The organism is Butyricicoccus sp. OF27-2pH9A (assembly GCF_027693185.1).
In the GTDB taxonomy this organism is placed as follows: domain Bacteria; phylum Bacillota; class Clostridia; order Oscillospirales; family Butyricicoccaceae; genus Agathobaculum; species Agathobaculum butyriciproducens.
The window spans coordinates 114,225-171,895 of the sequence record NZ_JAQEXK010000001.1; the positions used below are offsets into that span (position 1 = coordinate 114,225).

The 57,671-nt window shown below is 56.6% G+C and carries 53 protein-coding genes, 7 tRNA genes, 1 other RNA gene and 1 riboswitch (1 of these 62 only partly in view); of the genes, 6 read left to right on the plus strand and 55 right to left on the minus strand.

What is annotated here, in order from left to right:
* Positions 1-1,192, plus strand: partial view of an MATE family efflux transporter gene (locus tag PG722_RS00555; protein WP_270579341.1) — the 3' portion only. 233 nt of this gene lie to the left of the window's left edge; the window shows 1,192 of its 1,425 coding nt (coding positions 234-1,425); its start codon lies beyond the left edge, outside the window; the stop codon is at positions 1,190-1,192.
* A gap of 116 nt (positions 1,193-1,308) precedes the next feature.
* Complete coding sequence (locus PG722_RS00560; RefSeq protein ID WP_270579342.1) at positions 1,309-1,470, plus strand: hypothetical protein; 162 nt, start codon at positions 1,309-1,311, stop codon at positions 1,468-1,470.
* A gap of 145 nt (positions 1,471-1,615) precedes the next feature.
* Here the strand turns inward: PG722_RS00560 and PG722_RS14115 are convergent, their stop codons facing one another.
* The 3 genes from PG722_RS14115 to PG722_RS00570 form a co-directional block, all read right to left on the minus strand.
* Entirely contained in the window at positions 1,616-1,765 is a 150-nt protein-coding gene (locus PG722_RS14115; RefSeq protein WP_442867814.1) for a putative holin-like toxin, read from the minus strand.
* Between the two features lie 109 nt (positions 1,766-1,874).
* A complete protein-coding gene (locus PG722_RS00565; protein WP_270579343.1) occupies positions 1,875-3,497 on the minus strand; it encodes a mannitol dehydrogenase family protein in 1,623 nt (540 codons plus the stop codon).
* Between the two features lie 515 nt (positions 3,498-4,012).
* A complete protein-coding gene (locus tag PG722_RS00570; RefSeq protein WP_118360450.1) occupies positions 4,013-4,597 on the minus strand; it encodes a folate family ECF transporter S component in 585 nt (194 codons plus the stop codon).
* Between the two features lie 69 nt (positions 4,598-4,666).
* Positions 4,667-4,769, minus strand: a riboswitch (THF riboswitch).
* A gap of 52 nt (positions 4,770-4,821) precedes the next feature.
* On the opposite strand from PG722_RS00570, the gene PG722_RS14120 reads away from it, so the two are divergent.
* A complete protein-coding gene (locus PG722_RS14120; RefSeq protein WP_442867807.1) occupies positions 4,822-5,124 on the plus strand; it encodes a tyrosine-type recombinase/integrase in 303 nt (100 codons plus the stop codon).
* 151 nt (positions 5,125-5,275) lie between these two features.
* On the opposite strand, the gene PG722_RS00580 is transcribed toward PG722_RS14120, so the two are convergent.
* The 5 genes from PG722_RS00580 to PG722_RS00600 all read right to left on the minus strand — a co-directional run bounded on the left by PG722_RS00580 (position 5,276) and on the right by PG722_RS00600 (position 9,053).
* Positions 5,276-5,361: transfer RNA gene (locus PG722_RS00580), tRNA-Leu, on the minus strand.
* A 22-nt stretch (positions 5,362-5,383) separates the two neighbouring features.
* Positions 5,384-5,468, minus strand: a tRNA-Leu gene (locus tag PG722_RS00585).
* A gap of 437 nt (positions 5,469-5,905) precedes the next feature.
* Positions 5,906-5,996: transfer RNA gene (locus tag PG722_RS00590), tRNA-Ser, on the minus strand.
* Positions 5,997-6,082: 86 nt separating this feature from the next.
* A complete protein-coding gene (locus tag PG722_RS00595) occupies positions 6,083-7,264 on the minus strand; it encodes a phosphodiester glycosidase family protein (protein WP_270579344.1) in 1,182 nt (393 codons plus the stop codon).
* Between the two features lie 70 nt (positions 7,265-7,334).
* Entirely contained in the window at positions 7,335-9,053 is a 1,719-nt protein-coding gene (locus tag PG722_RS00600; RefSeq protein WP_270579345.1) for a DEAD/DEAH box helicase, read from the minus strand.
* Between the two features lie 150 nt (positions 9,054-9,203).
* Here PG722_RS00600 and PG722_RS00605 point away from each other — a divergent pair, with 150 nt between their 5' ends.
* Complete coding sequence (locus PG722_RS00605; protein ID WP_270579346.1) at positions 9,204-10,052, plus strand: putative manganese transporter; 849 nt, start codon at positions 9,204-9,206, stop codon at positions 10,050-10,052.
* Positions 10,053-10,120: 68 nt separating this feature from the next.
* Here PG722_RS00605 and PG722_RS00610 read toward each other — a convergent pair whose 3' ends face one another.
* From PG722_RS00610 to rnpB, 3 genes are all read right to left on the minus strand, one after another.
* Positions 10,121-10,732: a CpXC domain-containing protein gene (locus tag PG722_RS00610; RefSeq protein ID WP_116704948.1), complete on the minus strand. Its 612-nt coding sequence runs from the start codon at positions 10,730-10,732 to the stop codon at positions 10,121-10,123.
* Positions 10,733-10,910: 178 nt separating this feature from the next.
* Positions 10,911-11,603: a hypothetical protein gene (locus tag PG722_RS00615; protein WP_270579347.1), complete on the minus strand. Its 693-nt coding sequence runs from the start codon at positions 11,601-11,603 to the stop codon at positions 10,911-10,913.
* 188 nt (positions 11,604-11,791) lie between these two features.
* An RNA gene (rnpB, locus tag PG722_RS00620) (RNase P RNA component class A) lies at positions 11,792-12,121 on the minus strand.
* Positions 12,122-12,225: 104 nt separating this feature from the next.
* On the opposite strand from rnpB, the gene murD reads away from it, so the two are divergent.
* Positions 12,226-13,587, plus strand: a complete 1,362-nt coding sequence (gene murD, locus PG722_RS00625) for a UDP-N-acetylmuramoyl-L-alanine--D-glutamate ligase (RefSeq protein ID WP_270579348.1) — start codon at positions 12,226-12,228, stop codon at positions 13,585-13,587.
* A gap of 469 nt (positions 13,588-14,056) precedes the next feature.
* Here the strand turns inward: murD and PG722_RS00630 are convergent, their stop codons facing one another.
* From PG722_RS00630 to PG722_RS00775, 29 genes are all read right to left on the minus strand, one after another.
* Positions 14,057-15,367 carry an MATE family efflux transporter gene (locus PG722_RS00630; RefSeq protein ID WP_270579349.1) on the minus strand — a complete coding sequence of 437 codons (1,311 nt, stop codon included), beginning with the start codon at positions 15,365-15,367 and terminating at the stop codon, positions 14,057-14,059.
* Positions 15,368-15,519: 152 nt separating this feature from the next.
* Complete coding sequence (locus PG722_RS00635; RefSeq protein WP_270579350.1) at positions 15,520-16,143, minus strand: TetR/AcrR family transcriptional regulator; 624 nt, start codon at positions 16,141-16,143, stop codon at positions 15,520-15,522.
* Positions 16,144-16,266: 123 nt separating this feature from the next.
* Positions 16,267-17,487, minus strand: a complete 1,221-nt coding sequence (locus PG722_RS00640; protein ID WP_270417729.1) for a CapA family protein — start codon at positions 17,485-17,487, stop codon at positions 16,267-16,269.
* Positions 17,488-17,489: 2 nt separating this feature from the next.
* Positions 17,490-17,975 carry a pyridoxamine 5'-phosphate oxidase family protein gene (locus PG722_RS00645; RefSeq protein WP_270579351.1) on the minus strand — a complete coding sequence of 162 codons (486 nt, stop codon included), beginning with the start codon at positions 17,973-17,975 and terminating at the stop codon, positions 17,490-17,492.
* A 106-nt stretch (positions 17,976-18,081) separates the two neighbouring features.
* Positions 18,082-18,405, minus strand: coding sequence for a phosphoribosyl-ATP diphosphatase (gene hisE, locus PG722_RS00650; protein ID WP_110436493.1), 324 nt, complete (start codon positions 18,403-18,405; stop codon positions 18,082-18,084).
* 15 nt (positions 18,406-18,420) lie between these two features.
* A complete protein-coding gene (gene hisI / locus PG722_RS00655) occupies positions 18,421-18,753 on the minus strand; it encodes a phosphoribosyl-AMP cyclohydrolase (protein ID WP_270579352.1) in 333 nt (110 codons plus the stop codon).
* Between the two features lie 84 nt (positions 18,754-18,837).
* On the minus strand, positions 18,838-19,602 hold the full coding sequence (hisF, locus tag PG722_RS00660) for an imidazole glycerol phosphate synthase subunit HisF (RefSeq protein ID WP_270579353.1): 765 nt from the start codon (positions 19,600-19,602) through the stop codon (positions 18,838-18,840).
* 48 nt (positions 19,603-19,650) lie between these two features.
* Positions 19,651-20,364, minus strand: a complete 714-nt coding sequence (gene hisA, locus PG722_RS00665; RefSeq protein ID WP_270579354.1) for a 1-(5-phosphoribosyl)-5-[(5-phosphoribosylamino)methylideneamino]imidazole-4-carboxamide isomerase — start codon at positions 20,362-20,364, stop codon at positions 19,651-19,653.
* On the minus strand, positions 20,361-20,978 hold the full coding sequence (gene hisH / locus PG722_RS00670; protein ID WP_270579355.1) for an imidazole glycerol phosphate synthase subunit HisH: 618 nt from the start codon (positions 20,976-20,978) through the stop codon (positions 20,361-20,363). The genes hisA and hisH overlap by 4 nt, the downstream gene beginning before the upstream one ends.
* Positions 20,979-21,056: 78 nt before the next feature.
* Complete coding sequence (gene hisB, locus PG722_RS00675; protein ID WP_270579356.1) at positions 21,057-21,632, minus strand: imidazoleglycerol-phosphate dehydratase HisB; 576 nt, start codon at positions 21,630-21,632, stop codon at positions 21,057-21,059.
* Positions 21,619-22,920 (minus strand): histidinol dehydrogenase, encoded by a 1,302-nt coding sequence (hisD, locus tag PG722_RS00680; protein ID WP_270579358.1) that lies wholly within the window; start codon positions 22,918-22,920, stop codon positions 21,619-21,621. The genes hisB and hisD overlap by 14 nt, the downstream gene beginning before the upstream one ends.
* Positions 22,921-23,028: 108 nt before the next feature.
* A complete protein-coding gene (gene hisZ / locus PG722_RS14125) occupies positions 23,029-24,663 on the minus strand; it encodes an ATP phosphoribosyltransferase regulatory subunit (protein WP_442867808.1) in 1,635 nt (544 codons plus the stop codon).
* Between the two features lie 85 nt (positions 24,664-24,748).
* Positions 24,749-25,729, minus strand: coding sequence for a DUF3658 domain-containing protein (locus PG722_RS00695; protein ID WP_270579359.1), 981 nt, complete (start codon positions 25,727-25,729; stop codon positions 24,749-24,751).
* On the minus strand, positions 25,716-26,066 hold the full coding sequence (locus tag PG722_RS00700) for a DUF6054 family protein (RefSeq protein ID WP_330674649.1): 351 nt from the start codon (positions 26,064-26,066) through the stop codon (positions 25,716-25,718). Before PG722_RS00700 ends, PG722_RS00695 begins: the two co-directional genes overlap by 14 nt.
* A 6-nt stretch (positions 26,067-26,072) precedes the next feature.
* Positions 26,073-30,446, minus strand: a complete 4,374-nt coding sequence (locus PG722_RS00705; RefSeq protein WP_270579360.1) for a PolC-type DNA polymerase III — start codon at positions 30,444-30,446, stop codon at positions 26,073-26,075.
* Positions 30,447-30,448: 2 nt separating this feature from the next.
* Entirely contained in the window at positions 30,449-31,504 is a 1,056-nt protein-coding gene (gene ispG, locus PG722_RS00710; RefSeq protein WP_116704963.1) for a flavodoxin-dependent (E)-4-hydroxy-3-methylbut-2-enyl-diphosphate synthase, read from the minus strand.
* 114 nt (positions 31,505-31,618) lie between these two features.
* The gene (rseP, locus tag PG722_RS00715; protein WP_270579361.1) at positions 31,619-32,659 is read right to left on the minus strand and encodes an RIP metalloprotease RseP; all 1,041 of its coding nucleotides are present in this window, start codon (positions 32,657-32,659) and stop codon (positions 31,619-31,621) included.
* Between the two features lie 17 nt (positions 32,660-32,676).
* Entirely contained in the window at positions 32,677-33,813 is a 1,137-nt protein-coding gene (locus PG722_RS00720; protein ID WP_442867815.1) for a 1-deoxy-D-xylulose-5-phosphate reductoisomerase, read from the minus strand.
* Between the two features lie 118 nt (positions 33,814-33,931).
* Complete coding sequence (locus PG722_RS00725; RefSeq protein WP_270579364.1) at positions 33,932-34,747, minus strand: phosphatidate cytidylyltransferase; 816 nt, start codon at positions 34,745-34,747, stop codon at positions 33,932-33,934.
* A 23-nt stretch (positions 34,748-34,770) separates the two neighbouring features.
* On the minus strand, positions 34,771-35,709 hold the full coding sequence (locus PG722_RS00730; protein ID WP_330674650.1) for an isoprenyl transferase: 939 nt from the start codon (positions 35,707-35,709) through the stop codon (positions 34,771-34,773).
* A 108-nt stretch (positions 35,710-35,817) separates the two neighbouring features.
* A complete protein-coding gene (gene frr, locus PG722_RS00735; protein ID WP_118760419.1) occupies positions 35,818-36,372 on the minus strand; it encodes a ribosome recycling factor in 555 nt (184 codons plus the stop codon).
* Positions 36,372-37,094 (minus strand): UMP kinase, encoded by a 723-nt coding sequence (pyrH, locus tag PG722_RS00740; protein WP_270579365.1) that lies wholly within the window; start codon positions 37,092-37,094, stop codon positions 36,372-36,374. The genes frr and pyrH overlap by 1 nt, the downstream gene beginning before the upstream one ends.
* An 818-nt stretch (positions 37,095-37,912) precedes the next feature.
* On the minus strand, positions 37,913-38,845 hold the full coding sequence (gene iolE / locus PG722_RS00745) for a myo-inosose-2 dehydratase (protein WP_110436478.1): 933 nt from the start codon (positions 38,843-38,845) through the stop codon (positions 37,913-37,915).
* 246 nt (positions 38,846-39,091) lie between these two features.
* Positions 39,092-40,264: an NAD(P)-dependent malic enzyme gene (locus PG722_RS00750; RefSeq protein ID WP_116704966.1), complete on the minus strand. Its 1,173-nt coding sequence runs from the start codon at positions 40,262-40,264 to the stop codon at positions 39,092-39,094.
* A gap of 294 nt (positions 40,265-40,558) precedes the next feature.
* Positions 40,559-41,917: an MATE family efflux transporter gene (locus PG722_RS00755; RefSeq protein WP_270579366.1), complete on the minus strand. Its 1,359-nt coding sequence runs from the start codon at positions 41,915-41,917 to the stop codon at positions 40,559-40,561.
* A 95-nt stretch (positions 41,918-42,012) separates the two neighbouring features.
* Positions 42,013-42,645 (minus strand): hypothetical protein, encoded by a 633-nt coding sequence (locus tag PG722_RS00760; protein ID WP_270579367.1) that lies wholly within the window; start codon positions 42,643-42,645, stop codon positions 42,013-42,015.
* 30 nt (positions 42,646-42,675) lie between these two features.
* Positions 42,676-43,323 (minus strand): hypothetical protein, encoded by a 648-nt coding sequence (locus tag PG722_RS00765; protein ID WP_117751646.1) that lies wholly within the window; start codon positions 43,321-43,323, stop codon positions 42,676-42,678.
* A gap of 180 nt (positions 43,324-43,503) precedes the next feature.
* Complete coding sequence (locus PG722_RS00770) at positions 43,504-44,475, minus strand: transketolase family protein (RefSeq protein WP_110436473.1); 972 nt, start codon at positions 44,473-44,475, stop codon at positions 43,504-43,506.
* Between the two features lie 15 nt (positions 44,476-44,490).
* A complete protein-coding gene (locus tag PG722_RS00775) occupies positions 44,491-45,342 on the minus strand; it encodes a transketolase (RefSeq protein WP_110436472.1) in 852 nt (283 codons plus the stop codon).
* A 591-nt stretch (positions 45,343-45,933) separates the two neighbouring features.
* Between PG722_RS00775 and PG722_RS00780 the strand changes: the two genes are divergently transcribed.
* Positions 45,934-46,689 (plus strand): DeoR/GlpR family DNA-binding transcription regulator, encoded by a 756-nt coding sequence (locus tag PG722_RS00780; protein ID WP_117491063.1) that lies wholly within the window; start codon positions 45,934-45,936, stop codon positions 46,687-46,689.
* Positions 46,690-46,723: 34 nt separating this feature from the next.
* On the opposite strand, the gene PG722_RS00785 is transcribed toward PG722_RS00780, so the two are convergent.
* From PG722_RS00785 to PG722_RS00855, 15 genes are all read right to left on the minus strand, one after another.
* Positions 46,724-47,173, minus strand: a complete 450-nt coding sequence (locus PG722_RS00785; RefSeq protein WP_270579369.1) for a TspO/MBR family protein — start codon at positions 47,171-47,173, stop codon at positions 46,724-46,726.
* Positions 47,174-47,224: 51 nt separating this feature from the next.
* A complete protein-coding gene (locus tag PG722_RS00790; RefSeq protein ID WP_270579370.1) occupies positions 47,225-47,881 on the minus strand; it encodes an ABC-2 transporter permease in 657 nt (218 codons plus the stop codon).
* Positions 47,878-48,726: an ABC transporter ATP-binding protein gene (locus tag PG722_RS00795; protein ID WP_270579372.1), complete on the minus strand. Its 849-nt coding sequence runs from the start codon at positions 48,724-48,726 to the stop codon at positions 47,878-47,880. The genes PG722_RS00790 and PG722_RS00795 overlap by 4 nt, the downstream gene beginning before the upstream one ends.
* Positions 48,723-49,103, minus strand: coding sequence for a GntR family transcriptional regulator (locus PG722_RS00800; protein ID WP_110436467.1), 381 nt, complete (start codon positions 49,101-49,103; stop codon positions 48,723-48,725). Before PG722_RS00800 ends, PG722_RS00795 begins: the two co-directional genes overlap by 4 nt.
* A 793-nt stretch (positions 49,104-49,896) precedes the next feature.
* Positions 49,897-50,244, minus strand: a complete 348-nt coding sequence (locus PG722_RS00805) for a cupin domain-containing protein (RefSeq protein ID WP_270579373.1) — start codon at positions 50,242-50,244, stop codon at positions 49,897-49,899.
* A 146-nt stretch (positions 50,245-50,390) separates the two neighbouring features.
* Positions 50,391-52,442: a HAMP domain-containing sensor histidine kinase gene (locus PG722_RS00810; RefSeq protein WP_270579374.1), complete on the minus strand. Its 2,052-nt coding sequence runs from the start codon at positions 52,440-52,442 to the stop codon at positions 50,391-50,393.
* Positions 52,443-52,444: 2 nt separating this feature from the next.
* On the minus strand, positions 52,445-53,140 hold the full coding sequence (locus tag PG722_RS00815; RefSeq protein ID WP_270579375.1) for a response regulator transcription factor: 696 nt from the start codon (positions 53,138-53,140) through the stop codon (positions 52,445-52,447).
* Between the two features lie 127 nt (positions 53,141-53,267).
* Positions 53,268-53,852, minus strand: coding sequence for an S-layer homology domain-containing protein (locus PG722_RS00820; RefSeq protein WP_270579376.1), 585 nt, complete (start codon positions 53,850-53,852; stop codon positions 53,268-53,270).
* Positions 53,853-54,005: 153 nt separating this feature from the next.
* Positions 54,006-54,079 (minus strand) — tRNA-Cys (locus PG722_RS00825).
* A gap of 3 nt (positions 54,080-54,082) precedes the next feature.
* Positions 54,083-54,158 (minus strand) — tRNA-Gly (locus tag PG722_RS00830).
* A gap of 214 nt (positions 54,159-54,372) precedes the next feature.
* Positions 54,373-54,448: transfer RNA gene (locus tag PG722_RS00835), tRNA-Phe, on the minus strand.
* Between the two features lie 29 nt (positions 54,449-54,477).
* A tRNA-Asp gene (locus PG722_RS00840) sits at positions 54,478-54,554 on the minus strand.
* Positions 54,555-54,664: 110 nt separating this feature from the next.
* A complete protein-coding gene (hslO, locus tag PG722_RS00845) occupies positions 54,665-55,546 on the minus strand; it encodes an Hsp33 family molecular chaperone HslO (RefSeq protein ID WP_270383771.1) in 882 nt (293 codons plus the stop codon).
* Between the two features lie 3 nt (positions 55,547-55,549).
* Complete coding sequence (locus PG722_RS00850; RefSeq protein WP_118360405.1) at positions 55,550-56,287, minus strand: class I SAM-dependent DNA methyltransferase; 738 nt, start codon at positions 56,285-56,287, stop codon at positions 55,550-55,552.
* Positions 56,280-56,594 carry a YerC/YecD family TrpR-related protein gene (locus PG722_RS00855; protein ID WP_110436460.1) on the minus strand — a complete coding sequence of 105 codons (315 nt, stop codon included), beginning with the start codon at positions 56,592-56,594 and terminating at the stop codon, positions 56,280-56,282. The genes PG722_RS00850 and PG722_RS00855 overlap by 8 nt, the downstream gene beginning before the upstream one ends.
* Positions 56,595-57,671 lie beyond the last annotated feature (1,077 nt).

A 57,671-nucleotide genomic window follows, 5' to 3' on the forward strand; every position in this document is an offset into this window, starting at 1 on the left:
CATCAACATCTTTTCCGCGCTGGCAACCGGCGGCGCGGTCGTGGTCGCGCAGCTGCTCGGCGCGAGAAAGAACGACCGTGCATGCGATGCCTCCAAGCAGCTGTACTTAGTCGTCACGGTCATTGCGCTGATCATCTCGACGCTCGTCATGCTGTTCCGCGCACCGCTGCTGCGGCTGCTGTTCGGCACGATCGAGGATGACGTGATGCAGAGCGCGCTCACCTACCTGACGGTCAGCGTGTTCTCCTACCCTGTTCTGGCGATTTACAACGCAGGCGCGGCGCTGTTCCGCGCACAGGGCAACTCGCGTATCTCCATGCTGATTGCGGGACTGATCAACATCGTCAACCTCATCGGCAACTCGCTGTTCATTTTCGTGTTCAAGTGGGGCGTCGGAGGCGCGGCGCTTTCGTCCGTGCTGTCGCGCGGCACGGCGGCTGTCGCTATCACGATTCTGCTGCTGAACCCCGAACACACGGTCTCTCTGCGGCGCGGACAGCGGTTTCGACCGGATAAAGAGCTGATCCGCCGCATTCTGCAGATCGGTGTGCCGAACGGACTGGAAAACAGCCTGTTTCAGCTTGGCCGCGTACTCGTCGTGAGCATGATCTCGCTGTTCGGCACGACCCAGATTACCGCGAATGCGCTGGCGAATAATCTGGATGCCGTAGCCGTCATTCCGGGTCAGGCGATGAGTCTAGCGATGATAACCGTTATCGGGCAGTGCATCGGCTCGGGCGATGAGCCGCAGACGCGCCGCATGGCGAAAAAGCTGATGATGATTACCTACGCCGTTACCGCGAGCACCTGCCTTGTCACGATTGCGTGCACGCCGCTTATCCTCAAGATTTACAGCGTGTCTGCGGAGGCGCTTACGCTCGGCATGACGCTGATTATGATCCACAACGGCTGCGCGATCTTCCTGTGGCCGACCTCGTTTGCCATGCCGAATATCCTGCGTGCGGCGAATGACGTAAGGTATCCGATGGTGTGCTCGATTATCTCCATGCTGGGATTGCGGCTTGTCGCGGGATATATTCTCGCGGTGCACTTCGGCATGGGCGCAATCGGCATCTGGATTGCCATGATCGGTGACTGGCTGTGCCGGTCGATCTGCTTCTTCCTGCGGCTCAAAAGCGGGAAATGGCTGAGGTATGCGCCGGGATTACGGGTAGCCGCCGGACAAAAATAATGCACCGGCTTCTGTGCAAAATCCCTTTGCAAACCGTGAATATCTGTTAATCTATAGATATAAGCCGTAAACTCCCCGAGGTGAAAAATACCGTTATGACTGAGGAGGGAAATCATATGACACCTAAACAGAGATGGTATTGTTTCTGGGTAATAATCGCGGTGACTGTCCTTTTAACGGCAGGCTTTGTATGGATTGCCATTCATAACCCGCAGGCGTCATTCGAGGACTTGCTTTACGCTCTTTGGAAAGGTATTGTAACCCTTGTTAACGGATAACGGAATAACAGTGCCCCGGCTCTGTCGCTTGACAAAACCGGGGCACTGCGTTATAATTGTATCAACAACGATGGCTCTCTGGCAAGAGCGGTCGTTCCTAAAAAACTTGGTTAATTGAGGAAACGCCGCTCCTTTTCAGGGGCGGTTATCTTCTATGTCTCAGACATAGACTGATGATAGCAACGATCAGAAGACCGAACTGGAACAGATCGGAATAAGTGACCATGTCATCACCTCCCTTATGTTGGGAGGAACAACCTGTTTCACATCGTTGTTGACATTCTGAGTATAGCATATATTGCAATACCTTGTCAATCAACCGCCTTTTGCGGCGGTTTTTGTTTTATCTGCATACAAAAAGGCGAACCCTACGGTTCGCCTTTTGTCTTACGTTTTTTCGGTAATTAAGAGAAAATCCACTCCTGCTCCTGCTCCTCGCCGCAGTACTTCTGCAGCGTTTCGCGGACAGCGTGCGGGCCGCGGTTCATCTCGCCAAACATGCGGACAACGGTCTCGCCTACGCCGATCTCAAACAGGTTGACACCGAAGTAGTAGCGGTTTGCCAGCAACGGGTACAGCTGAGCCTCGCTTACGTCGTCGCCCAGCTTCGGGTTGCCCATCAGCGCGCGGACATGCTCGATATTCGGGTCGGGGCTGAGGGTGAACTCGCTGCCGTTATCGTCCACGCCTTCCAGATAGCGCAGCCAGCCGGCCAGTACCAGCGGAATGTAAATCAGCTTGGTAGCACGGTGTGCGGGCAGCATGGAGTTATAGTAAGCGTACAGCGTGGTGCCGAAGCGCGGCGCAATCTTACGCGAGGTATCGGTTGCGGTACGCTGCGGGGAATCCTGCAGGAACGGGTTCGGATAACGTTCGCCGAGAACCTCGTGCAGGAATGCCTCCGGGTCGATAACGCCCGGGTCAGCTACCATCGGCATTGCCTCCTGCTCGCTCAGGCGCGTGATGAGGTTGACCAGCTCGGTGTCCTTCATCTCGTCGCTGATGCGGGTGTAGCCGAGCATGCAGCCGAATACGCCGAGGGCGGTATCCATCGGGTTCATGCAGGTGCTTACCTTCATCATCGCAGACTTCTCAACGATGTCGCGGCGGGTGATGATAACGCCGCACTGCTCGAGAGCCGGATGACCGTTCGGGAATGCGTTCTCGATGAGCAGGTAGTGCGGGCTTTCGGAGTTGACGTAAACAGCCGCGTGCGTGCCCTTTTCGGTTACGAACGGCTTTGCGTTCTCCAGACCGTCAGCCGCCAGCTTGTCTGCGATGCGGTTATCCGGATGCGGGGTAATCTTATCAATCATGGACAGCGGGAAGGTATTCTTCTTGAGCAGGAAGTAATACTCATCCTCGGTGATGAAGCCGTTACGCTGCCATGCGCGGGCCATGTGACGGACAGCACGCTCCAGACGGGTGCCGTTGTCCGAGCAGTTATCCAGCGAAACGAGTGCCAGCGGAGACAGACCGGCGCGGCAGCGCTCGAGGCACAGCGCGGTCAGCTTGCCGAAGAAGGACTGGCAGCCTTCCGGACCGTTCTCGCGGTCGTGCTTGTAGTCCGGCAGGAACTCGCGGGTGTCGTCCTGGATGATATAGCCCTTCTCGGTCAGCGTAAAGCTGATCATCTGCAGGCTCGGCGCCAGGAAAATGTCATTCAGGCGCAGCATATCCTCGCTCAGCTTGAGGCTTTCGGTAACGGACGCAACCACTTCCTTGTTGATCGTGCCGTTGGAATACAGGGTGACAACCAGCGACAGATGATCGCAGGCGCGGTAGCAGCGGTCGATCAGCTCCTCATCGTAGCCGTCACAGCAGATAATGCCGGTGTCAGACAGACCGGCGGTCAGCAAGCGCTGCGCCAGTACAGCCGGGAAGGCGCGGAACAGGTTTCCGGCGCCGAAATGCAGCCAAGTCGGTGCCTTGTGGGTGTTTTCGCGCACGGCGTCAATGTCGTACTGCGGCAGACGATAACCCTTCCATGCCACGTTATGTTTAATACTCTCTTTTGTAAGTTTCATAAAGAGGTCACTCCCTTTCAGCGAACGGACTGTACCGTTCTTCTCCAATCATATATAGTATAACAAAAAATCAGCCGTTTGCATAGGGAAAAACAGAATTATTCACAAAAAGCTGAAAGCATGCTGCCAATGTTTTCAAATAAAACAAAAACCGCCCGAAAAGGCGGCTGATTGACTTTATTCGGTGTTATATGCTATAATCCGTACGGACGTTGTTACATATTAGTGGTCAGGCCCGCTTTCCCCTGCGGATTTCGTATGGAGGGAGGTGGTGCTGATGTGGAAAAAGGCGTTTCAGCTTTTTGTATGTGCGGTCATTGTACTGTACATTTTCTGTATAAAAGCGCGATGACCGTCCGGCTGGTATCCGAAACGGTCATCAAAATTTAACTGATGAAAGTACAAGGGCCTGACTGCTGTAACAGTGTCCCTTTGACTTTATTATAGCATATCCCCCGGCTTTGTCAAGCGACAGGCCGAGGGACTGTTTTTATCTTACGGATCATTCTCCATTTTCAATTCTCGATTTCCGTCGCCGCTTTTCCATTCGGCAGCGCGCCATAGATACGGTTGACCAGCTTCATGCCGAAGTAGACCAGCACGATCTCGATCGGCAGCAGAATAAGGTTCTTCGGCACGCGCGTAACGAGCAGCACGCTCATCGCCTTGCCGCCGGTGACGGTCAGCCACAGGGTGTTCAGGCAGATATTGCAGAACAGGTTGATGCAGGTCTTTGCGCCGATGGCACGCCATACGGTGACCTTGCGCGGATACAGCCACAGACCCCAGATCAGACCGCCGACAACGGCCGTCAGCGTATAGCCCGGGAAATACGCGCCCATGGACAGGTTGCCCGCAAAGTAGCCGAGCACATCGGTGCACACGCCGGCCATCATGCCGACGACCGGGCCGAACAGCATGCCGATCGACGCATTGCACAGGAAGCCGAAGCCGATACGCAGGTTCGGCGGCAGCTTGATCGACAGACCGAGCAGATCCAGCGTGACGTTGATCGCAATGAGCAGCGCCGTGACCGCCAGACAGCGGGTGGACCTCAGCTCACGCAGCGAGCGGACAAAGATATTCGGAGTTTTAGACATAGAAAAAGACACCTCCTAATCAAATTCATCTGTTGCCACAGCGATTTAGGAAAGTGCCTAAACAGTTGCAGCAGCGGGATGCGACCACAATACCGCAAGGAAAAGGCTCCCTTTCGTCCGCCGAACAACTCCCCGTTTCAGCGGCACTTAACGCATTGTGCTCTACTCTGCTTTTTCTGTTATAATTGTACCACGGTTTGAGCAGGTGTCAATACAGAAAATCCGTGTTCTGTCGGCTTGGTTTTGGTGCATTCTGTGGAATTGGATACTGTGGCAGACAATCTGTTAGACAAGATATCAGACCACCGCTTCCCTGCTCCGGCGGGTTTTCCGGAAAGTACGGCCTGCCGGAAATCCGCTTTCACGGCTTGCGTCATACGGCAGGAAGTTTGCTTCTAGCACAGGGCGTAAACATCAAGCAGATTCAAGAATTTCTCGGCCATTCCGATGTTACGACTACGCTTAACATTTACACACCGATGAGGAAGCGAAAAAGGAAACGGCGGCGGCTATGGGAAAGGTGCTGAACCTGCACTAAAATCAGCACTAAAATGAAGCGCTGCGATTTTGGTAGACACTTGTGGTAGACAGCGGTTTTTCACAAATTACATCATAAAACTAAATATTCTAAAATGTACAGAAAAAGAGCTGAAATCAAAAGATTTCAGCTCTTTCACTTGGTGCGGATGGGGGGACTTGAACCCCCACGTCCTTGCGAACACTAGCACCTGAAGCTAGCGCGTCTGCCATTCCGCCACATCCGCATATTTTGTTGTTGAAAGAAGGTGGTGCGAGTGACGGGACTTGAACCCGTACGTCGATCGACACACGCCCCTCAAACGTGCCTGTCTACCAGTTCCAGCACACTCGCATTGATCTCTCGCGGTGAACCGCTTGTCTCTCAGCGACAAGATATATTATATCAGGGGTATCCCCCTTTGTCAACAAAATTTGCGAAAAAATTTGATAAATTTTCAAACACCGTGAATTGTCGGTAAAATCGGTGAAATATCGAACTTTTTCGCGGCTTTTGCGGTGATTTACATGATAGAAAATTTGCCGCGCGGAGAAAAAATTTTGTTGATTGAGGAAAATTTTTCAGGTGAGTTTGAATCCCGCCTGCCCTGCCGGCGGAGAAGGTGGGATTCCATTTGCTGCGGCAAGCAACCATTAAATATTTTAGAGGTTGTCGGCCTACGGGCTCCCACGGCGGTTGAAACATGCCACTGGCATGTTTCTAAGAGCCGCCTTTCGAATCCCACCTTCGGAGTAAAAAATAAAGACCATCCGGATGGATGGTCTTTATTTTGGCGGAGAAGGTGGGATTCGAACCCACGTGGCGTGTTACCGCCAACTCGATTTCGAGTCGAGCTCGTTATGACCACTTCGATACTTCTCCGTATCGCGCCTGTCTCACAGGCGCTTATTTATTCTATCATGCAATGACGGAAAATACAAGTGTTTTTTCCGAAATCGTGATAATTTTTATTTCACCAGGAATGCATCCGGCAGATAACGGCCTTCCTCATTCTGGGAAAGCGTAGTCGGACTGGTGATCTCGCGGCCGCGATAGACCATAACGGAGGACGAGCCGCCGTCCAGCATGGACGCCTGATACGCGCCATACTGCTCCATGATCTCGCCGCAGCGCTCGATCGAAATGCCGAACGAGTGCATCTGACGGCCGTCAATGACCATCATGATAACCGTGCCGTCCTTCGCCTGACCGATGGCCGTGCGCGGCTGCTGCTCGTTCAGGCCGGTGCCTGCGACCAGATTCTCGCCATTGATGATGAGCGCCGGGTGGAACTCCACCGCGTCGCGCAGGCTGGAGGTATCGTTAAACGCACCGACCTGCAGGTGATCCTCGTTGTCAAAGCCGATGATCTTCCAGCCGTCGCCTACTGCGTCCTGATACTTCTCTCCCCGGCTTTTCAGGAAGCCGTACACGGTGCCGCCCGTGCCATTGCCGTCAAAATCGGCAAAGCCGGAGGCGTTGATGCCCAGAATGGCGTCATAATCTCTCACCATATCGGATACGAACGAGCCGTAATCGCCAAGGCCCTCGCTCGTGCCGACAAAGATATTCTCAGGCTTTTTGCAGAGCGCGATCTTGCCCGCGTACTCCATGCCGAGCGTGTCCTCGCCGGTCTGCTCGACGATCAGAATGCCGTGCTCGGCGTTGACCGCCAACACCGTGTCGCCCTGCCTGGTCTTGAGGCCGGTGTCGTAATGCGTCTGGCTCGGCTCGCCGATCAGGTCGATGTTGATCTCGTCGTAGCCGTTCTCCAAATACTCCGGATTATCCGCCAGAAAGCGCTCAAATTCGCTCTCGTTCAGCTCACTGAACATGGCATAGAATTTGTCCTTCGGCGTTTCGGCGGTGTCCTTCTCCTCCCATGCGCCGTCCCAGTTGCTGACGATGCCCTCCTGCTTCTGGTTCATCAGGTAGCGCTTGGTCATCACCTCGTTGATGATATCCTCCGGGATAAACCAGGTGGCCAGCCACTGGTGCGTCATGGTGCCCATTGCGGTTTCGATGTACCACTCACGCCAGCGAGTGACGAACGCGTTCGGTGTGTACAGCAGAAACGGATACACAACCGTGATGCCGATCAGAAAAAAGCAGGTCAGTCCCAGTGCGAAGCGGTGTTTTGCGCCGTTCATTCGTGTTGCTCCTTCTCTCTCAATCCGGGAACCGCGGGATACGGTTCGGGTTTGTCTCTATCACTATCTCTTAACCTTTACGGTTGTTGTTCGGGGTGCGGCGGCGTCTATGACGGTGATTGGTCGTCTTGCTCTGTGCCGTCTTGTTCTGCTGCGGTGCGGGCTTCTGCGCAGACCTACTGCCGTGTCCCCTGCCCTTCTTCTCCTGCTGCGGAGCGGCCTTGCCGTCCGCCTTTGCGGCACGAGCGGCCAGTGCGGCCTCGACCTTCCTGCGGATGCGCGCGGCAGCCTCATCGCTGAGCGCATACGCGCGGCTCGGCGTGTGGGCATCTACGCGCGGCTCGTTCTTCTCGAAGCGGGCGTACGGGTCGTTTCGGCGGCCTCTGCGGCTCGAATCATTTCTGTCGTTTCGGTCGTTTCTGCCCTTGCGGGAGCGCGGCGCAGCTGCCTTCGCCTGCTGCTCGGTCTGCTTCTCGGCAGCCTTCTCGCGGCGGGACGGACGCTTGGCATTCGCTCTCGCCTGACGCGCCTTCTTCTTGGCTTCCTTTTCGCGGGCAACGTCTGCGGCGACCTCCTCGGCGGTGGCGTTCTCGGAGACCGGCTTGCGGCGGGAGCGCTTGTTGGTCGTCCTGCGCTGACCGGACTCGCGCTTCTCCTCCTCCTTTTCCTCGTGCGGAATCTCACCGGCAACCGGAATGCGCTTGCCGATCAGTTTTTCGATATCCTTGAGGTACGGACGCTCGGAGCGGTCGCAGAAGGAAATCGCGGTGCCCTCCTGACCGGCACGGCCGGTGCGGCCGATACGGTGTACATAGGTTTCCGGAATGTTCGGCAGGTCAAAGTTGATAACGAGCGGCAGGTCGTTGATGTCGATGCCGCGCGCGGCAATGTCGGTCGCAACCAGAACCGCGATCTTGCACTCCTTAAAGTCCGCGAGCGCACGCTGACGCTGATTCTGCGACTTATCGCCGTGGATGGACTTGGTCTTGATGCCCGCACGGTTGAGGTCGCGCGCGACCCGGTCTGCGCCGTGCTTGGTGCGGGTGAACACCAGAACCTGGTGTACATTGCTTTGACGGATGATATCCGGCAGAAGTTCCCTCTTTTCCTGCTTTTCTACAAAATAAAGCTGCTGCTCGATCTTGTCCGCCGGTTTTGCGCTCGGCGTTACCGAGATATGCTCCGGCTCATGCAGCATTTTCTCTGCCAGATCGGCAATCTCCGCCGGAATGGTCGCCGAAAACAGCAGGGTCTGTCGCTTTTTCGGCAGGAACTTGACGATGCGCTTGACATCCGGGAAAAAGCCCATATCGAGCATGCGGTCGGCCTCGTCGAGCACGAAAAACTCTGCCTTGTCCAGCTTTACGATCTTCTGACCCATCAGATCCCACAGACGGCCCGGCGTGGCAATGAGAATATCCACACCGCGTTCGATCGCCTCGACCTGCGGCACCTGCGATACGCCGCCGAAGATGACCGCCGCACTGCACGGCACGTAGCGCGCGTACTGGCACACGTTTTCGTAAATCTGCAGCGCAAGCTCGCGCGTCGGCGTGAGGATGAGCGCACGGATGGTGCCCTTTCTGCCCTCGCTCTTTGCCAGGCGCTGGATGATCGGCACTGCGAACGCACAGGTCTTGCCCGTGCCGGTCTGGGCGCAGCCCATCAGGTCGCGGCCCTCGAGCACCGGCGGTATCGCCTGCTGCTGAATGGGCGTCGGCTCGGAATAGCCTGCCTCCTTCAGTGCTTTGAGGATGTTTTTCTCCAACTTGAGTTCGTTAAATTTCATGGTAAATATTCGATTCCTTTTGCTATCTTTGGTATGCAGTCCGGCAAATCCCGCTTGCCTGCGGACTGGGTTCTATGCTATACTTATTGTAATTGTCTCTGAGACAACACGAATGTTATCAACCCACAGATCAACTATGAGGTGACCTATTTGTTAGAAATTATTCATCACGTTCTGCCGGAAGCATTTTTCGATGTGCTCAAGACCGTACCGCTGCTGCTGGTCGTGTATGCACTGCTGTACTACATTGAAAACCGGCTGACCAATACGCCGGAGCTGCTCTCGCGTGCGGCGCAGTTCGGTCCTGTGGTCGGCGCGCTCGCCGGCTCCATTCCCCAGTGCGGATTTTCCGCGGCAGCGTCCGCGCTGTTCTCGGCAGGCTTTCTTGCACCGGCAACGCTGGTTGCCGTGTTCCTTGCCACCTCGGATGAGGCGGTGCCCATCATGCTGGCAGGCGGCGCAAGCGTACAGCAGGTGGTGCTGCTGCTCGTGGTCAAGTTTGCGATCGCGGTCATCGGCGGCTATGTTCTGCGCTGCACCGTGTTCCATAAGCACAAGGCCGGAACCGACGGCCCGCTTGAGATCGAGATGGGCGACTGCGGCTGTGAGACCTCGCCGGTGGCGAACATCCTGTCCCACACCATCAAGACCACCATCTTCCTGTTTGTCGTGCTGTTCGCGCTCAACATGGTCGTGCACGGCATCGGTGAGGAGCGCGTGGCTTCCCTCATGCTGACCAACAGCATCTTCCAGCCTCTGCTGTGCGCGGTGCTCGGTCTGATTCCGAGCTGTGCGATGAGCGTGCTGCTCAGCGAGCTGTTTGTCGGCGGCACGATCAGCTTCGGCGCTCTGGTTGCCGGTCTTTCCACCGGCGCAGGCTTCGGCTACATCGTTCTTCTCGAGGAGAAGGAAGGCCGTCATCGCGCCCTGCCGGTCATCGCGGCAACGTTTGCCACCGCCGTGATCGGCGGTACGCTGGTGCAGCTGCTTATCGGCTGAGAATGAAAAAATCTAAGGATGTGTCAAACGGCACATCCTTTTTTATGCCCTGCGAAGAAGGTAAACCGTCAGCCCATCTCGTGCAGCAGCTCGAGTGCCTGATGCGCCCACGTCATATCAATGCGCGAGAACTCGCCGCCCGGCGTGTACAGATAGGTTTCCACATCCGCATGCAGGCGCTGATACGCCGCGCCCGGCATGGCGGCATACTGCTCCGCGCCGTCGGAAAGCACGGCCACGAAGCGGAAATCACCCGTGCGCTCGTCCAGCTCGTGGAACAGCAGCTCGACAACATCGAGGTCGCGGTTAAGCTGTGCAAACAGCAGCAGCTTCATGATCTCGATGGTACGGTCATCCAGACCGCGCTCGAGAATGTTGATCTTCTCACGGAAGGTGTTGAGGCTGTCGGTCACGCGCAGGGTGTAGCCTGCCAGCGGATCAAATTCCGCCTTGGGAACCTGACCGTCCTCGGTCCACAGCCATACCATAAACTGGTTTGCCATGTCATGGTACAGACACGGGTGTACGGCGAGCACGGTCTCGCCGCAGTTTGGACATTTTACACGAAAGACAGACAGATCCTGTACCTTTGCCCGCAGCTCGGGATTTCGGTCGATATTGATATGGTCGATCACCTTGTGTTCGGTTTCCATATGACAGTGCGGACATTCGATCATCATAACAGTGATTCCTCCCTTGTGTTTGTCCAATTAAATTTTATTATAACACATTTCCCTATCTATAAGCAAGAGTTAAGCGCTGAGAGCGAAGAGCTTCTGCAAGGCTGGAGATAGGAGTGAGGCGGCAGGAGTGCGCCAAACCGAAAAAGCACCTGCGGGATAGGCAGGTGCTTTGCATTCAGGTTTCTTTGTAAATCGTGCCGATGCTGCCGACAACGGTAATATCCGACCAGTCTATCGAGCCGCCGTATTTGTCATACCGGTTTGTGATCTCCTCGCCGGTTTTCGTGTAAAAGCGGAAATTTCCCAGTCTGATCATGTATTCATCGTCCATGCATTCGTCCGGCAGTGCATCGCCCAGCTCGGTGCAGAGCAGAAAACACGGGTTTTCGCTGTTGCTTTGCAGCTCGTAAGCCTTTCCGTACCAGTCGAATGTCACCCTTGCGACCGGCTGGTCGAAGTTCAGGCCGTACAGCAGCAGGAAATTATGACCGCCGCAGCCGATGACTTCATAGCCGAATTTCTCATCAACGGAGTATGAACCGCCCTCAATCGTCCAGTCGCCAACCCAGTTCGGAGAAGCCTGCCAGAGACCCAAAAGGCAGTCCCACTGTACGCCGTCCTTCATGCTCACATAACCTGCTTGCTGCGTGAACACATAGAACGCTCGATCGCCGATAATAACGCCGTCATATATCGTCCTGCCGTAGAACTCTGTCGGGTCCTGTTCCGCAAACACCTGTACCTGCTGTGCAAGCGTGTCCTCATCCAGTCGGTACGGTTTTACCGCGTAACTCGATTTGCCCGCCGCCCACACACAGACCGCCGTCACAGCCGCCATCGCAAGGATTCGTTTTCCCAGTCCTTTCATAAAATGCACCTCCCTATCCTGCCTCAAGTATAACAAATTTTTCCGACGCAGGATATGGAGAAAGCGACAAAATGCAACGGCAATTTTTATGGAAATACATGAAGAAGGTTACACGATAGTGTTAATTTTCGATTCTCCATTTCTGCAGAAGGTAAAAAAAAGCACCGCAGAAAAATCTGCGGTGCTATGGCATGACTGGTGCGTAAGCCGGGTTCTGTCGTGGACGGTCATCTATCTCGAATGCACGTTGCCGTGCATCTCAAGCCGCCAGTCGGGACGATCGGGCCAATCGTGGTCCCAGTCGGCGTTGCTGCGGATAGAGTTTACAGACCTCCCATGTTGCCATGGGACGTGGTGAGCTCTTACCTCGCCTTTCCACCCTTACCGTTCAAAAACGGCGGTATATCTCTGTTGCACTATTCCTAAGGTCACCCTCGGCGGACGTTATCCGTTATCCTTGCCCTGTGCAGCCCGGACTTTCCTCATGCCCGAAGGCACGCGACCGTCTGCACCAGTCATAAATAGCATTATACCGTAAAAATCGCCTGCCGTCAAACCGGACTTGCAAAATCATGAAAAATCATGTATACTGTTCCTCGTACAAAGGCGGTGTTACGCATTTATGACAGCATTAGAACAATACCTCGGCGGCCTGTCGGATAAGCGGGTCGGCGTAATCGGCGCGGGCGTGAGCAATATGCCGCTCATCCGTATGCTGCGCGCTGCAGGCGTGCGCGTTACCGTGCATGACAAAAAAGAACCCACCGAGCTTGGCGACGGCTATGCTACCCTCGCTACCCTCGGCGTAGACTTCGTTCTCGGCCCGCATTATCTTGATGCGCTCGATGAGGACGTTATCTTCCGTACTCCGGGTGTTCACCCGCGTTTTCTTGAGAAGGCGCGTGCAAACGGCTCGGAGATCACCAGCGAGATGGAGCTTTTCTTCGCGGTCTGCCCGTGTCCGATCATCGGCATCACCGGCTCGGACGGCAAGACCACGACCACCACGCTCGTCAGCGAGATTTTGAAGCACGCGGGCTATACCGTGCATCTCGGCGGCAATATCGGCACGCCCCTGCTCCCCCGCGTGGACACGATGACCGAAAACGACCTTGCCGTTGTCGAGCTGTCCTCGTTCCAGCTGATGGGCATGAAGCACTCTCCGCACATTGCGGCCATCACCAATCTGACGCCCAATCATCTGGACTACCACAAGGATTTTGACGAGTATGTGCAGGCCAAGACTGCCATTTACCGCAATCAGGGCGAAAACGACAAGCTGATCCTCAATCTCGACGATGAGGTGACGCGCTCGCTCAAGGCATCCGGCAACCTGTTCTGCACCAGCAAAACGCAGGAGCTGGCCAACGGCGTGTTCCTCAAGGACGGCATGATCTACATCGCAGACGGCGGTGTGCGTCGTGAGCTGATGCCCGCATCCGACATCCGCATTCCGGGCGCGCACAACGTGTACAACATGATGATGGCGGCCGCTGTCGTGCAGGGTTATGCCTCTGACGACGATATCCGCGCCGTGGCGACCACGTTCGGCGGCGTTGAGCATCGCATCGAGTTCGTGCGCGAGAAGGACGGCGTGAAGTACTATAACGACTCCATCGCCTCCAGCCCGACGAGAACGATTGCAGGCCTCAATTCCTTCCAGCAGAAGGTCATTCTCATTGCAGGCGGCTACGACAAGCATATCCCGTATGACGTGCTCGGTCAGCCTATCTGCGACCATGTAAAGCTGCTGCTGCTCACCGGCGCTACCGCACCCAAGATTCGCGAGTGCGTGGAGAATATCGAGGGCGAGCATCCCCCGATTATCGAGGTGGAAAACCTCGAAACAGCCGTGCAGGAGGCCGCTGCCCGCGCAGAAAGCGGCGATGTTGTTATCATGAGTCCGGCCAGCGCGTCGTTCGACCGCTTTAAGAATTTCATGGAACGCGGCAAGCTGTTTAAGGCGCTTGTGGAAGAGCTGTAAGGTTAACAGGATAAACGCTTGCATTATTTCGCAATCGGTGCTATACTATAAGCAACGATATGAATTAGTTCACTTGGCGAAAACCCCCGGAGAGTACCAGTCTCCGGGGGTTTTCTATTCCGTTTTTCGGTGGCTTAAGCCGGGGCTGATGTTGCCTTACTTCTGCTCATCCAGCCACTTGCAAATGTAGTGTGCAAGTACATTTGCCATAATGGAGCAGATTAACGATACGGTGAAGTTCACTTGGCGCACCTCCTTCCCGTTGCCGGGAATAAGTAGGGCAACACCAGTATTATACCATACAGATGAAATCCTGTTAAGCGAAAGACGTGCAATGCACGTCTTTTTCGCTGTTTTATGGCACATTATACAGTTTTACAGATTGATTATTGTTAAAAAAGGGCGGACACATTGGTCCGCCCCTACGGTAATCTGCGCCTTCGAGGAAAACTCCTGCCTCGCACAATTACTAATTCTCAACGATGTACTTCCGCGCCCAGACAAGTGCGGCGACCGCCGTGACCAGCTCCACCATCGGGAACGTCAGCCAGACGCCATCGACGCCGAGCACCCACGCGAGCGGGAACAGGATCGGCGGCACAGCAATCACGCCGCGCAGCAGCGAAATGGCAAAGCCCTGCACGGTCTTATCCGACGCGCTGAAAAACGCTGCCGTGACCATGTTCACGCCTGCGAACAAAAAGCCTGTGAAGTAGATCCGCAGGCCGCTCTCCGCGTAAGCGGCAAGCTCCGGGTCATGCTCACTGTTGAACACCGCCGTCAGCGGCTCCGCGCCGAGGAAAACCGATACGCACAGCACGGCTGCAATCGCAAGCGCAGTACAGATGCCCCAGCGGAACAGCCGCCGCAGCTGTTCCCTGTCACCGAGACCCGAGCTGCGGCTGACCAGCGGCTGTATGCCGGTGCACAGTCCGGTAAAGACAGCGATTCCCACCAGAGCAAGATTGGCCACCACGCCGTAAGCCGCCACGCCGGTATTGCCGCTGAGGCGCAGCAGCACCAGATTGAACAGCAGCAGCACCACGCCGGAGGCGATCTCACCGATGAGCGAGGACAGACCGGGCGCGCACAGGCTCGGCACACGGCTGACGCGCAACGGCGTTTTGACGAGATGGAAGCCGCGAGACGGTCTCCGCAGGTGCGTCAGCAGCACCAGAATGCTGACAAACGGCGAAAAGCCGGTCGCAAGCGCCGCACCGAACATGCCCAGTCCGCACGGGAAAATGAAAATGTAATCGAACACGATGTTGAACAGGCTGCCCGCGATCATGCCGCACATGGCAACGGTCGGCGCACCGTCGTTGCGCGTGAATGCCAGCAGCACGTTGTTCATCACGAAGAACGGCCCGAAGCACCACAGCATGCGCAGGTAGGTCGTCGTCATGCCGAGCGTCTGCGCGTCCGCGCCGAGCAGGCCCGCGAGCGGTTTTGCAAAGCACAGTCCGCCGAGCAGGAACAGCAGTCCGAGCAGCAGTCCGAGCGCCGCCGCATGCGTGAATACGCTGTCCGCCTGTCTCCGATCGTTCTGCGCCCGCGCGATCGTGTACTGCGTTGCCGCGCCCACGCCGAGCATCAGGCCGATGCCGTTCATCAGGTTGTACGCCGGTATGGCGATGTTGAGCGCCGCCAGTCCGAGCGAACCCAGTCCCTGCGCAACGAAATAGGTATCCGCGAGAATATAGCACGAAATGCCGATCATCCCCAGGATGTTCATCGCGGCATAGTGCCCGAATTCGCGCAAAGCTCCCTGTTTGTGCAATTCCTTCTCCCCCTCAAATTTTTATATAAAAAGTGATCGACCCTTCCCGGAATACACCGAAAAGGGCCGATCTGCAATGCTATCGACGGAAAACATTGCTTATTTACGAAGCAGTTATAATATACCATCTTCCCACAGAAATGTCAAGTGGCTTATTCGGTCGGAAAAACACTTTTAGGGTCGGATGCTGCAAAACAGTCCAGTCCGTGCCACATCAACCCCATCAAAAGCGATACGACCTGCTCGGTCGGCGTGTCCTGCGCTCTGGTCGCCCAGGTGGACAGCATGGATACCATGCCCGAAATGATATACGAAAACACAAGCAGCTTCCGCTGCTCGCTCATTTCCGGCATCATGTGCATATCCCAGCCGTCGAGGAAGGCTTCATACGTCATGGTCTGCAGCTTGCGTACAAAATACGGGTCTCCCTGCTCGCTGCACAGCACCTGAATCACCTTCATTATGCGCGGATTGTTCCGGATCTGTTCCAGAAAGTCGATAAAGAATTCCTTGATCTCCTGCAGCTCGCGGCACTCCCGTTCGTGCATCGGCGCATGCTCGCGCATGTGCTCGATGATCTCGTCCTCGGTCGTGCGAAGGATGTCGGTCACGTCCTTGAAATGCAGGTAGAAGGTCGAGCGGTTGATGTCCGCTCTCGCGCAGATATCCTTGACCGTGATAGAGACCAGCGGCTTCTCCAGAATCAGGTCAATCAGGGCTTCACGCAGCGCAGACCGTGTAAAGCGTACTCTGCGGTTGTTTTTCGCCTCCGGCATGAACCGTTCCTCCCTGTTTCTCTGCGGATTGTGCATTTTGGGTACAGATTTATTGTATCAGCATCGTGTCGCAAAGTCAACACAGTGTCGAGCGCTGTATGTAAAGAAACCGTAAACATTTTCTCATGCTGCGAGGGAAAGCACCTCATCCGTGCCGAAGATACGGTGCAGGTCGGAACGTCCCTGCTTCATTCGGTCATACACCGACCGGTTTACAACCGACGTATCCCCCTGCTCAAAATCCTGCATGGATTTCCGAATATCCAGCAGGCGGTAGCGTCCCTCGTTGGAGTCGCTTGCGTGCAGCATGAACATCGGCGCGTACTCCGCGCCGGAAACCGTCACCTGTCCGGTCTCCCCGCTTCTGGTGAGTGTCAGCGTGACAGCCGCCGTCAGGTTGGTGTACGGGTCAAACTGATTAGAGATCAGGTTGCCGAGACAGTAGCACAGATAGCCGGTGCGTCCGTCCGGCAGCGTCCGCAGCTCCATCGGCTGCGGCACATGCGCGTGCCCGCCGAGCACCAGTGTCGCGCCGTGCGCAAACAGGTAGTCCGCCAGCTGCTCCTGCTGCTCGGACGGCTCGGTGTGGTACTCGTTTCCCCAGTGTACATACACGGCGATCGCATCCGCACCGGACTGCCCCGCCTTGTCCAGATCCGACTGGATGAGGTCGTAATCCACCACACTGCAGTCGGTCATGTAGTCGGTCGTGTAGACGCTGACGCTGTACGGGTGCTCGCTGTCCACCGGCAGGCCGTTTGTGCTGAAGGTGTACGCCAGCATGGCCAGTTTGATGCCGCCCACGTCGATGATCTTCACCGCATCGCGCTCCTGCTGTGTGCGGTAAGTGCCGACATGCTCCAGACCGGCGGCGTCCAGCACATCCAGTGTGCGGACCAGACCGCTGTACCAGGTATCCATGCTGTGGTTGCTCGCCGTGGAGAGCAGGTGAAACCCGACCGTTTTCAGGCCGGAGGCCAGCGCATCCGGTGCGCAGAACTGCGGGTAGCCCGAATACGGCGGACCGTTGAACGTGGTCTCCAGACAGGCCGTTGTGTAATCCGCAGCCTCGTAATACCGCCTTGCATCCGCGAACAGGTGCGTAAAATCATACGCTTCGCCGTTCCACGCATCCGCGACAAGCGGCATGTGCGCCACAATATCGCCCGCCACGCACAGGGTCGCTGTGGTGTCCGGCTGCACCTCCGGTTCCTGCCGAACGGTCTCCTCCGGCTCCTGCAGGCGCGGTGCATCCTCCGGCAGATTCCGCCAGATCAGCACGCCCGCTCCCGCCAGCAGCACCACCAGCACGCCTGCCAGAATTTTGGTCCCGATATGCTTCATGCTCATCCCTTCGGCGCCTTGCGCGAGGCCTCAAACGACTCCGCGCGCACGCGCATCACCTCGGTGACGGACAGAGCCGCGTCCGTGTACGTCCAGCCCATGCGGCCGGTCTGGTGCTGCATGATAACGTCCAAGCCCCGCCGTTTCTCGTCATTGTCCTCCGCGAACTCGACCCTGCCGTAGCCTACGATGGACGAGAACGCATAGCTGTACCGGCAGGCCAAGTCGCCCTCGCCGGTCAGACCCTCCTCGCAGTCCAGCTCAAAGCAGATACGCGGGTCCGCCCTCAGCGAATCAATCTTCTTGCCCTTCACGCCGCCGTGAAAGTAGAGCGTCAGCCCGTCCTCATCCCAGGTGTAGCCAAAGTTCATCGGAATGACGTACGGCCAGCCGTCCGTGCCGGTCATGGCAACGCGGCAGACCTTGCAGGCCTGCAGGATCGGCTCGATGTTCTCTCGGCCGGTGATTTCTCTGTCTTTTCTGCGCATGAGTTTCACCTCTGTTCAAGTATTTGTATCATCATATCATATTCCCGCCAACAATACAACAAACCCTGTGCAAAATATGCACAGGGCTGTCTTATGCTGTCAGCTATCAGGTATTGTGGTCGGAAACGTGGAATTTCTTCAGGTTGCCGATCTTCTGGGCGCGGATGTCCATTTCCTTGCAGACATCCTCCATGGTCACGCCGCACTCGTTCATCATTACCATCATGTGGTAGAATACGTCGTTGATCTCACCGACCAGCTCGGCCTTGTCGCCGTTCTTGGCTGCAATGATGGTCTCGGCGCACTCCTCGCCAACTTTCTTGAGAATCTTGTCAATGCCCTTCTCGAACAGATAGCAGGTGTATGAGCCTTCCTGCGGCTCGGCGCGGCGCTGCGCAATAACGGCTTCCATTTGCTCAAACGAATTCATAATGCTGCTCTCCTTTTACTTTTCTTCCGGCTTCTCCCACAGCGTGGTGAAAAAGCAGGTGCGGTGTCCGGTGTGGCAGACCGGACCCTTGGGCGTGCCGACATAGATGAGCGTGTCATCGTCGCAGTCGGACAGAATCCTGCTGACAAAGATAAAATTGCCCGAGGTCTCGCCCTTGTTCCACAGCTTCTGGCGCGAGCGCGAGAAAAACCACGCCGTGCCGGTGTCCATCGTTAGCTGCAGGGCCTCCTCGTTCGCGTAGCCGAGCATCAGGACTTCGCCGCTGCGCTCATCCTGGCACACGACAGGAACCAAAGGAGCCTTTACAAAAAATTTGCTTAAATCCAAAATATTCACTTCCCTATCAGGATAATGATTCATGTTTACCGCAGGGTGCGCCGACTCGGCGCATCCTACGGTATAGCCTGTGCTTTATTTTCTAACCGGAATCTTCTTCTCTTTCAGGTGCTCTTTAACCTCTCCGACTGTCAGTTCCCGATAATGAAACAGGCTGGCTGCCAATGCAGCATCGCAGCCGGTTTTCTCGAACACCTCGGAGAAGTGCTCGAGCGAGCCGCAGCCGCCGGACGCGATGACCGGAATGCCGACCACCTCCACAACTGCCTTGGTCAGCTTCAGGTCAAAGCCGGACTTTGTGCCGTCCTTGTCCATCGAGGTCAGCAGGAGCTCGCCCGCGCCGCGCTCGTAAACCTCTTTCGCCCACGCGACCGCGTCCTTGCCGGTCGGGGTGCGACCGCCTGCAACGTAGACCTCAAAGCCGGACGGCATTTCGGCGTTCGCGCGCGCGTCGATCGCCACGACCACGCACTGACTGCCGTATTTCTCCGCGGCGGCATTCACCAAATCGGGATTCTTGACCGCCGAGGAATTGATGGAAATTTTATCTGCACCGGCGCGTAAAATCTCGCGGAAATCGTCCACGGTACGGATGCCGCCGCCGACCGTGACCGGCACGAATACCTCACGGCAGGTGCGGCGCACAACGTCGGCAATGGTGTCGCGGTTGTCGCTCGTGGCGGTGATGTCGAGAAACACGATCTCGTCCGCGCCCTCCTGCGAGTAGAACTTTGCCAGCTCGACCGGGTCACCTGCGTCGCGCAGCCCGACAAAGTTCACGCCCTTTACCACGCGCCCGTCCTTTACGTCCAGACAGGGGATGATGCGTTTTGCTAACAAGTTTTTCACTCCGTTCAAATCGAAGGTTCAATCGTAACCGTAGGGCGGTTACTTGGCCTGTTCGATGGCCTTTGCCAAATCGAGGGTGCCGGTATACACCGCCTTGCCTGCGATAGCACCGTCGATGCCGAGCTTTTTCAGGCCGGCAATATCCTTGAGGGTGGACACGCCGCCGGACGCGATGATCTCGCAGGAGACCGAGGCGCGCAGCGCCGCCAGCTGGTCAAAGTTCGGACCGGCGAGCATGCCGTCCTTGTCAATGTCGGTGAAGATGATGTGGCGTACACCGATGGACTCCATGCGCTCCGCGAACGCGATGTAGTTCTCACCGCTGTCGCCCAGCCAGCCGTCCGTGCGGACGGTCTCGCTCTTGGCATCGATGCCGACAACAATCTTGTCGCCGTACTTCTTTACAGCCTCGGCTACGAATTCCGGGTCGCGGACAGCCGCCGAGCCAATGATAACGCGCAAAACGCCCAGTGCAAGCACGGTCTCCACATCCTGCATGGAGCGGATGCCGCCGCCAAGCTCCACGGTCGCGCCGGTCTCGCGGATGACCTGCTCCACCACGCCGTAGTTCGCGTGCGAGCCGTCCTTAGCGGCGTCAAGGTCAACCATGTGTACAAGGTCTGCACCGGCATCGAGGAACCGCTGTGCGGTCTCGACCGGGTTTTCTGCTACTTTATGTGCAGTGCCGTAGTCGCCTTTCTGCAGGCGCACGCACTGACCGTCTTTTAAATCAATCGCGGGGATAACTCTCATTTTTCCACCTCCGTCAGTTTTGCAAAGTTGCGAAGCATCACAAGTCCCACTTCACCGCTCTTTTCCGGGTGAAACTGGCAGCCAAACAGGTTTCCTCGCGCCACCATAGCAGGCACGCGCGTGCCGTAATCCGTCACAGCCGCAAGGTCGTTTTCGTCCGCCGGATGCGCCATGAAGCTGTGCACAAAATACACATAGCTGCCGTTTTCCAGACCCTCGGTCATGGCATTCGGACGCAGAATGTCCAGCGCATTCCAGCCGATCTGCGGCAGCTTGAGACTCGTCTCAATGCGCTCAATGCGTCCCGGCAGCAGACCCAGGCCCCTGCACGGACGCACCTCGTCCGATTCCTCGAACAGCATCTGCATGCCGAGGCAGATACCGAGGAACGGCTTTTCCTTTGCAGCCTTCAGCACCGCCTCCGTCAAACCAGAGTGCTCCAAAGCCGCCATCGCATCCGGAAACGCGCCTACACCGGGCAGGATAACGCCCGCCGCGTTCTCGATCACGTCCGCCGAAGCCGCGATTTTATTTTCATAACCCAGGTAATCGAGCGTGTTGTGTACGCTCATCAGATTGCCTGCGCCATAATCTACGATTGCAATATAACTCATGTTGTACCTCTCGGAATCTGTTCCGCAGGGCGGGATGACCTCATCCTGCCGTAACGGTTGGCACCATGTTTATGAAATTTAGAGAACACCCTTCGCACTCAAAACGCCACCGCCGGTAACCGCAACGGCCTGCTTGAGCGCGCGTGCAAGCGCCTTGAACAGCGCCTCTGTAATATGGTGCGCGTTCTCGCCGTACTCGCACTTGAGGTGCAGCGTCAGTCCGGCGTGTACCGCCAGCGCACGCATGAACTCGACCGTCAGGCAGGTGTCGTACTGACCGCACATCGGCTGCGGCATGGGTGCGTCGAACACGAGATACGGGCGTCCGGAAATATCCAGCGCGCAGAAGCCGAGCGCCTCATCCATCGGCACGAACGCCTGACCGAAGCGCGCGATACCCGCCTTGTCACCGACGCACTGCGCCAGTGCCTGACCGAGCGCGATGCCGCAGTCCTCGACCGAATGGTGACCGTCCACCTCCAGATCGCCCTTGCAGGTCAGTTCCAGACCGAAGCCGGAATGCACGGCGAAGCTGTTGAGCATGTGGTCAAAAAAGCCGATGCCGGTGTCGATTTTGCGGTCGCCGCCCTCGAGCGTCAGCTTGAGCGAAATGTCGGTTTCCTTGGTCTTTCGTTTAATTTCAGCGGTTCTCATCGTTGTTTTCCTCCGCAAAGCGCACCGCGATGGAGTTTGCGTGCGCGTCCAGATGCTCGCTCTGCGCGAGCGCGATAATATCCTGTGCGTAGCTTTCGAGCGCGTCCCGCGTGTACTCGATAACGCTGGTTTTCTTCAAAAACGTGTCGGTGGACAGCGGCGAGAAGAAACGCGCCGTGCCCGAGGTCGGCAGAACGTGACACGGGCCTGCCATGTAGTCACCAAGCGGCTCGGGCGCATACTGACCGAGGAAGATCGCGCCTGCGTTGTGCAGGTACGGCAGCAGCTCACGCGGAGCGGCGGTCACGACCTCCAGATGCTCGGGAGCGACCACATCAGCCATCCTGCAGGCGTCCTTCAAGTCGTCAAACACGATGGCGCAGCCGTAGTTCGCTACGCTCTCCTTGATGATGTCCCACCGCGGGAGGAGCTTCGCCTGCCGCTCCATCTCGCAGGAAATCGCCTGTGCCTGCGCCATGGAATCGGTCAGCAGGACAGCGGAAGCCAGCTTGTCGTGCTCGGCCTGACTGAGCAGGTCGGCGGCAACGTAGGTCGGGTTGGCGGTGTGGTCCGCGATGACAAGCACCTCGGACGGACCGGCGATCATGTCAATATCGACCGTGCCGAACGCCAGCTTCTTGGCTGCCGCAACAAAGGCGTTGCCCGGGCCGACGATCTTGTCCACCTGCGGGATAAAGCCTGCGCCGTAGGTCAGCGCGGCAATCGCCTGCGTGCCGCCGATGGCAATGACCGTGTCCACGCCCGCGATCTTTGCCGCCGCAAGCACTTCGTTGGACATGTTTTCGGTCGGCGGCGTGACCATAATCAGCTCACCGACACCGGCAACCTTGGCCGGAATGGCGTTCATCAGCACGCTTGACGGGTACGCTGCCGTGCCGCCCGGCACATAAATGCCGACACGCGAAAGCCCGCGCACGGTCTGACCGAGCGTTTCACCCTTGGAACGGTTCCACTCCCACGTTTTGACGAGCATCTGCTCATGGTAGTCGCGGATGTTCGCCGCCGCCTTTTCCAGCGCCGCGATCAGCTTGGGGTCGCAGGCGTTGTACGCGTCGTCAAGCACCTTCGGCTCGACAATGTACGGTGCCTTGCCGTCAAACCGCTCGGCGTACTCCACGACCGCATCCCAGCCGCGCTGCTGTACGTCCGCCATCACACCGCGGACAATCTGCTCAATATCGCCGCGCGCACCAGCCGCACGGGCCTTCATTTCGCGGATGACCTGCTGCTCTGCCTGTCCGTCCGCGAGGACTGTTTTCATAAACATTGTGGTATTCCCCTTTTGTGTCAACCGTTTTCGTCCACCGGCATTGGTATAAATATTCCGCAGGGCACCCCGCCCTATGGATATGATTTATGCTATATATGTATTGGCTTACTTCTCCAAGCCACTTTCCAGTTCTGCAATAACCTTCTGAATCGCTGCCTTCTTCATCTTCGCGCTGGCGAGGTTGACGATAACTCTTGCCGAGATGGGCGCTACATCCTCAACGACCTCGAGGCCGTTCTCCTTGAGCGTCGTGCCGGTCTCCACGATATCAACAATGCCGTCTGCCAGCTTGAGCAGCGGCGCCAGCTCGACCGAGCCTTCGATCTTGATGGTCTCAACGTCCATATTCTTCTTATTGAAGAAGGCCTTGGTGACCGCCGGATACTTGGTGGCGATAACCGGGGTCTTATAGCCGCCGTACACGTCCTTGCCCTTCTTGGTGGCGAGGGCAAAGCGGCATTTGCCGAAGCCGAGGTCTACCATTTCGTAGAAGCTGCCGCCCTTTTCCATGATGGTATCCTTGCCGACCACGCCCATGTCGCACACGCCGTGCTCAACGTAGGTGATTACGTCTGCGGCCTTGCTCAGCACGATCTCCACGCCGCTGTCCGGCAGGGTGAAGATGAGCTTGCGCGTTCCGGCCTCCAGCTCGGAGATATCGTAGCCTGCGGCCTTGAGCAGCGCGAGCGTTTTCTTCTCCAGACGGCCCTTGGTCAGTGCGATACGCACGGTATCCCGGCGGGTTGCAACCTCGGGACGGCTCTGTCCTGCAAGGCTGTCGGCAACGCTCTCCACGTCGATACCGAAGCCGCCCGCGGGCATATCCTTGCCGAACTTGGCGCACAGCGCGTTGTAACGGCCGCCTGCGAGTATGGCCGCGCCTGCGCCGCCGATGTAGCCGCGGAACATGATGCCGGTGTAGTAATCCATCTCGTGGACAAGGCCGAGGTCGATCATGATGCGGTCGCCGTAGCCTGCCTCATCCAGTGCCTTATACAGTCGGCGCAGATAAGCGGTCGCGCCGAGCACGCGCACGTTGCCGGTGAGCGACTCGACCTCGTCAAGCACCTCGATGCCGCCGAACAGATTCGGCATAGCGCCGAGCGCCTTTGCGGCGGGCTTGCCCTTAAACGGCTCGAGCGCATCGCCGAGCGCGGCAAACGACTTGTTTTCGATCAGGCGGCGGATGCCCTCGGCGGACTGTGCATCCGCGCCAAGCTCATCCATCAGCGCCTTGTAGATCTCAGCGTGACCAAGCTCTACGCGGAAGTTGTCCGCGCCGGTCTTGCTGAGTGCGGCAAACGCAGCCGTGAGAATGTCCTTGTCGGCCTCCAGACCGTCCGCGCCGATAAATTCCGCGCCGACCTGCAGGAATTCGCCCTTGTGGCCGTGGTCGCCGGACACCGAACGGAACACCTTCTGGCTGTAATACAGGCGGACCGGCAGCGCCGCGTCATCCAGTCGGGTGGCTGCAATACGCGCGATCGGCGTGGTGTTATCCGGACGCGCCACGCAAATGCGGCCGGACTTGTCGATGATCTTCAGCATCTGATCCTGATCCAGCTCGGGGTTTGCCTGTGCAAATACATCAAAATACTCAACCGCCGGGGTGATGATCTCACTGTAGCCGCGCTCCTCCAGCGCGTCGCGTACAGCATTTTCCGTCTGCCGCAGCGCACGGCACGAGGAAAATAACAGGTCTCGGGTACCCTCCGGGGTGGAAATACGAAAACGGTTCATGGCTCCGCCGCTCCTTTATCACTTTATCATGATGAAATGATACCATATCAAACCAAGGTCTGTCAAGTCCTTATTTTGCATCCGCTCAGCAGGTGCGCTTGACGCTGACGCCCCAATACGGTGCGCCGCCAGCCTCCTGCGGCTCGGTGCGCACGAGCGCGACCCGTCCTGCATCTGCCAGCGCGCGCAGACGGCGGTAGATCAGCAGGTCACCGACGCGGCTGCACATTTCAGCATCGATCTTTGCCATTGCGCTGCCGATGGCGACGGCCGCTGTTTTTTCTGTCTTGCTGACGCAGGAAAGGATAATCTCGTCGTAGAAATCCTCACCGACCGAGCGCACCTCCCCATTCACGACCGCGCGGAGCATCGCGTCCTCACGCACAAGCTGCGCCCACTGTTCGGCGGCGCGCCGGCGTTCCTCATCGGTGAGCCGCCGCCGCTTTTCCCAGAAATACGGCGCGGCGCGATACTCCATCTCGCCGACAAGGCCGTAGCGCACCGTGCCGCCCGCGCGGGTCTCCTGACGCGCCAGCTTTTTGCGTTTTCGCAGATACCACCACGTCAGCGGATGGCGGAACAGCCGCCAATACCACGGTATCTTATCATCCATCATGACGGCGATGGCAGTCGCGCCGCCGATCGTGCCCTCTGGCTCGCGCAGTTCGGTGAGCGGCATCTCGCTCACCTCGACCAGCCAGATCGGAACGTCCCTTCCCTGCAAGCGGTTGATCAGGGACAGCATCATGCACCGCTCTGCGGGGCAGTCCTGCGCCGTCCATAGCACGATTTCATCCGCGGTATCGAGCGCAGTCGCCGCCCGCTCGTTCTCGCGCACGAAGGCATCGGACGTGTCCGCATCAAAATCCGCATAGCGTACCCGAAGCATCTGCTCACGCGCCGCCGGATCGTTCCAGTTTTGCAGTGTGCCTTCGCTGAGATCGTCCTGCGGGCCGAAAACCTCGGCTTTTGGGAACACAGAGGGATAGCATATCTGCGCTTCCCGCAGAAGGGCGTGCGCGCTGTCTCCCCAGCAGAACCAGCACGAATGTTTACCGTCTTGCATAGTTCTCCACAATCGGCACCAGCTTTTCCAGAAAGCTCTCCTCGCCGAGGGTATTGAGCTTGAAGAACACGGCCGAACTGCCACCTGAAGTGATGGCGGAGAAAAACAGGTCGCGGTCGTTGCCGACCAGAGTGACATTCATGCTGACGCGGTTGCCGCCCATGTAGCTGTAACGCTCGAACACGCGCACCGCGCAGCGGACCGTGCCGTTTGTCCAATCCGAGCCGTTCTCGTAGGACGCAGACATGCTGCCGTTCAGCACGCCGTCCGTTACAAGCTCCAGCAGCTCGTCAAAATTTCCCGTCAGATGCTTTTCGTACTTTGCCACAATCGTCACACCTTTCTAAAAGAGGGTCATCTGCGTTGTTTTCGGCATGGAGCCAAGCGCGCCGATCTGCTCGAGCAGCTCGACGACCGCCTTGGACGCCTTCGGGCACCGGACGATCAGTTCTTCCGCCGAGAGGAACTTACCGTTTTTTCTCTCCTCCACGATGCTGAGCGCCGCCTGCTCACCGATGCCCGGCATGGACGTAAACGGCGGAATCAAACCGGTTTCCGTCACGAGAAAGCGCGTTGCGTCCGATTTATAAACATCCATCGGCTCGAACGTAAATCCGCGCCGGTAAAACTCGTGGCAGACCTCAAGGGTCGTCATCATATCCTTTTCTGCCGCGGAGATGGTCTTATCTCGCTCCTTGCCGCGCAATTCGGTCATCTTGTCCAGACAAACCTTATCGCCCTTGATCATACAGGACGCATCAAAGCCTTTCGCGCGGATGGAAAAGTACGCCGAATAGAACGCGAGCGGGCGATGCACCTTGAACCACGCGATACGGAACGCCATCATGACATACGCGACCGCGTGCGCCTTCGGGAACATATACTTGATCTTCTTGCACGAGTCGATGTACCACTCGGGCACATGCTGCTCGTTCATGGCGGCTTCCATTTCCTCGGTCAGTCCCTTGCCCTTTCGGACGGACTCCATCGTCTTGAACGACAGCTTGGGCTTGACGCCCTGCAGGATCAGGTAGTTCATAATATCGTCTCGGCAGCAGATACAGCCGGACAGCGGAATGCCCTTGCGGACCAGCTCTGCGGCATTGCCGAGCCAAACATCCGTGCCGTGCGACAGGCCGGAAATCGAAACCAGCTCCGCGAACGTGGACGGGTGCGTCTCCTTGACCATGCCGCGCACGAACTTGGTGCCGAACTCGGGCACCGCCACACAGCCGAGGTCGCCGAGGATCGGGTCGGTATCCGGGTTTTCGCCCTTGTACTTAAGCGCCTTGCACGAGTGGAACAGGCTCATGGTCTCCGGGTCGTCGAGCGGAATCTCCTGCGCGTTTACGCCGGTGAGGTTCTCCAGATGCTTGATAATGGTCGGGTCATCGTGACCCAGCTCGTCCAGCTTGAGCAGGTTCGCGTCAATGGAGTGATACTCGAAGTGGGTGGTGATGATGTCGGAATCCGGGTCGTCTGCCGGATGCTGAATCGGACAGACGTCGTAAATCTCAATCTCCTTGGGCACAACGACAACGCCGCCCGGGTGCTGACCCGAGGTGCGGCGCACGCCCGTGCAGCCTGCGGCAAGGCGGTTTTCCTCCGCGCGGGAGCACTCAACGCCGCGCTCCTCCATGTACTTTTTAACGTAGCCGAACGCGGTTTTTTCGGCAACCGTGCCGATGGTGCCCGCTCGGAACACATGGTCGTGTCCGAAGATCTCGCCGGTGTACCAGTGAATGCGCGACTGATACTCGCCCGCAAAGTTCAGGTCGATATCCGGCACCTTGTCGCCCTCGAAGCCGAGGAAGGTCTCGAACGGAATGTTGAAGCCCTGTTTGGTGAGCGGCTTGCCGCATTTCGGGCAGATCTTATCAGGCAGATCGACACCGCACGAGTATTCCTCGTGCCACTCGAGATATTTGTCGTCCGGGCACAGATAGTGCGGGGCGAGCGAATTAACCTCGGTGATATCCGACATGAACGCCGCGAGCGACGAGCCGACCGAACCGCGCGAGCCGACCAGATAGCCATCCGCAAGGGACTTGGTAACCAGCTTCTGCGCGATAATGTACATAACCGCGTAGCCGTTGCCGATGATGGAGCCAAGCTCACGGTCAAGCCGCGCCTGCACCGGCTCGGGCAGCGGATCGCCGTAGATACGCTTGGCCTTTTCATAGCACATGTTGCGCAGATCGTCCTCACAGCCGTCGATGTGCGGCGGGTAGTTTTCCCTCGGCACCGGACGAATCACGTCACACATGTCGGCAATCATGTTGGTGTTCTTCACGACCACCTCATACGCCCGGTCCTCACCGAGATAGGAAAATTCCTTCAGCATTTCATCCGTGCTCTTAAAGTACAGCGGCGCCTGATTGTCCGCATCGGAGAAGCCCTGACCCGCCATCAGGATACGGCGGAACGCCTCATCCTCGGGTTCGAGGAAGTGTACGTCACCGGTGGCGCAGCACGGTTTTCCCAATTCATCCGCCAGGCGGAGAATATCGCGGTTCCAGTCGCGCAGCTGCTCCTCGTCCTTCGCCATGCCCTTTGCGATCATGAAGTTGTTGTTGCCGATCGGCTGAATCTCCAGATAGTCGTAGAACGACGCCAGCCGCTTGATCTCCTCCCACGGCTCGCCCTTGGTCAATGCGCGGAACACCTCGCCCGCCTCACACGCGGAGCCGAAAATCAATCCCTCACGGTGACGAATGAGTTCGCTGCGCGGCATAATAGGGCGCTTGTTGTAATATTCCAGAAAGCTCTTGGAAATCAGCTGATACAGGTTTCGCAGTCCCGCCTGGTTCTTCACCAGAATGATAAAGTGATAGCGCGGCAGGTTTTTCAGCTTGTTCTTGCGGTCGGTCGTCGCCGCCAGCACCGGATTGATATCCGCAGTCGTAACCGCGTGCATCTCCTCCCTGAGCCTTTTCAGCAGCTTGACGTAAATGCGGCCGAGCACGGCGGCATCCTCGCTCGCGCGGTGGTGCTCAAACGGGCCGACCTGCAGCTCCTTCGCCAGAATGTTCAGCTTGAACTTGTGCATGTGCGGCAGCATCAGGCGGCTCATCTCGAGGGTATCAATGCTTGTAAACTCCCGCTCGATACCCAGTCTCTGGCAGGCCGTCCGCAGGAAGCCCATATCGAAGCCTGCGTTGTGCGCCACAAGCGGGTACTGTCCCTCGCCTGCCCATGCGAGGAATTCCGGCACGGCTTTATCGAGGTCGGGCGCGTCTGCTACCGTCTCGTCCGAAATGCCGGTCAGCTCGGTGATTTCCGGCGGAATCGGCTTGTGCGGGTTGACATAGGTCTGGAAGGAATCACGAATCTCGCCCTCCACAACGCGCACAGCAGCAATCTCGGTGATTTCCTCGCTCGCCGGATTGAGTCCGGTGGTCTCAAGGTCGAATACGATGAACGTGCCGTCGAGCGGCTCGGCGCTCCTGCCGCGCACGACCGAAATGCTGTTCTCGTCATTGATGTAGTACGCCTCGATGCCATAAATAATCTTCATGTCACCGATGATGTCCTTCTGCTTGCCCTCCTGCGCGTGCAGCGCTTCGGGGAACGCCTGCGCCACACCGTGGTCGGTGATCGCCATCGCGCGGTGTCCCCACTTGGCGGCGCGGCACAGCAGAGACGCGGTGCTGCTCATGCCGTCCATCGCGCTCATGTTGGTGTGCAGATGCAGCTCCACGCGCTTCATGCCCTCGTAGGTGTCGCGTCGCTCCGGCTTTTTCGCCTTGACGATGCCGGTCGGCTCGAGTACCATCTCCTTGGCAAAGGTGTCATACACCATCTTGCCCTGCACGGTGCAGTACAGACCCTTCTTGATTTTAGATGCCGTATCACCCGCCTTGTCCGCCGCAAGGAACTTGGAAACGCGCACGGAATTGGTGCGGTCGGTCATGTCAAACGCAATCTTGACGTAATCCTTGCCGGTTTTCTTGCTGTGGATGTCCTTGTTGTCGGTGAAGAACACCTCGCCCTGAATCGTCACCATATCATAGGCGGCAATCGCCTCGTTGACCGAAACAATGGGGTCCTGAATCAGCTTGCCGAAGATGAGGTCGTCCTCGCGCACCTTCTCGGCGCGCGGACGCTGATAGCCGGTGTGCTGCTGCGGCGCCGGACGCGGCTTTTTCGGCTTGGGCGTTTCCGCCGCGGCTGCCGCTGCTTGCTCCACAGCCTTGTGCAGAATTTCCTCGCGGCTCTCCTCCTGCTCGGGTGCAGGTGCAAAATCCTGTGCATCCGCGCGTACTGCGTGCACCGGACAGCTTCTCCCCAGCTCCCGCTGAATACGCGCCTCCAGATGCCGCAGTGCGTTTGCGAAATGCTTTTCGCTCACCTCGTCCATCGGTATCTGGAGCGCACCGTCCGCAAATTCCCACTTGGTGTGGTCGAGCAGACCCTTGGCCGACGGCATGCGGTACGCCATGTCGTCATACAGCGACTTGATGTACGCGTTCGACAGCTCACCCGGCATGTTGTAGCGCGGCTCGATCATCACGCGGTCAAGACCGTAGGTGTCCGCGATCTGCTTTTCCGCCTTGGCAATCACCTTGCGGCTGACAACCTCGTGCAGACCGAGTTCCACGACCATCACCGTGTTATTATCCCCAAATGTCAGAGAACGCACCTCGCCTGCGGCAAGGTGCTTCTCCTCATTTACACATTTGCAGTTTTGAAAAATATCAATCAGCTTTCCAGCCACGATTATTCTCCTTCATAATGTGCGATTTCGTCCATCAACGCGTCCACAAGCTGCTCCTGCGGCACCTTTTTGATGATCTCGCCGCGGCGGAAGATCAGGCCGACGCCGTCTCCGCCCGCAATGCCGAGATCGGCTTCACGCGCTTCGCCCGGACCGTTTACCACGCAGCCCATAACAGCTACCTTCATCTTCTTGCCGCGAATGCTCTGGCAGCGCTGCTCGACCTCTTTGGCAATGTCGATAAGATTGATGCGCGTGCGGCCGCAGGTCGGGCAGGAAACCACGTTGATGCCCTCTTCCGCTCTGCCGACAGCCTTGAGAATCGCCTTTGCCGCGTAGACCTCCTTGACCGGATCATCGGTCAGGCTCACGCGGATGGTGTCGCCCACGCCGAGCGCCAGCAGGCCGCCGATGCCGGCAGCCGACTTAATCGTGCCCATGTACTCGGTGCCCGCCTCGGTAACGCCGAGGTGCAGCGGATAATCGGTCTTTTCGCTCGCCAGCAGGTAGGCCTGCATGGTGTTCGGCACCGAGGATGACTTGATTGAAATGCAGATGTCGTCAAAATCGCAGTCGTTCAGCAGACCGACGTGATAGAGCGCGCTCTCGACCATCGCCTCGGGCGTCGGCCCGCCGAATTTCTCGAGAATGTGCTTCTCGACCGAGCCGGAGTTTACGCCGATGCGGATTGGCAGATGGCGTTCCTTTGCCGCCTTCACGACTGCCTGTACGCGGTCCGCGCCGCCGATGTTGCCCGGATTCAGGCGAATCTTGTCCACGCCGGACTCAATCGCCGCCAGCGCGAGACGGTAGTCAAAATGAATGTCCGCGACCACCGGCAGCGGCGAGCCGGCGCAGATTTCGCGCAGCGCCTCCGCCGCCTGCATATCCGGCACGGCACAGCGAACAATGTCGCAGCCCGCGTCCGCCAGTGCGCGAATCTGCGCCAGAGTAGCCTTCGCGTCGCGCGTGTCCGTGTTGGTCATGGACTGCACCGCAATGGGAGCGCCGCCGCCAACCAATACGTCCCTTATCTTGATTTGCTTTGTTATTTTCATAGCTCTAACCTCTCACAAATGGAAAATGGAGAATGAAGAATTGTGGTATCGCGCTTTGCGCGATGATTGCATAACGGCGCTATACGCCGCACATTCATTTTCCATTCTCAATTCTCAATTACTGCGCATAAAAATGCGCAGTACGTCCTGCCCGGTCACATACACCATCAGCATAAGCAGCAGCATGAGTCCTGCCGCGTGCACATAGCCCTCGTACTTGGGCGGCACGGGCTTGCGGCGAATGCCCTCGATGATGAGGAACACGAGCCGACCGCCGTCCAGTGCGGGCAGCGGCAGCAGGTTCATCACGCCGAGGTTGATCGAGATAAATGCCACAAGCTGGAAGAACGAAATCATGCTGTACTTGGCGGTATCCGCCATGACCTCGGCCACACCGACCGGACCGGAAAGCTGATCCACGCCGACCTGTCCGCTGACGAGCATGCCCACGCTCGACCAGACGAGCCGCGCGTAGTTGACGGCGGTGCGCACGCTCATGCTGAGGTGCATGCCAAGGCTGTCAGGCAGCTCCGCAAAGGTGATGCCGATGCGCTTGTTGCCGTTCGCGTCCGTGACCGCCGCTTCGAGCTTGACCGTTGGCAGCGTCATCTTTTCGCCGTTGCGGCGCACGGTAATTTCATGCGTGGTCGAACCGGTGCGCGCAAGCGCGGTATCGAAATCCGTCCGCACGAGGATGTGGTAGCCGTCGATTTTCAGAATTTCGTCGCCTGCCTCCAGACCGCCGTCTGCGGCGGCGGTGCTCGCCGGATTGACCTCGCTGATGGTGGAGACGATATAGCCGCCGTTCGGTCCGTTCGGACGCATGACCGCCAGCACGATGAGGAATCCGACGAGGAAATTCATCAGCGCACCCGCACACACGATGAGCATGCGGCGCGGCAGCTTCGCCTTGCCGAAGGCGTGCTCGTTTTCACTTTCACCGTCCTCGCCCTCCATAACGCACGCGCCGCCGAACGGCAGCAGCTTGAGACAGTACAGCGTGCCGTGGTACTCGTGCTTGAGGAGGGTCGGACCCATGCCGATCCAGAATTCGTTGACCTGCACACCGCCGCGCTTGGCGGTGATGAAATGTCCGAACTCATGCACGATGACCAGCACACCGAAGGCGAGGATTGCCAGAATGATTTGCAGCAAAGCGTAGCTCCTTTCGGTCAGCCGAGCACGATCTCTCGCGCGGCTTTGTCCGCCGCCAGAACGTCGTCCAGCGTGATGTCCTTCTTGTACGGAATGGTATCAAGTGCGTATGCAACGCGCTCTGCGATGTCGGTAAAACCGATCTTGCCGTTCAAAAACAGACCGACTGCGGCCTCATTTGCACCGTTGAGCACAGCGCCGCGGTCGCCCTTGAGGGAGGCGGCGTGCTTGGCGAGGTTCAGCGCCGGAAACGCCTCATAGTCGGGTGCATAGAACGTCAGCTTTGCGACCTCCGCGAGCGACATGCGCGGTACCTTGCACGGCACACGCTGCGGCCACGTCAGCGCCAGCTGAATCGGCAGACGCATATCCGGCAGGCCAAGCTGCGCGATTACCGCTCCGTCCGCAAACTCCACCGCCGAGTGCACGATGCTCTCGCGGTGGACGACAATTTCGATGTCCTCCGGCGGCAGATCATACAGCCACATGGCTTCGATCAGCTCCAGCCCCTTGTTCATCATGGTCGCAGAGTCGATCGTGATTTTTGCACCCATGCTCCAGTTCGGGTGTGCAAGCGCCTGCTCGCGCGTCATGCCGCGCATTTCCTCGAACTTTTTGCCGAAGAACGGACCGCCGGACGCGGTCAGCAGGATTTTGTCGATCGGGTTGCCGTTTGCCGCCTGCACGCACTGGAAGATAGCCGAATGCTCAGAATCCACCGGCAGGATGCGCACGCCGTACTGCTTTGCAGCGCTCATCACCAGACCGCCCGCACACACGAGCGTCTCCTTGTTCGCTAGCGCAATGTCCTTGCCCGCCTTGATGGCCGCCATCGTCGGCAGCAGGCCGACCATGCCGACAACCGCCGTTACCACGATGTCCGCGCCGCTCTCTGCGGCACAGGCGATCAGACCGTCCATGCCGGTCAAAACCTCGATATCGGTGTCTGCCAGCTTGATTTTCAGCTCCTTTGCTGCGTTTTCATCCATCGCGCAGACCATTTTCGGATGCAGGGCACGCGCCTGCTCCTCCAATAAGTTTATGCGCCGGTTGGTCGTCAATGCGACGACTTCGGCGTCGATCGAAGGCAGAATATCGACCGTTTGCGTGCCGATCGAACCCGTTGAACCTAAAATCGCAATCTTCTTCATTATTTTTCTCCTGTTAAACGATTGGGGATAATGGAGAATTGAAAATGGAAAATTGAAAATTATGGTGCCGTGCAAAGCGCGATACCACAATTCCCCATTCTCCATTCTCAATTTTCAATTATCAAATGACTCTAAAGAGCAGCTCCGCGAAAGGCGCTACGAACAACACGCTGTCGAAGCGATCCAGCACTCCTCCGTGGCCCGGGAAAATATGTCCGTAATCCTTAATGCCGGTCTGACGCTTGATGACCGAGAACGACAGGTCGCCGATCTCTCCGAGCACCGCGCCGACTGCGCCGAGCACGACCGCCGACCAGAGCGGCATTTCAAGGCCGAGCGTCTGGTTCATAATCAAAGCCGCGATCAGCACGAGGACGGCACCGCCGACCACGCCGCCGATAGCACCCTCTACCGTCTTTTTCGGGCTGACGACCGGCGCCAGCTTATGCTTGCCGAACAGCATGCCCGAGAACAGAGCGCAGGTATCCGCGCCCCAGGCAGCAAGCAGCGGCAGCAGCACGATGAACGCACCGTGGTGGTAGTTCATCTGGAAAATACGCAGCAGGCTGAGCAGCAGGTACGGCACGACAAGTCCGCCGAAAAACGCCCACGAGACCTGCGAAGCCTTCATGACGTCGTGATATTTCAGTTCGATGGCGAACGAGCCGAACAGGAGCACCAACACCAGGCCCTGCATCACGCTCTCGAGCCGCAGCGGCAGGATGCTGAAATGCCCGACAGCCAGTCCCAGCGAGACGGCCATTGCGAGCAGCAGTTCCAAGTGGTTGCGCACCAGTTTTGTCGAGCCGAGCACCTCATAGGTGGCGAACACGCACAGCGCCGCCACGACAAGCTCCAGCACGATCGGCGGGAACACATACAGCGCCAGCAGCACAAAAACAAAGCCGAATACGCCAAACAATACTCTTGCTTTCATAGTTTTATCACCCTAATTGGATATTAAACGCCGCCAAAACGACGGTTTCTGTTGTTATAATTGTCGATTGCCGCATCCAGATCGGTGGTTTTGAAGTCCGGCCACAGCACATCGGTGAAGTAATACTCCGAGTAGGCGGACTGCCACAGCAGGAAGTTGGACGTGCGGATCTCGCCCGAAGGACGGATGATGAGGTCGGGATCGGGCATGTGCGCGGTATACAGGTTGGCGGTGATGGTATCCTCGGTGATATCCTCGGGTGCCAGTTCGCCGGCTTTCACCTGCTCCGCGATAGCACGGACGGCGTTTTTGATCTCGTCACGGCCGCCGTAATTGATACACAGCGAGGCTGTTGCCGCGTCCGGACCAAGCCGATCGGCAATCGCGTCCACCTCCGCGATCTGCGCGCGGATATCCTCCGGCAGAACGGTCAGGTCGCCCAGCACGCGCACGGCTACGCCGCGCTCGAACATGGTTTCCGCCGCTTCCTTCAGATAGGAGCGGAACAGGTTCATCAGCGCATCCACCTCGTCCTGCGGACGTTTCCAGTTTTCGGTAGAGAATGCATAGACCGTGAAATACTGCACGCCGATGTCCTTGCAGTAGGTGGCAATGGTGCGGAACGTCTCCGCGCCGACCTTGTGACCGGCCTTGCGCGGCAGACCGCGTTTCTTGGCCCAGCGGCCGTTGCCGTCCATGATGACCGCAATATGACGCGGCACCGAACGGTTTTCGGGCGCGTTATCCTTCTTTTTTCGTGTGAACAGACCCAACCTGTTTCCTCCCTGTTTATCCCTCTTGCGGCAGGTTTTCCTGCCAATTTCATGCAAAAGGGCGACGAATCCGCCGCCCCCAATGTCGCTTCGCTCCTCGACCGAAAACACGTTTTCGGTCGATCGGAACGTACCGAGCAAACGCTCGGATACGTCCTGCGAGCACATCTGCGCGCCACTTTGCGGCACACAGCTATGCTCCCTTGTGTAAAAAGCGAGATACATGCTCCCGCTTTTTACGGATTTTCTGCGAAAATCCGATTTCATGCCGCTGCAGGCAGCGGACTTCCCCCTGAATTAAACTTCAGCGAGTTCCTTAGACTTCTTGGAAACCATAGCGTCGATTTCCTTGACGTACTTATCGGTCAGCTTCTGCATCTTGTCCTCGCCGTCGTGCAGCTCGTCCTCGGTGATCTCGCTCTTCTTCTGCGCTGCCTTGAACTTGTCCAGTGCATCACGGCGGATGTTGCGGAGTGCAACCTTGGCCTCCTCACCGGTCTTGGAAACGCCCTTGATGAGCTCCTTGCGGCGCTCCTCGGTCAGCGGCGGGAAGTTCAGACGAATCTGCTTGCCGTCGTTCTGCGGGTTGATGCCGAGGTCGGAGACCTGGATCGCCTTCTCGATGGCCTTGAGCACCGAGCCGTCCCACGGCTGGATGGCCAGCGTGCGCGGGTCGGGAGTAGAAATTGCCGCAACCTGATTCAGCGGGGTCGGTGCACCGTAATACTCAACGGTGATCTTATCGAGAACCGCCGGGTTTGCGCGGCCTGCGCGAACTGCTGCCAGCTCCTTGGAGAGCACGTCCAGCGTTTTCTGCATTTTTGCCTCGTGGGACTTGATCTGTTCCTTCATTATTTTACCTCCTCAACGATCGTGCCGATCTTTTCGCCGTTAACAGCGCGGTGAATATTTTCGGGGTCGGAAAGCGCGAATACCAGAATCGGGATATGGTTATCCATGGACAGCGAGGTTGCCGTGGAATCCATAACGCCGAGACCCTGATTGAGCACGTCCATGTAGCTCAGCTGGTCGTACTTCTTGGCATCCGGGTTGACAGCCGGGTCGGAATCGTACACGCCATCTACGTTCTTTGCCAGCAGGATAACATCCGCGCCAATCTCTGCCGCACGCAGAACCGCTGCAGTGTCGGTCGAGAAGAACGGGCAGCCGGTGCCGCAGCCGAAGATAACGACACGGCCCTTTTCGAGGTGACGGGTCGCGCGGGAACGGATGTACGGCTCAGCGATCTTGTTCATCTCGATAGCGGTCTGTACGCGAACGTCCACGCCGCGCTGCTCCAGAGCATCCTGCAGAGCCAGTGCGTTGATGGTGGTTGCCAGCATGCCCATGTGGTCCGCGCGGGTGCGCTCCATCTTGCCGCCGCCGTCCTTTACGCCGCGCCAGAAGTTGCCGCCGCCGACAACAATGCCGATCTCGCAGCCCTCTTCGTTGCATTTTTTGATCACATCGCATACCGGACCGATGACATCAAAGTTCAGGCCGAAATGCTTATCGCCCGCAAGGGCTTCGCCGCTGATCTTGATCAGTACGCGCTTATATTTCTGTGCTTCCATGCTCCACACTCCTTATTCTATTCCTGTTTACTATTCTACCCTATTTTCGGAGAATTTGCAACGATTTATATAGCGGCAAATGAATAAAAGGCGAAGCGGTTTGCGCCCTCCGGACGGTTGCAGGCTCCCCTGAAAGGGGAGCTGGCGCAGCTTGCTGCGACTGAGGGGTTTCGGCACCGGTTTTTCGGGGCATCCGAACCGCGCAGGCGGTTCACCGCTTCCGGGCGAAGCGTTTTGCCGTAGACTGCGGCGGGGATTGCCGCTACGCGCGGCATAACAGTGCCGCGCAACTCGTTTTTCGGCACAAACCGGCTGCAATCGCAGGATTTGGATAATCTGCACAGGTAAAAATGTTGCGCGGCACGGGTATGCCGCGCCTGCGTAGACTAAACCGTATGTGTAGCAGAAAGGTATCTGACATTGCGTATAGGTAAAGAAATGGGCAGACACATTGGTCTGCCCTACGGAACGGTAACCCGACTGCCGTTCCCCTTTTTCATGCTTACGCAGTCTACCATCTGCACCCAAGCCCTTGCAGGAAAAGGGGTGATTCACAAGAGGGTGGAAAACCGCAGGTTGTCTACCCTCTTGTGCGCCCGCCGCGTGCAGCGGCAACATTCCCGCACGCCGCAGCGTGCGAAATCCTCTGCCGTGGGTACGGCAACCCCCTCCACCGCCGTTCGGCGGTTCCCCTCTCCTTTCAGGGGAGGCTTCCGGTCGGTGCAAACGGTTCTTAACGACATATATCCTTTGGGGAACGCAAAAAACCGAGGGCAACTGCCCTCGGTTTCGTGCTTTATTGCGCGATATGCGAAGAATTACTTCTTCAGAACAACCTCGCCGCCCAGACCGGTGTGTGCAGTGATGTACTCACGGCCCATCTTAGCGTACTCGAACGGATTAGCCTTAGCCGGATCCTGCTCTGCCTCTACCATGATCCAGCCGGTGTAGCCAGCCTTGTCAAGCAGATCGAATACAGCGTCGAACTCTACGCAGCCGTCCGGATCGCCCGGTACGGTGAAAGCGCCTGCGCGAACTGCATCCAGGAAAGACCAGTGCTCAGCGCGAGCCTTCTCAACCAGCGGCATGCGCATGTTCTTCAGATGAACGTGACCAACACGGTCAGCGAACTTCTCGAGCATCTTTACCGGATCCTCGCCAGCGAAGGTGAAGTGACCGGTATCGAAGCACAGGAATACATACTTCGGGTCGGTGTTCTCCATCAGGCGGGTAGTCTCCTCAACGGTCTGGCATACGGTGCCCATGTGATGATGGAAGCAGGTGCGGATGCCGTACTTCTCCATGGACAGCTTGCCCAGCTTGTTCAGGCCGGTGGTGAAGCGATCCCACTCCTCGTCGGTCAGAACGCGCTTCTTGTCGTCCAGAACCGGCGTATCGAGCTGACCCTGAATAGAACCGGACTGCTCGGATACGTTGATAGCGGTAGCGCCAACGTAGGACAGGTAATCCAGCTCCTTGATGAACTCAGCCTCTACCTCTTCGTACGGCTTGTCAACCAGGAAAGAGGAGAACCACTTGGAAGCGATGGTCAGGTTGCGGGCGTCCAGCATGTGCTTGAGGACGGTCTTGTCCTCCGGATACTTATGGCCTACTTCGCAACCGTCGAAACCAGCGAGCTTCATCTCAGAGATGCACTGCTGGAAGGTGTTCTCGTCGCCGAGATCCCACATATCATCATTGGACCAGCCGATCGGGCAGATACCCAGTCTTACTTTCTTCGGATCTAACATAGTTATTCCCTCCATAATCTTCTCTCTGCGTCTGCGCAGAACAAACGCATTTTTGTTATTCTTATTGTACCCTTATGCACTGTAAATGTCAAACGCATTTTTTCACAAAGCCGAGTTGTGCAATCCGCTGTTTTTGTCATTCCGCGAACTTGTGCGTGTGCGTGCACGCACTTTTGCGCAAAAACCGCGCGAGATTGTTCCCGCGCGGTTGATTTTGTCTTATCTGTAACTTTTCGTCTGCTGCGCTCAGATACGGGCCACACCGGAATCGCGGGCAGCCTGTGCAACGGCATCTGCTACCGAACGGATGACCTTCTTGTCGAACGCCATCGGCATGATATACTCCGCATTCAGCTCCTCATCGGAAACGCAGGCCGCGATCGCCTTAGCCGCTGCCAGCTTCATCTCCTCGTTGATGTCGCTTGCGCGAACATCAAGTGCGCCACGGAAAATACCCGGGAACGCAAGCACGTTGTTGATCTGGTTCGGATAGTCCGAACGGCCGGTGCCGACAACGGCAGCGCCGCCCTTCTTTGCGTCCTCCGGCCAGATTTCGGGCACCGGATTTGCCATAGCGAATACCATCGGGTCTTTTGCCATGGTGGAGACCATCTCGGCAGTGAGCACCTGCGGAGCAGACATGCCGAAGAATACGTCCGCACCCTTGACAGCATCGGCCAGCGTGCCTGTCATGTGCTCGCGGTTGGTGACCTTGGCCATCTCCTGCTGTGCCGGATTCAGACGCTCATCGCCCTCGCAGACGATGCCGAAGCGCTCGACCATCGTGATGTGCTTGACGCCGAGGAACATCAGGAACTTGGTAACGGCGATAGCAGCCGCGCCGCAGCCGTTGACGACCATCTTGATCTCATCCACCTTGCGGCCGGTCAGGCGGCAGGCGTTGAGCAGAGCCGCACCGCAGCAGACAGCCGTGCCGTGCTGGTCATCGTGGAATACCGGAATGTCGCAGACCTCCTTGAGTCGGCGCTCGATCTCAAAGCAGCGCGGAGCCGCGATGTCCTCGAGGTTGATGCCGCCGAACGAGCCGGAGATCAGCTGAATGGTGCGTACGATCTCGTCCACATCCTTGGAAGCCACACAGAGCGGGAACGCGTCCACGTCAGCGAACGCCTTGAACAGCGCGCACTTGCCCTCCATGACCGGCATGCCGGCAATCGGACCGATATCGCCCAGACCGAGCACCGCGGTGCCGTCCGTGATGACCGCAACCAGATTGTGGCGGCGCGTATAGGTGTAGCTGAGAGACGGATCGTCCTTAATCTTGAGGCACGGCTCGGCAACACCCGGCGTGTACGCGATCGACAGATCGTCCTTGCTGTTTACCTCACAGCGGGCCACGACCTCAATCTTGCCGCCCCATTTTTCATGTGCCTGCAGTGCGCGTTCCTTAACGTCCATGTTCTGTTCCTCCGTTATCGTTCTTGTTCCGTTCGACGGAAAGAGTTTTCTATCTTACCTTATTATACAGAGTAGAAATGCGTTCGTAAAGGGGTAGTTTGTACAAAGAGCGGGAAGTAATTGAGGATGTAGGATAAAGGACGGAGAATGAACGTAATGATTCATCGTGTTTCTCCGTTTTTCATATTATCATAAAGGTACACCTTGTCGCACCCTACGATTTAGATTTTATGTGTAATGCAATAGCATGAAGAAGGTTAAACTTCTCATGCTCTTCACTCTCAACTCTTCACTCTACTTGCAGCATTGTTTCGCCACCAGCTTCGGCAAGAGGAACATGGCCGCGCAGCCGGAGAACACCGCCGACACGACATCGGACAGCGGCTCAGAAAACATAACGGCCGTTGCCCCGAAAATCGGCGGCAGGACGAACACGCTGACAAGGAAAATGCCCTTGCGGAGCATGGAAAACGTCAGTCCCCATTTGACAAGGCCCATGCCGGTCATGCCGTCCACGAACGGGTACTGGATGGTCAGTCCGAGCACGCCGAGCGAGTAGGTGTGGATCATATACGCCGCCATATCAATATACACCGGGTCTTTGGTGAAGATTTTGACAAAAGCGCCCGAGACCGTCTGCGCGAGCAGGAACATGATGCCGCAGAACACGAGGCACAGCAGCACAATGCACCGAAACGCCTTCATGACGCGTTTTTCGTCGCACGCGCCGTAGTTATAGCCGAGAATGGACTGCGTGCCCGCCGTTATTCCGCCGAGCGGCATGGTGATGATGAGCATGAAGCTCTGCATGATGGCAGCACACGCGATGAGCATATCGCTGTCTGCGCCGCCGTATTTGCGCAGCATGACATTGATGGAGATGAGCAGCACGTTATCGAGCGCGATGATGAGCGCAGGCGACAAGCCGACCTGCACGATACGGCGCATCCAGCCAAAATTGACCGGCTGACGGGTAATGCGGACAGCAGCTCTGCCGCTGAACAGGAACCGCAGAATGTACACCGTCGAGCACGCCTGCGACAGCACGGTTGCAAGAGCGGCTCCGCGCACGCCCATGTGCAGCGCAAAAATGAACACTGGGTCAAGTGCGATATTTACGGCCGCTCCGAGCATAACCGACCGCATTGCGGTACCGGAAAATCCCTGACTCATTGTAATTTGATTGAGTCCGTAGCTCAGTAATGCGAACACCGTGCCGGAAACATAGGTCGTAAAGTACGCCTGCGCGTAGTCCCACAGGAGCTCGCTGCAGCCGAAGGTGAACAGGATCTGCCGCTTGAAAATAAGCAGCGGCACGGTCGCCAGCACGCTCAGCGCCAGCAAAAGGTAGAAGCTGTTCGTGATGATCTGACGGGCGCCGTCCATGTCGCGCCGCCCCATGCGGATGCTCATCAGCGGTCCGCCGCCGAAGCCGATGAGCGCACCGATGGCGGTTATCATGGTCACCACAGGCGCGCACACGCCGACACCGGCCAGCGCCGCATCGCCCGCGCCCGCGATGTGGCCGACATACATGCGATCGACCACGCTGTATAGAATATTGACAAACTGTGCCAGCATGGCCGGTATGGCAAGCTGCAGAACCAGCTTGCCGACCGGTGCGGTGCCCAGTGGGCTGTCTGTTTGGGACATGGTTCTCTCCCCTTTCTGCTCCCTCTATTATAGTGAAATTCGCAGTTGGCGTAAAGAGAAAAATGCCCTGACGAGAGGTCAGGGCATTGCATGTTTTATTTAGGAATGCTGTCGTCATATACGAATGTTGCCGTAATGGCATCCGCATAGATGCAGTTTTTCAATTCTTCGCTGCTATCTGGTTCGATAAACGCATTGATATCTACCGTGTGCGTTGCTCCATCCGTGTTAAACACACGCACAACAAGCGGTATCTCTACATCGACTGCTAAATCGTCGATTGGCTTCTTCTGTCCCGCGACAGCCACTGTCAGGTTGTCCGTTGGCAGTTTGCTCAGCTCGGACGAATCTCCATACTGGGTCGAAGCGCCGCCACTCGGGAACGTCATCTCAATATCATACGCCGCATTGATTGTATCGGCATCATGCCGGAAAATGATTTTGCCGGTGCCGCTATTCAGACCCATACCATACGCACCGATAGGTTTGTCCATGTTCTGCCACGCATTGCCATCCCATGTGTAGCTGTTGAATGTTATTCCGTTGGCTTCTGTGTTGTTGCCGGAAAAATGATACTCTACAACCGCACCCGATTGTTTCTCTGTCGTAGCCTGCTCCACCGGCGTGATGGAAATCGTATTATCCGCCGGCTGTGTCTCTGCCTGCCCGCACCCGCTCAAAATCCCCACAAGAGCCAGTGCCAGTCCTGCTGCGTATCGTTTTTTCATGTGATAACCTCCTTTTATCAAGTTTTGTCTTTACTTCTGAATAAAAATGACAGTGTACACTTCCGCGTAAACGCCTTCCTGTACAGCTTTGCTGTTTTCCGGGTCATTGAACGCCGCAACCGTCACCGGACGCAAGGTATCACCCTTGCGGTACACTCGAATGAGGATTGGCGTTTCCACACCGACAGCCAAATCGTCAATCGGCTCTTCCATCGTGCCAACCGCCACGGAATTTTCACCAACCACCAGACCTTCTATCTCTTTCGGCTCTGCTGCCAGGTGCGACCAGCCGCCATCCGGATAGTGCACCTCGATCGCGAAATTCGCATTGATGTCACCGTCACGCCGCAGCGCAATTTTGCCCGGCTGACCGTTCAAATCCATCTGATACATGCCCGAAACCAGTCCATCACGGCCTTTATACGGCGTCCACTGGCTGTCTTTCCAGATGTAATGATGAATCTCCATGCCGTTGGCATCTGTGTGGTTGCCGGAAAATTCATACAAAAAGAACGTGTTGGCAGTCGTACTCGTACCGGTCAGCCAAATCAGCTCCTCCTGCTCCTCGGACAGCTCCACCGGTGCAAGGTGCATGGTGTTGTCTGCCGCCGTTTGTCCGCACCCGCTCAAAATCCCCACAAGAGCCAGCGCCAGTCCTGCCGCGTACCGTTTTTTCATGTGGTACACCTCCTCCTTTTACTGTTGTGCTTACAGTGTAGCAGATTTGGGTGATATTGTCTATTTCCAGACCATGCAAAATCTGCGTTTGCTTCTGTGCAATGTAACGACAAAAAAGCGTTCCGACATACGTCGGAACGCTTTTCGATGCAATTTTACTTCGCGTATCTGCGGGAAAACTTAGCCGTTCTTGCGAGCGATAGCCTTCTTAGCAGCCTCTACGATGTGAGCAGCGGTCAGACCGTACTCCTCGCGCAGGAAGGACTCAGCGCCTACCTGACCGAAGCGATCCTCAACGCCTACCATCTCCATCGGAACCGGGTTGTTCTTGATAACAACGTTAGCAACAGCAGAACCCAGACCAACCTTTACCTGATGGTTCTCAGCAGTTACGATAGCGCCGCACTCAGCAGCGGAATCGAGGATGAGCTGCTCGTCGAGCGGCTTCCAGGTGAACATATCGATAACCTTGGCAGAGATACCCTCAGCAGCCAGCTGCTCCTGAGCCTTCAGTGCCTCGTCTACCATGATGCCGGAAGCGATGATAGCTACGTCCTTGCCTTCCTTCAGGGTAACGCCCTTGCCGATCTCGAAGTCAGAGCCATCGCCGTAAACGGTGGTGAAGCCCTTACGGATCATACGCATGTAGGAGAACTTGCCGGATGCTGCCAGCTTCTTGGTCAGGCAGTTGATCTGAGCGAAGTCAACCGGGTCGATAACAACTGCTTCCGGTACGGACATGTACAGAGCGCAGTCCTCGAACGGCATGTGGGTACCGCCGTTGTATGCAGCGCATACGCCGGGGTCGGAACCGATAACGTGTACCGGCAGCTTAGCGTAAGCTGCGGACATGAATGCCTGGTCAAATGCACGGCGGGAAGCGAAGCAGCCGAAGGAGTGCATGAATACGGTGCGGCCGGTAGCAGCAAGACCTGCAGCAACGCCCATAGCGTTAGCCTCTGCGATACCTGCGTTTACGGTCTGCTCCGGGAAAGCCTTAGCCAGCTTGCCGGTATTGATGCAGTTCTCGAGGTCGCAGTCAACATGCATAACCTTGCTGTCCTTCTCCATCAGGTCCAGCATAGCGGTAACGTAACCGTCACGGTTGTTACGAGAATCCTTCTCGTGCTTGCCAATCAAAGTAAAGCTCATGTTCAATACCCTCCCTTACTGTGCCTTGATCTCAGCGAGCTTCTTCTCAGCAGCAGCAATGGCTTCATCCCACTGCTCCTTAGTCGGCTGAGAGGAGTGCGCGCCAGTGCCTTCAGCAAAGGTGGCGCCCAGGCCCTTAACGGTGTTCAGGACGATGCAAGTCGGTACGCCCTTGGTGTCGTAAGCGAGCTGAACAGCGTCGTAGATCTGCTCTACGTCATTGCCGTCCTGCAGCTCGATCACGTTCCAGCCAAATGCTGCGAACTTAGCACCGATGCCCTTGCCGTGGCTCATAACCTTGTCAACAGCACCGTCGAGCTGGTACTTGTTGTCGTCTACGAAGCAAACGAGGTTGTCCAGCTTGTAGTGAGCTGCGAACTGTGCAGCCTCCCAAACCTGGCCCTCATCGCACTCGCCGTCGCCAACAAATACGAATACATGGCTGTCGCGGCCGTCGAGCTTGTTGCCCAGAGCAGCACCGGTAGCGGTGGACATGCCCTGACCGAGAGAACCGGTCGTCAGGTCAACACCGGGGGTCTTGGTGCGGTCGGTATGGGACGGGAAATTGGTGTGCGGCTGATTGAGGGTATAAGCGTCCTCAACCGGGTAGAAACCCTTCAGACCGAGGGTAGCGTACATAGCCGGACCAGCGTGGCCCTTGGACAGTACGCACCAGTCACGATCTTCCCAATGCGGGTTCTTCGGATCAACCTTCATTACTTCGCCGTACAGAACTGCCAGCGCATCAATAACGGACATTGCACCCGGAACGTGGCCGAAGCCAAGCGAACCGACGGTCTTCAGGGTCTCCACACGGATTTCCTGAGCAAATACACGAAGCTCCTGCATCTTTTCTGCTTTCTGCATTGCATACACCTGCCTAATTCAAAATATAATTTTCTCTCCGCGGAACAGGTTCCAGCGTACAGCGGCACAATGCCACTGTTTTACGAATACAAGTGTATCACCAAACCGCCAAAATTTCAACCGAAATTCCTGCATTTGTTCGCAAAATTCCAATTTCATTCAAACGCCTTATGGAAAATATCTAATTTATTTCGAGTAAAATTAGGTAATTTGTTGGTTATCTGCTGGTTATATGTATTTATTTTGTTGGTAAACCTCTTGCAAAACGGTAAAAATATATTTTCAAAAGGGGTATCCCGCCCTGTTTCTGCTGTTTGTCTGCGTATCCCTCTCCCCGCAGACGGGTTAGCGCTTCTCTCCCCGCTCGCTGTCAGAAATTATTTTCAAAAGGCGGTTTTACGGATTTTTCTCACTTTTTGCCGTTCTTCGCCGCGAGTTTTCATGTATTTCCGACCTTTTTCTCCAAATCCATGTCATATTCCCATTCTTCGGAGCAGTGGACATTTGGTTACAAATTTGATAAACTAAAGAAAACATTGTGGATACATTCGGATACTACTGGGCGGATATTATTATGTGGGAGCTGTGAATATGAAAGTCAGCCGTCTCAATTCGATAGAGCAATATGTCATCTCGCGCGAGACCGTCAGCATTGACGAGCTGTGCGAGGTTTTTGGCGTGTCCAAGAATACCATCCGCCGCGACCTGAACGAGCTTGAGCAGCGCGGTCACATCACCAAGGTATACGGCGGCGTGACCGCTACGGTGCCGTCCGGTGCCGTGCCGACGCCCATCCGTTCGGGTCTCAACCAGATCGACAAGTCTCTCATCGGCCGTCTGGCCGCCGAGGAGGTCGCGGATGGCGATACCATTTTTATCGACTCCGGCACGACCACCCTGTGTCTGCTGCGGTTTCTTGTGGCAAAAAAGCGAATTACAATCATCACACACTCGCTCGGCGCGCTGAGCGAGGCCTCCAAGTACGATAACCTTAATATTATCTCGCTCGGCGGCATTTACAGCCCGACTACAGATTCGTTTGTCGGCCTGTCCGCGATCGAAGCGCTGTCCACCATGCGTATCAACAAGGCGTTCATGGGCGCGACCGGCGTGTCGCTGACTGCAGGCATGACCAACACCACCTTCCTCGAAGCCGAGATCAAGCGTGCCGTTGTTCACCGCGCGGATAACATCTACGGCATGGTCGATTCGTCCAAGATCGGCAAGGAAGCGATCGTCACGTTCTGCCACCTCAAGGACCTGACCGCCTTCATCACCGACTGCGAACCGCCGAAGGAGTACGTTGATCTGTGCAATGCAGAAAACGTAAAGCTGAGATATGAGTAACAGAAAGGGAGCAAATCACACGATTTGCTCCCTTTTATTTATTCAGGAACCAGACACCGGCATTGAGATAAGCCGCGTACACCAGCCAGACCAGGTATGGCACGAGCAGCCATCCCGCCTGCTTGTCAATGCGGTAAAACGCCCTTGCGGTGACGAGCACGAGTGTCAGCAGCAGAATCAGCCACCAGAACGCCGTTCCGTACAGTCCAACGCGAAAAAACAGCAGCGGCCACACGAAATTCACTGCAAGCTGCGTGTAATACAGCGCAAGCGCGTTGCTTCGCTCCGGCGAGCCGGACTGCCGCACGCGCAGACTCGCCCATCCCATGAGCACATACAGAATCGTCCACGCAACGGGGAATATCCATGCCGGCGGTGCAAACGGCGGCTGCACCAGCGCCGCATACTGCGACATGCTGCCCATCGTCAGCCCGGCCGCAAGTCCACCGACCGCCAGAGGCAGTGTAAAGCTGAAAATCTTCATTCTCCGTCCCTCCCGTTCCTATTTATATGGAGCGAAAGGGATTTTATTCATTTACAGCTCTCTTTTCCGGTAAATGCCCACACCAATGCGCCAGCACACTGCATACACGATGGTCCCGACGATCACCAGTCCGCCGAAGAACGCCGTAAGCTGTCCGACCGACCAGCTGTCCATGCCGCCGACCGCCTGCACAAGTTTATTGAATGCCGGATGCTTTTTGACGACGGTCAGCAGGATGATCGGCACCCACACCACGCCAATGAGGAAATACCGTCCGCGATCCGGACCAAACCGCAGGATGAGCGCCATGTCAATGCCGGTCAGTGCCAGACCAACCGCTTCGCACGCCAGCAGACCGAGCATATTCTCTGCCATTGCATTGCCGTAAAAAATATCCATACTCGCAATGTACGCGGTTCCCAGCAGGAAAGTTACCAGATTCACCAGCAGACAGAGCACAAATTTACTGCTCACCACGTCTTTTCGGGAGATGGGCAGCGACAGACTGAGCTTATCCCAGCCGTAGGCTCGGTCACTGCTCATCAGCGTTGCGGGCACCATCAGCGACAGCATCACCAGAATAAACGACACGAACGACGCATTGTTTTCCCACGTCAGTGAAGCCACCGCAATGACAGCCACCACTATCAAAATTGCCTTCATCGACCGGCGCAGATTCATCCAGTCCGCATACAGCATTGCTTTCATCTTGCGTCCTCCTCTCTCGTCAGAAACAGCATGATCTGTTCGATGTTGACCGGCTCGACCGACCAGTTTTCCGGTACGCCGTCACGTCTTACCAAGGCCTCACAGCCGAATGCACCCACGCGCTTTGCCCGCACGGCGGACGGGTCAAGGGCATCCAGCTGATCGGCGGTGCAGCGCAGTATACCGCAGGTGTCGAGCAGTTCGTCGCGCGGCTCGCTCAGCAACACCTCGCCCTTGTGGATGAAGGTGATCTCGTCCGCGATTTTATCCAAATCGCTCGTGATATGACTGGACAACAAAATCGCGTGATTTTCGTCCTGCATGAAGTCGTACAGCAGATCGAGCACCTCATCCCGCACGACCGGATCAAGGCCGCTCGTCGGCTCATCAAGCAGCAGCAGCTCCGCGTCATGAGACAGCGCTGCCGCGATATTCAGCTTGGTTTTCATGCCCTTGGAGTAGTCCCTGATGGCCTTTTCTCGGTCAATGCCGAATTTTTCGATGTACGACGCAAACTGCTCCGCATTCCAGTTTTTGTATGCTCTGCCGAGCAGCGTGCTCACCTGTACGGCGCTCATCGTGCTCGGGAAACCGCCGTCCTCGAGCACCACGCCGATCTTTTCACGGACGGACGGATTCGAGCCGTGTTCCCCCAGCACGGTAATCTCGCCGCTGTCCGGCCGGATGAGGTCGAGCACCGCCTTGATGGTCGTTGTCTTTCCGGCACCGTTTTCTCCTATTAAACCCATTACCGTGCCTCTCGGCAGGGTAAATCCCACATTGCGGAGCGCAAAGCCGCCGTATTTCTTGCAGACGCCGTGCAGCTCCAGTGCATTCTCTCTCATAATCCTTCCTCCTCAAACAGTGTCCGTGCCAGCTCTGCGAACTCGTCCGCAGACAGTCCGGCCAGTCTTGCCGCCTGCACAGCGTCCGTCAGGTGGTCTTCCACCGTGCGAAGCTGCGCTTCCCGCAGACGTTCGCTGCTGACCGGTGCAACAAAGCTGCCGCGTCCGGTCTGGCTGGTGATAAGGCCCTCGCGCTCAAGCTCCTCATACGCACGCTTAGTCGTGATAACGCTGATGCGCAGCTCCTTCGCCAGCAAGCGCATAGACGGCAGCGCCTCCCCCGGCTGCAGCTCTCCGCCGAGGATTTTCGCCTTGATCTGACGTGTGATCTGCTCGTAGATCGGTGTGCTGTCCATGTTGGATACTATGATGTCCATGCCGTCCCTCCCTCTTTTATTGTATATACTCATTATATACAATATGAGCAATATGTCAAGGGATAGATTTCCACCAGACGCGATTTTTCACAAACGAAGCGGTTTGAGAGATGGCGGTTTTTCACACGCTCAACGCAAAGCACAATTCCCGCTGAAAAATTTTGTAGTATTTTTATACAAACTGCCGAACATTTTTTCTTGCATTTTGACGAAAACCACGCTATACTGTAATTGTTCAAAGAAAGTGCTTAAAAACAGCACAAACGCTGTAAAACACAGCTTTACTAATTGACTATCTCTCTTTTTCCTTTCTTTTTTACTCTTTTCTTCTTTGTGATCGGATCACACCTCCCGATCACAGCAAAACAGGCTCGGTTTATCCGAGCCTGTTTTGTTTTGTCTGAAATTTTATTTCCCGTGTTGCAAACGGAGAATTGAAAACAGAAAATAAATGATGAATATAATGGTAAACCTCGTGAAAACAGCACCCGTTCTACATACTCCGTAGGGTTGAGTGCCCTCAGAGGGTGAATTGCCCAAAATGCAAGAGAGACCACTCCGGAGCGCCCCGCCATTTGTCAATTCATTTGCAAACACCTAACCGTAGAGGCACCCAAAACACCGTTAACCGGGCGCGTTCGGTCGTGCTACGGGCGCACACTGTACTCCCATACGATACACCCTGCATAAACCAGAAAGAAACTGCGTTCATTTTCCATTCTCAATTCTCCATTCTCAATTACACACAAAAAGAACCCGAAGCCAAGGCTTCGGGTTCTTTGCGTCTCTGCGCTTACTTCATAATGATCAGTGCCATGAACACGAGGTCGGTATCGCCGGTATTATCCAGCGCATGACCGGTGCCATCCGGACAGAAGGTCACATCGCCCGCCTTGACCGGATAGGACTTCTCACCATCGTTATACGAGCCTTCACCGCTCAGGATGTAATAGGTCTCGGTCTCGCCGTGGTGCTCGTGGAAGCCGAGCGTGCACCACGGCTCGATGGTTACCTTTGCATACAGGCCGCACTTGCCGTCCAGCTCCTTCTCTCCGAGCAGGCGCTCGATGATAACGCGGCCCTTGCCGCCAGCCATCTGCTCTACCTTATCTACCTGATGTTCGCTTGCAGTCGTAATCATAATTCTTTCCGCCTTTCTTGTCCCGGGCAATACCGCATGATTGAAGCTGCGGTGTTGCCCTTACCGCTCGCGCAGTTTCTTGTCAATTCCTATTATAGCGGTTGTAATCCAAATTACAAGATAAGATTTCCATTTCCGCGAAGAATTTACTTTGCAGTCATACCGTACACCGGAAAGCCGATACGCACCTTAAACTGATCGCCGTCCACCGAGACATCGAACGTGCCGCCGCAGGCCTCGGTATAGCTTTTTGCGATAGCGAGACCCAGACCGCTGCCCTCGGTCGAGCGCGCCGCGTCACCGCGGACAAACCGTTCGGTAATTTCGTCGGCTGCAAAGTCCATCTCGTAGTTGGCGGTGTTTTTGAGTTCAATAATGGCCTGACCGTTCTCCTCTGCAACAGAGAGGAACACGCGCGTGCCCTTGAGCGCATATTTCACGCAGTTGCCGATGAGATTCTCCAGCACGCGGGACAGCTTGCGTCCGTCCGCCCATATAGGCAGCTCCCGCTCGGGAATGGCGGCTTTGACGGTCAAGCCGCTCTCCTGCACGGCCTTGTCCTGCTCCGCGAGCGCCTGCCGGGCGAGCGTGCACGCATCCAGCCGTTCGCTGATGATCTGCTCTGCGCCCGACTGCACCTTGGAGATATCGAACAGGTCGCTCGTCAGATTCTTGAGCCGCAGACCCTTTTGATGGATAATGCGGGCGTAGTCGTTCGCCTCCTCCGGCGTTAAATCCATTTTGCCGAGCAGATCGGAATAGTTGAGGATGCTGGTCAGCGGCGTTTTCAAATCGTGGCTGACGTTGGTAATCAGTTCGCTTTTCATGCGTTCCGCGCGGACTTCGTTCTGCAGTGCTGCATGCATGCCGTCACCGAGCGAGTTAATGTCCTCGGCCATTTCAGCAAACACGCCCTCCGGCATATCGGTCAGCTTGAAGCTGAGGTCGCCCGCACGCAGCCGGCGCAGCGCGTCCACGATACGTTCAAAGCCGGTGATGCGTTTGATGAGAAAGTAACCTGCCGCGAGGAACCAGACCGCGCCGAGCACGAAGACAAAAAACGAGCCGCCCACTCCGCCGAACACCGCCGCGAGGAACGCGAGAACAACCGAATACGCCGTAAAGAGCAGCACAACGTTGCGCGTTTTGTAGTCGCGGAACAGCATGCGGCGCAGTTTTCCGAAACTGTGCCGGATGCACTCGCATACCTTAATAAAGGTTCTCCAGCACCAGAGGATGAATCGAATCGACCAGCACTGCTTGACGAAGCTGCGGTTCTTGATTACGCGCACGAGCGACAGCGTAAGTTCAAGTGCGAACGCAAACGCCGCGACGAAAAACAGGATGGACGGTACGAGCAATATCGACATGTCGTTTGTGCCGTTCAGCAATTCACCCATCAGTGCCAGATTCAGTCCGCCTGCCGTGCCGAGCACCGCCCAGAAGCACAGCACGTTCACTTCCACCGGCAGACGGTCGATGGTGACAAGGTGCACGTCCTCATCCTCCGGCTTGCGGCCGGTGACGAACAGCAGGAACACGAACAGCAGCAGTGCGATCACCGTCAGCACAATCGCCCGATGGAGCACACCGGTAATCTGCGTTTTCTGCGTTTCCCACTCAGCCTTGATGGGTGCAGCCTGTGCGTCCGTGAAGCGCACCAGCAGCAGGGTGTTAGACGGGTACGGATTGAACTTATTGAACTTCCAGCCTTCCTCTGCCGCATCCTCCTCGGTGTAGTAGCCGTAACTGCCCGTCTCCTCATCGTAAACCGCAAGCGGATAGCCGTAGTAAATTCCCACATTGGACTGCACATTGCCACCTGGCCGTGTGATCATGTAAAACGCAGATTTTTTTGCCGCGGCTTCGGTCAGCGTGTCATCGCCGACCGTTTTATCGCCCATTCTGCCAAAATAGTTTCCCGCAAAATCCGTATGCTGCCTGCTGAATTCCGCTGCGTCCATGCCATCCTCAAACGCATTCGCCATTTCAGCACACATTATGCCGAGCTGCTGATGCATATAGGACGAGTCGGCAAAATCGCCCTCAAAGCGATAGACCATTTGGTCAAGGCCGTTCGCGGCAAAATCTGTTATCGTGTTCTCAACGAGAAACAGTGCACCTGCAAAGCACCCCACAATGCCTGCAAACGCGATAAGCTTTACAACCGTACTGCGTAAGATCCCCTTGATATTCATACTCACTCGCTCCTTTCGATTTTGTAGCCGACGCCCCATACTACCTTAAGATAGCGCGGCTCCTTCGGGTTGATCTCTATCTTTTCGCGGATGTGCCGCACATGGACGGCAATGGCGTTGTCACTGACAATATCGTCATTCCACACCTGTCGGTAAATCTCCTCGGTGGAGAACACCCTTCCCGGGTGACGGCACAGCAGCTCAAGTATTTTGTATTCGAGCGGTGTGAGACGAACGGCTTCGCCGTCTACCGTCACGCTTTTGCTCTCGGTGTCGAGCACCAGTCCGCGGATGACGATCTGCGTTTCCTTTATCTGCATCGCGCCCAACTGGGTATAGCGGCGCAGCTGGCTTTTCACCCGCGCGACCAGCTCGGACGGGTTGAACGGCTTGGTGATGTAGTCGTCCGCGCCCGCCGTCAACCCGAGTATCTTGTCTGCATCCTCGCCCTTGGCGGACAGCAGGATGATGGGCAGATTTTTGCTCTCGCGCACCTTCAGCAGGGTCTTTATGCCGTCCAGCTCGGGCATCATAATGTCAAGGATGATAAGGTGTACGTTCTCGGTCATGACGATATCGAGCGCCTCCAGACCGTTGTACGCCTTGCGTACCAGATAGCCGTCCGCCTGCAGGAATATCGCAATGCTTTCCACAATCTCGCGGTCGTCATCCACCACCAGAACAGTCAGCTTTTCCATTTTTCTTTCCCCCTTTCGTTACTTCTATCTTACCACAGGTTTCTGTTGTTTTCCGCAGGGAATTTCTTTAGATTTTATGAAGATGAAAAAAAGTCCCTCGGTTGAGGGACTTTTCTTTGCTGCGTGTTTATTTGCTGATTGCGTTGTAAATCATCTGCGCGGCATACTGACGCGGGAGTGCATCATCCGGCTTTGTATTTACAGAGACCAGAAGACCGTCTTTATCTGCCAGCTTCAAGGCATTTTCCTTCCACTGTGCACCGGTCAGACCATCCTTCTGTACATCGTGACCGCTGTATACCAGAAGCATTTTTGCGGCTTCAGCAGTCGTTACAGCCGCATTCGGTGCAAAAACCGTGCTCGACTTGCCGGAAACGATGCCGTACGCCTGACAATACTTAACGTAGCCGTTCGACCAGGTACCAGCCGTATCCGCAAACGTGTCGGTCATATCCTTTGCGTAGTAAGATGCATCATCCGAACCGGTACGCAGTACGAACATCATCTTTGCCATCTGGGCACGGGTGACGGGCGTGTCCGGCTTGAACGAACCGTCCTCAAAGCCCTTGATGACGTTCTTCTCGGTCAGGGTGCCGATTACCTTGCCATCCACCTTGATGCTGCTCTGGTCGGTGAATGCTGCACCGGCAAAGGCTGTTGCTGCGCAGGCTGCCGCCATGCTCAGCGCGATCAGTCGCTTTCTGAGTGTCATATTAAATTCCTCCTTTTATTGCATGGACGCCGTAGTGCATCCATAGGTGAAATATAACACAGTCTGCCGTATTTGTCAACCTTTACCTGCATTTGTGCAAATTCGTGTGATTTTGTGCAAAACAAAAAGACTGATGTTTTCACATCAGTCTTTTGGAGGTACCACCCAGAATCGAACTGGGGATCAGGGAGTTGCAGTCCCACGCCTTACCGCTTGGCTATGGTACCATGTGGAGCGGCTGACGAGGCTCGAACTCGCTACCTCCACCTTGGCAAGGTGGCGCTCTACCAGATGAGCTACAGCCGCATATTTAGTTTTTCGCGCTAACGCGATTTTTGTCAGTGCCGATTAGTTACCGGACGCTTCGGGTTTAACGCTCACGGGCGGAATCGCTTTTGCTGCGGCAAAAGCCACGGCGGTTGAAATATGCCACCGGCATATTTCTAAGAGCCGCCTTTCGATTCCTTAACCGAAAGGTAAGATTTATTCAAATGAGTGTCCAGACACTCATTTGAATAAATGGTGCCTCCGGGCGGAATCGAACCACCGACACGGGGATTTTCAGTCCCCTGCTCTACCGACTGAGCTACAGAGGCATATTCTTCAATCGTTTCCGATTGAAGAATGGCGACCCGGATGGGACTTGAACCCACGGCCTCTAGCGTGACAGGCTAGCGCTCTAACCAACTGAGCTACCGGGCCAGGCCGTCGTCGCTGTTTCGTTTTCGTTCGTATCTCTCAGCGACGATGTTTATTATACAGAACCTGTGCCCAAATGTCAACACTTTTTTCAAAGTTTTTTTATTTTCTTTTTATTTCGTTGCGTGTGTTAAAAGTTCCTGCAACTCTGCGCGGCTGAAACGATAGATTTTATCACAAAACTGGCAGGTTACCTCACTATTTTCCTGTTCTTCCGCCATCTTGCAAAGTTCGGTTTTTCCCATGCTGATCAGGGCGCGCTCTACTTTTTCACGGCTGCACGCACAGCGGTAGCCGATTTCACTGGTCTGCAGAAAATCTACCTCAAAGCCATCGAGCACCGCGCGGATGATGTCCTCGAGGCTCATGCCCTTATCAAGCATAGCAGTCATGCTCTCCAGCTTTGCCAGATTGGCCTCCAGCTTGTCAATGTCGGAATCCTTCACGCCCGGCATCAGCTGCACGAGCCAGCCGCCGGCGCACTTGACCGAGCAGTCGGTATCCACGAGCACGCCGAGCGCGCACGCAGACGGAATCTGCTCGCTCTCCGCGAAATAGCGGGTCAGGTCCTCGGCAATCTCGCCGTTGACGAGCGCAACCGTGCCCGTGATCGGGTCCTTCAGGCCAATGTCCTTAATCACCATCAGATAGCCGCGGCCGACACCGCCGCCTACATTCAGCTTGCCGTCCGCACGCAGCGGCAGATCGACAGCCGGGTCCTGCAGATAGCCGCGCACATAGCCGTCCGAATCACCGACACAGACGATCGCGCCGAGCGGGCCGTTGCCCTTGATCTGCACGGTCACGGAGCCGTCCTCGACCTTGAGCTGGCTGCCCATGATGGCAGTCGCGGTCAGCGTTCGTCCGAGGGCTGCGGTAGCCAGCGGCGTGGTGCTGTGGATTTCGTGTGCGCGCTCGACCAGCTCGGTCGTGCTGGCTGCACAAATCTGGATGCCCGCGTCACGGGCGATCGCGCGAAGTAACGTATCGCTCATAAGTTAATCTCTCTTTCGTGCTGTAAAGTAAATGCGGTCCTCGCCGCCCTGTACGGGCGCAAAGGACTGGTCGCCATAGGTTTTGATCTCGGTAAAACCGGCCTGCTCCAGCATGGCGGTCAGCTGTGCAGGCTCGTAGATGCGCTCCTCGTGCGTTTCCTGCGCACGGTGCCACACATCGTCCTCCTGCTCGAAAATATCGAACTGGTAGGCGCACAGGCCGTCCTCGACCGCCGCCTGCCATACGCAGAACACGCCGTCGTCCTCGCGGACATAGCTTTCGCCATCAATGCGGGCGAATTTTTCCGGTGTGTTGATGTCGAATACGAACAGGCCGTCCGGATTGAGGAACGTGTGTACGCGCTCAAAGGCAGTCTGCAGTGCTTCCGGCTCAGTGACGTAGTTTACGCTGTCCAGACAGCACAGGCACGCGTCTACCGCGCCGTACAGGTCCAGTTCTTCCATGCGCTGATTGAGCAGCAGTGGACGCGGCTCGCAGTCCAGCGTGTTCTGCAGCGCCTGCATGAGCATTTCCGGCGATGCGTCCGCGCCGATCATATCATAGCCGCGCTGCGCCAGAATGCGCGTCAGACTGCCGGTTCCGCACGCCAGATCGAGCACCAGCGATGGCTTTACGCCCTCCCGCTCAAACAGGCGCTCGAAAAAGTCTGCCCATTCCTCGTAGCCCACGTCATCCGTGAAGCGGTCATAGTATTCCGACAGGGTTTCGTAACTATTCATGGCTCTCCTCTGCTGTTTCGTCCTCCTTGAGCCGGTCGAGCATCTTGCGGTAGCCGTCCGAGCCATACACAAGGCACTTGTTCACGCGGCTGATCGTCGCGGTGGACGCGCCGGTCTCCTGCACGATATCGCTGTAAATGCGTCCCTCGTCCAGCATGCGCGCCACCTGAAAGCGCTGCACCATGGCACGCAGTTCGGCGATCGTGCACAGATCTTCAAAAAAGTCGTAGCAATCCTCGACCGTCTGCAGCTTGAGAATACCGCGGAACAGAATGTCCATATCCTCGTCCTTCAACTTTCGATTCATGATCTATCCCTCCCTACATTCGTTTTTTCGCTCTTATACCCTGTATTATAGCACATCGCTTTTATAGTGTAAAGCGTAAAAATATTTGGTTTTCACAGGTGGACAGGTGTCCGCGTGCGGCACTCTTTTCCGCTGCACCGGCTGAGCGGGGTGCGCGAACTACCGCAGGCGTGTTCGCCCTAACGGGCGGCACCTTTTCTGCACCGACCCTGCGGGGTGCGCGAACTGCCGCAGGCGTGTTCGCCCTGACGGGGCGGCTCCTTTTCCTGCACCGGCTGAGCGGGGTGCGCGAACTGTGTCAGCGTGTTCGCCCTGACGGGGCGGCTCCTTTTCCTGCACCGGCTGAGCGGGGTGCGCGAACTGCGTCAGCGTGTTCGCCCTAACGGGGCGGGGAGTTTTCCGCTGAACCTTAGCGGGAGGATTCGCCGTCTGCGGACGGCGGGAGCGTCGCGGCGCCCGCCGCGGGGGCAAAAAGGAAGGACAACCTGCGGTTTTCCTTCCTCTTTGAACTCCTACCTTTCCCTCGCTTCCTAATCTGGCGCAGATTTCCTATATGTGACCGCTGCGAAAAAGGGGTACGGCAGAGGATTTTTTCTTCCGTATCTTTCGCAACCGATTCGCAGTGTCAGATAACATACTGCTACACAGACCGGCAACTCTCCGCAGGCGCGGCATAACAGTGTCGCACAATTCGATAGCGCGTTATGATAGACAGCACCTACGAGGATAAATTGTGCCAAACACCTAAATTCGCAGGTGCCTTCCGGTATAACGTGCCAAAGGGTTGCGCGGCACTGTCATGCCGCGCTCTGCGTAGATGAACCCACATGTGTAGCAGAACAGTATCCGACACTGCGAATATGTCTCGACATGGGAGCACACTGTGCTCCCCTACGGTAGAAAAACTCCTCTGCCGTTCCCCTTATTTCACAGCGGTCACATGTCGGCAATCTGCGCCAGACTCTCCCAAAAGGAAGTGGGAGTTAAGAGGGTAGAAACCTTGGTGTCTACCCTCTTGCCCCGCCGCGGGGCGCGGCGAATCCCCGCGCTCCGCAGAGCGCAACTCCCCGCTGAATC

Excerpts from the sequence above, each read along its gene's own strand:
- PG722_RS00560 (WP_270579342.1), top strand. The coding sequence starts at position 1,309 with ATGACACCTAAACAGAGATGGTATTGTTTCTGGGTAATAATCGCGGTG.
- PG722_RS14115 (WP_442867814.1), bottom strand. The coding sequence starts at position 1,765 with ATGCTATACTCAGAATGTCAACAACGATGTGAAACAGGTTGTTCCTCC.
- PG722_RS00565 (WP_270579343.1), bottom strand. The coding sequence starts at position 3,497 with ATGAAACTTACAAAAGAGAGTATTAAACATAACGTGGCATGGAAGGGT.
- PG722_RS00570 (WP_118360450.1), bottom strand. The coding sequence starts at position 4,597 with ATGTCTAAAACTCCGAATATCTTTGTCCGCTCGCTGCGTGAGCTGAGG.
- PG722_RS00595 (WP_270579344.1), bottom strand. The coding sequence starts at position 7,264 with ATGAACGGCGCAAAACACCGCTTCGCACTGGGACTGACCTGCTTTTTT.
- PG722_RS00600 (WP_270579345.1), bottom strand. The coding sequence starts at position 9,053 with ATGAAATTTAACGAACTCAAGTTGGAGAAAAACATCCTCAAAGCACTG.
- PG722_RS00610 (WP_116704948.1), bottom strand. The coding sequence starts at position 10,732 with ATGATGATCGAATGTCCGCACTGTCATATGGAAACCGAACACAAGGTG.
- PG722_RS00615 (WP_270579347.1), bottom strand. The coding sequence starts at position 11,603 with ATGAAAGGACTGGGAAAACGAATCCTTGCGATGGCGGCTGTGACGGCG.
- murD (WP_270579348.1), top strand. The coding sequence starts at position 12,226 with ATGACAGCATTAGAACAATACCTCGGCGGCCTGTCGGATAAGCGGGTC.
- PG722_RS00635 (WP_270579350.1), bottom strand. The coding sequence starts at position 16,143 with ATGCCGGAGGCGAAAAACAACCGCAGAGTACGCTTTACACGGTCTGCG.
- PG722_RS00640 (WP_270417729.1), bottom strand. The coding sequence starts at position 17,487 with ATGAAGCATATCGGGACCAAAATTCTGGCAGGCGTGCTGGTGGTGCTG.
- PG722_RS00645 (WP_270579351.1), bottom strand. The coding sequence starts at position 17,975 with ATGCGCAGAAAAGACAGAGAAATCACCGGCCGAGAGAACATCGAGCCG.
- hisE (WP_110436493.1), bottom strand. The coding sequence starts at position 18,405 with ATGAATTCGTTTGAGCAAATGGAAGCCGTTATTGCGCAGCGCCGCGCC.
- hisA (WP_270579354.1), bottom strand. The coding sequence starts at position 20,364 with ATGAGAGTTATCCCCGCGATTGATTTAAAAGACGGTCAGTGCGTGCGC.
- hisH (WP_270579355.1), bottom strand. The coding sequence starts at position 20,978 with ATGAGTTATATTGCAATCGTAGATTATGGCGCAGGCAATCTGATGAGC.
- hisB (WP_270579356.1), bottom strand. The coding sequence starts at position 21,632 with ATGAGAACCGCTGAAATTAAACGAAAGACCAAGGAAACCGACATTTCG.
- hisD (WP_270579358.1), bottom strand. The coding sequence starts at position 22,920 with ATGTTTATGAAAACAGTCCTCGCGGACGGACAGGCAGAGCAGCAGGTC.
- hisZ (WP_442867808.1), bottom strand. The coding sequence starts at position 24,663 with ATGAACCGTTTTCGTATTTCCACCCCGGAGGGTACCCGAGACCTGTTA.
- PG722_RS00695 (WP_270579359.1), bottom strand. The coding sequence starts at position 25,729 with ATGCAAGACGGTAAACATTCGTGCTGGTTCTGCTGGGGAGACAGCGCG.
- ispG (WP_116704963.1), bottom strand. The coding sequence starts at position 31,504 with ATGAAAATAACAAAGCAAATCAAGATAAGGGACGTATTGGTTGGCGGC.
- PG722_RS00725 (WP_270579364.1), bottom strand. The coding sequence starts at position 34,747 with ATGAAAGCAAGAGTATTGTTTGGCGTATTCGGCTTTGTTTTTGTGCTG.
- frr (WP_118760419.1), bottom strand. The coding sequence starts at position 36,372 with ATGAAGGAACAGATCAAGTCCCACGAGGCAAAAATGCAGAAAACGCTG.
- pyrH (WP_270579365.1), bottom strand. The coding sequence starts at position 37,094 with ATGGAAGCACAGAAATATAAGCGCGTACTGATCAAGATCAGCGGCGAA.
- iolE (WP_110436478.1), bottom strand. The coding sequence starts at position 38,845 with ATGTTAGATCCGAAGAAAGTAAGACTGGGTATCTGCCCGATCGGCTGG.
- PG722_RS00750 (WP_116704966.1), bottom strand. The coding sequence starts at position 40,264 with ATGGACGTTAAGGAACGCGCACTGCAGGCACATGAAAAATGGGGCGGC.
- PG722_RS00755 (WP_270579366.1), bottom strand. The coding sequence starts at position 41,917 with ATGTCCCAAACAGACAGCCCACTGGGCACCGCACCGGTCGGCAAGCTG.
- PG722_RS00760 (WP_270579367.1), bottom strand. The coding sequence starts at position 42,645 with ATGAAAAAACGATACGCAGCAGGACTGGCACTGGCTCTTGTGGGGATT.
- PG722_RS00765 (WP_117751646.1), bottom strand. The coding sequence starts at position 43,323 with ATGAAAAAACGGTACGCGGCAGGACTGGCGCTGGCTCTTGTGGGGATT.
- PG722_RS00770 (WP_110436473.1), bottom strand. The coding sequence starts at position 44,475 with ATGAGCTTTACTTTGATTGGCAAGCACGAGAAGGATTCTCGTAACAAC.
- PG722_RS00775 (WP_110436472.1), bottom strand. The coding sequence starts at position 45,342 with ATGCAGAAAGCAGAAAAGATGCAGGAGCTTCGTGTATTTGCTCAGGAA.
- PG722_RS00780 (WP_117491063.1), top strand. The coding sequence starts at position 45,934 with ATGAAAGTCAGCCGTCTCAATTCGATAGAGCAATATGTCATCTCGCGC.
- PG722_RS00785 (WP_270579369.1), bottom strand. The coding sequence starts at position 47,173 with ATGAAGATTTTCAGCTTTACACTGCCTCTGGCGGTCGGTGGACTTGCG.
- PG722_RS00790 (WP_270579370.1), bottom strand. The coding sequence starts at position 47,881 with ATGAAAGCAATGCTGTATGCGGACTGGATGAATCTGCGCCGGTCGATG.
- PG722_RS00795 (WP_270579372.1), bottom strand. The coding sequence starts at position 48,726 with ATGAGAGAGAATGCACTGGAGCTGCACGGCGTCTGCAAGAAATACGGC.
- PG722_RS00800 (WP_110436467.1), bottom strand. The coding sequence starts at position 49,103 with ATGGACATCATAGTATCCAACATGGACAGCACACCGATCTACGAGCAG.
- PG722_RS00805 (WP_270579373.1), bottom strand. The coding sequence starts at position 50,244 with ATGATTACGACTGCAAGCGAACATCAGGTAGATAAGGTAGAGCAGATG.
- PG722_RS00810 (WP_270579374.1), bottom strand. The coding sequence starts at position 52,442 with ATGAATATCAAGGGGATCTTACGCAGTACGGTTGTAAAGCTTATCGCG.
- PG722_RS00815 (WP_270579375.1), bottom strand. The coding sequence starts at position 53,140 with ATGGAAAAGCTGACTGTTCTGGTGGTGGATGACGACCGCGAGATTGTG.
- PG722_RS00820 (WP_270579376.1), bottom strand. The coding sequence starts at position 53,852 with ATGACACTCAGAAAGCGACTGATCGCGCTGAGCATGGCGGCAGCCTGC.
- hslO (WP_270383771.1), bottom strand. The coding sequence starts at position 55,546 with ATGAGCGATACGTTACTTCGCGCGATCGCCCGTGACGCGGGCATCCAG.
- PG722_RS00850 (WP_118360405.1), bottom strand. The coding sequence starts at position 56,287 with ATGAATAGTTACGAAACCCTGTCGGAATACTATGACCGCTTCACGGAT.
- PG722_RS00855 (WP_110436460.1), bottom strand. The coding sequence starts at position 56,594 with ATGAATCGAAAGTTGAAGGACGAGGATATGGACATTCTGTTCCGCGGT.